Annotated in this window: 60 protein-coding genes (2 of these 60 cut by a window edge); 13 read left to right on the top strand and 47 right to left on the bottom strand. The window is 66.0% G+C overall.

The annotated features are described in order from the left end of the window. On the top strand, positions 1 to 538 hold the end of the coding sequence (locus tag DI605_RS17470) for an FAD-dependent oxidoreductase (protein ID WP_293976409.1). Its footprint begins 644 nt before the window's first position; the window shows 538 of its 1,182 coding nt (coding positions 645-1,182); its start codon lies off the left edge, out of view; the stop codon is at positions 536 to 538. A gap of 127 nt (positions 539 to 665) precedes the next feature. Here the strand turns inward: DI605_RS17470 and DI605_RS17465 are convergent, their stop codons facing one another. The 4 genes from DI605_RS17465 to DI605_RS17450 all read right to left on the bottom strand — a co-directional run bounded on the left by DI605_RS17465 (position 666) and on the right by DI605_RS17450 (position 4,739). Beyond that, positions 666 to 1,184, bottom strand: coding sequence for a CarD family transcriptional regulator (locus DI605_RS17465; RefSeq protein WP_293976407.1), 519 nt, complete (start codon positions 1,182 to 1,184; stop codon positions 666 to 668). 299 nt (positions 1,185 to 1,483) lie between these two features. Then, positions 1,484 to 1,822: a ferredoxin FdxA gene (gene fdxA / locus DI605_RS17460; protein WP_293976405.1), complete on the bottom strand. Its 339-nt coding sequence runs from the start codon at positions 1,820 to 1,822 to the stop codon at positions 1,484 to 1,486. Positions 1,823 to 1,887: 65 nt separating this feature from the next. Further along, the gene (locus DI605_RS17455; protein ID WP_293976403.1) at positions 1,888 to 2,172 is read right to left on the bottom strand and encodes an RNA-binding S4 domain-containing protein; all 285 of its coding nucleotides are present in this window, start codon (positions 2,170 to 2,172) and stop codon (positions 1,888 to 1,890) included. Between the two features lie 14 nt (positions 2,173 to 2,186). After that, a complete protein-coding gene (locus DI605_RS17450; RefSeq protein ID WP_293976469.1) occupies positions 2,187 to 4,739 on the bottom strand; it encodes a helicase-related protein in 2,553 nt (850 codons plus the stop codon). Between the two features lie 195 nt (positions 4,740 to 4,934). Between DI605_RS17450 and DI605_RS17445 the strand changes: the two genes are divergently transcribed. After that, on the top strand, positions 4,935 to 6,434 hold the full coding sequence (locus DI605_RS17445) for a M23 family metallopeptidase (protein ID WP_293976401.1): 1,500 nt from the start codon (positions 4,935 to 4,937) through the stop codon (positions 6,432 to 6,434). Between the two features lie 155 nt (positions 6,435 to 6,589). Continuing rightward, positions 6,590 to 8,407 (top strand): ABC transporter ATP-binding protein/permease, encoded by a 1,818-nt coding sequence (locus DI605_RS17440; protein ID WP_293976399.1) that lies wholly within the window; start codon positions 6,590 to 6,592, stop codon positions 8,405 to 8,407. Here DI605_RS17440 and DI605_RS17435 read toward each other — a convergent pair. Then, entirely contained in the window at positions 8,347 to 9,057 is a 711-nt protein-coding gene (locus DI605_RS17435; RefSeq protein WP_293976397.1) for a PEPxxWA-CTERM sorting domain-containing protein, read from the bottom strand. The genes DI605_RS17440 and DI605_RS17435 overlap by 61 nt on opposite strands. A gap of 168 nt (positions 9,058 to 9,225) precedes the next feature. On the opposite strand from DI605_RS17435, the gene DI605_RS17430 reads away from it, so the two are divergent. After that, positions 9,226 to 11,331 (top strand): M3 family metallopeptidase, encoded by a 2,106-nt coding sequence (locus tag DI605_RS17430; RefSeq protein WP_293976395.1) that lies wholly within the window; start codon positions 9,226 to 9,228, stop codon positions 11,329 to 11,331. Positions 11,332 to 11,338: 7 nt separating this feature from the next. Continuing rightward, positions 11,339 to 13,096 carry a DNA helicase RecQ gene (gene recQ, locus DI605_RS17425; protein ID WP_293976393.1) on the top strand — a complete coding sequence of 586 codons (1,758 nt, stop codon included), beginning with the start codon at positions 11,339 to 11,341 and terminating at the stop codon, positions 13,094 to 13,096. A gap of 42 nt (positions 13,097 to 13,138) precedes the next feature. Here the strand turns inward: recQ and DI605_RS17420 are convergent, their stop codons facing one another. Beyond that, entirely contained in the window at positions 13,139 to 14,119 is a 981-nt protein-coding gene (locus DI605_RS17420; protein ID WP_293976391.1) for a YihY/virulence factor BrkB family protein, read from the bottom strand. Positions 14,120 to 14,215: 96 nt separating this feature from the next. Here DI605_RS17420 and DI605_RS17415 point away from each other — a divergent pair, with 96 nt between their 5' ends. The 3 genes from DI605_RS17415 to DI605_RS17405 all read left to right on the top strand — a co-directional run bounded on the left by DI605_RS17415 (position 14,216) and on the right by DI605_RS17405 (position 18,197). Beyond that, the gene (locus tag DI605_RS17415; protein WP_293976389.1) at positions 14,216 to 15,037 is read left to right on the top strand and encodes a creatininase family protein; all 822 of its coding nucleotides are present in this window, start codon (positions 14,216 to 14,218) and stop codon (positions 15,035 to 15,037) included. Beyond that, positions 15,037 to 15,966 (top strand): thiamine-phosphate kinase, encoded by a 930-nt coding sequence (gene thiL / locus DI605_RS17410; RefSeq protein WP_293976387.1) that lies wholly within the window; start codon positions 15,037 to 15,039, stop codon positions 15,964 to 15,966. Before DI605_RS17415 ends, thiL begins: the two co-directional genes overlap by 1 nt. Before the next feature lie 98 nt (positions 15,967 to 16,064). Continuing rightward, entirely contained in the window at positions 16,065 to 18,197 is a 2,133-nt protein-coding gene (locus tag DI605_RS17405; RefSeq protein WP_293976385.1) for a sodium-translocating pyrophosphatase, read from the top strand. Between the two features lie 115 nt (positions 18,198 to 18,312). On the opposite strand, the gene DI605_RS17400 is transcribed toward DI605_RS17405, so the two are convergent. From DI605_RS17400 to rpsM, 5 genes are all read right to left on the bottom strand, one after another. Continuing rightward, positions 18,313 to 20,442 (bottom strand): prolyl oligopeptidase family serine peptidase, encoded by a 2,130-nt coding sequence (locus DI605_RS17400; RefSeq protein ID WP_293976383.1) that lies wholly within the window; start codon positions 20,440 to 20,442, stop codon positions 18,313 to 18,315. 195 nt (positions 20,443 to 20,637) lie between these two features. Further along, complete coding sequence (gene rplQ / locus DI605_RS17395) at positions 20,638 to 21,051, bottom strand: 50S ribosomal protein L17 (protein ID WP_293976381.1); 414 nt, start codon at positions 21,049 to 21,051, stop codon at positions 20,638 to 20,640. Between the two features lie 202 nt (positions 21,052 to 21,253). Continuing rightward, a complete protein-coding gene (locus tag DI605_RS17390) occupies positions 21,254 to 22,318 on the bottom strand; it encodes a DNA-directed RNA polymerase subunit alpha (RefSeq protein ID WP_293976379.1) in 1,065 nt (354 codons plus the stop codon). Between the two features lie 82 nt (positions 22,319 to 22,400). Further along, complete coding sequence (gene rpsK, locus DI605_RS17385) at positions 22,401 to 22,790, bottom strand: 30S ribosomal protein S11 (RefSeq protein WP_171743335.1); 390 nt, start codon at positions 22,788 to 22,790, stop codon at positions 22,401 to 22,403. Between the two features lie 105 nt (positions 22,791 to 22,895). After that, positions 22,896 to 23,264: a 30S ribosomal protein S13 gene (gene rpsM, locus DI605_RS17380; RefSeq protein ID WP_015458329.1), complete on the bottom strand. Its 369-nt coding sequence runs from the start codon at positions 23,262 to 23,264 to the stop codon at positions 22,896 to 22,898. 230 nt (positions 23,265 to 23,494) lie between these two features. Here rpsM and DI605_RS17375 point away from each other — a divergent pair, with 230 nt between their 5' ends. Beyond that, a complete protein-coding gene (locus DI605_RS17375; protein WP_293976373.1) occupies positions 23,495 to 24,529 on the top strand; it encodes a PAS domain-containing methyl-accepting chemotaxis protein in 1,035 nt (344 codons plus the stop codon). A 12-nt stretch (positions 24,530 to 24,541) separates the two neighbouring features. Here the strand turns inward: DI605_RS17375 and DI605_RS17370 are convergent, their stop codons facing one another. The 29 genes from DI605_RS17370 to DI605_RS17230 form a co-directional block, all read right to left on the bottom strand. After that, positions 24,542 to 25,213 carry an adenylate kinase gene (locus DI605_RS17370; RefSeq protein WP_293976371.1) on the bottom strand — a complete coding sequence of 224 codons (672 nt, stop codon included), beginning with the start codon at positions 25,211 to 25,213 and terminating at the stop codon, positions 24,542 to 24,544. Then, positions 25,210 to 26,571 carry a preprotein translocase subunit SecY gene (gene secY, locus DI605_RS17365; protein WP_293976369.1) on the bottom strand — a complete coding sequence of 454 codons (1,362 nt, stop codon included), beginning with the start codon at positions 26,569 to 26,571 and terminating at the stop codon, positions 25,210 to 25,212. Before secY ends, DI605_RS17370 begins: the two co-directional genes overlap by 4 nt. Before the next feature lie 106 nt (positions 26,572 to 26,677). Next, positions 26,678 to 27,208 (bottom strand): 50S ribosomal protein L15, encoded by a 531-nt coding sequence (rplO, locus tag DI605_RS17360; protein WP_293976367.1) that lies wholly within the window; start codon positions 27,206 to 27,208, stop codon positions 26,678 to 26,680. A gap of 98 nt (positions 27,209 to 27,306) precedes the next feature. Then, entirely contained in the window at positions 27,307 to 28,488 is a 1,182-nt protein-coding gene (locus tag DI605_RS17355; protein ID WP_293976365.1) for an acyltransferase family protein, read from the bottom strand. 250 nt (positions 28,489 to 28,738) lie between these two features. Next, positions 28,739 to 28,915, bottom strand: coding sequence for a 50S ribosomal protein L30 (gene rpmD, locus DI605_RS17350; RefSeq protein ID WP_293976363.1), 177 nt, complete (start codon positions 28,913 to 28,915; stop codon positions 28,739 to 28,741). 5 nt (positions 28,916 to 28,920) lie between these two features. After that, positions 28,921 to 29,637: a 30S ribosomal protein S5 gene (gene rpsE, locus DI605_RS17345; protein WP_293976361.1), complete on the bottom strand. Its 717-nt coding sequence runs from the start codon at positions 29,635 to 29,637 to the stop codon at positions 28,921 to 28,923. Next, positions 29,638 to 29,994, bottom strand: a complete 357-nt coding sequence (gene rplR, locus DI605_RS17340; protein WP_293976359.1) for a 50S ribosomal protein L18 — start codon at positions 29,992 to 29,994, stop codon at positions 29,638 to 29,640. It abuts the gene before it with no gap. Continuing rightward, the gene (rplF, locus tag DI605_RS17335; RefSeq protein WP_293976357.1) at positions 29,994 to 30,527 is read right to left on the bottom strand and encodes a 50S ribosomal protein L6; all 534 of its coding nucleotides are present in this window, start codon (positions 30,525 to 30,527) and stop codon (positions 29,994 to 29,996) included. The genes rplR and rplF overlap by 1 nt, the downstream gene beginning before the upstream one ends. Further along, positions 30,527 to 30,922, bottom strand: a complete 396-nt coding sequence (gene rpsH / locus DI605_RS17330; RefSeq protein ID WP_293976355.1) for a 30S ribosomal protein S8 — start codon at positions 30,920 to 30,922, stop codon at positions 30,527 to 30,529. The genes rplF and rpsH overlap by 1 nt, the downstream gene beginning before the upstream one ends. 11 nt (positions 30,923 to 30,933) lie before the next feature. Further along, a complete protein-coding gene (rpsN, locus tag DI605_RS17325; protein ID WP_293976353.1) occupies positions 30,934 to 31,239 on the bottom strand; it encodes a 30S ribosomal protein S14 in 306 nt (101 codons plus the stop codon). Positions 31,240 to 31,286: 47 nt separating this feature from the next. Next, a complete protein-coding gene (rplE, locus tag DI605_RS17320; RefSeq protein ID WP_293976351.1) occupies positions 31,287 to 31,874 on the bottom strand; it encodes a 50S ribosomal protein L5 in 588 nt (195 codons plus the stop codon). Further along, positions 31,867 to 32,184, bottom strand: coding sequence for a 50S ribosomal protein L24 (rplX, locus tag DI605_RS17315; protein ID WP_293976349.1), 318 nt, complete (start codon positions 32,182 to 32,184; stop codon positions 31,867 to 31,869). Before rplX ends, rplE begins: the two co-directional genes overlap by 8 nt. Then, positions 32,184 to 32,555 (bottom strand): 50S ribosomal protein L14, encoded by a 372-nt coding sequence (rplN, locus tag DI605_RS17310; protein ID WP_171743349.1) that lies wholly within the window; start codon positions 32,553 to 32,555, stop codon positions 32,184 to 32,186. The genes rplX and rplN overlap by 1 nt, the downstream gene beginning before the upstream one ends. A gap of 15 nt (positions 32,556 to 32,570) precedes the next feature. Then, on the bottom strand, positions 32,571 to 32,831 hold the full coding sequence (gene rpsQ, locus DI605_RS17305) for a 30S ribosomal protein S17 (RefSeq protein ID WP_293976347.1): 261 nt from the start codon (positions 32,829 to 32,831) through the stop codon (positions 32,571 to 32,573). A gap of 11 nt (positions 32,832 to 32,842) precedes the next feature. Beyond that, complete coding sequence (gene rpmC, locus DI605_RS17300; protein WP_171743351.1) at positions 32,843 to 33,046, bottom strand: 50S ribosomal protein L29; 204 nt, start codon at positions 33,044 to 33,046, stop codon at positions 32,843 to 32,845. A gap of 1 nt (position 33,047) precedes the next feature. Next, a complete protein-coding gene (gene rplP, locus DI605_RS17295; protein ID WP_293976345.1) occupies positions 33,048 to 33,479 on the bottom strand; it encodes a 50S ribosomal protein L16 in 432 nt (143 codons plus the stop codon). Positions 33,480 to 33,544: 65 nt separating this feature from the next. Beyond that, on the bottom strand, positions 33,545 to 34,240 hold the full coding sequence (gene rpsC / locus DI605_RS17290) for a 30S ribosomal protein S3 (RefSeq protein ID WP_293976344.1): 696 nt from the start codon (positions 34,238 to 34,240) through the stop codon (positions 33,545 to 33,547). Beyond that, positions 34,240 to 34,617, bottom strand: coding sequence for a 50S ribosomal protein L22 (gene rplV, locus DI605_RS17285; RefSeq protein WP_293976343.1), 378 nt, complete (start codon positions 34,615 to 34,617; stop codon positions 34,240 to 34,242). The genes rpsC and rplV overlap by 1 nt, the downstream gene beginning before the upstream one ends. Continuing rightward, a complete protein-coding gene (rpsS, locus tag DI605_RS17280) occupies positions 34,617 to 34,892 on the bottom strand; it encodes a 30S ribosomal protein S19 (protein ID WP_293976342.1) in 276 nt (91 codons plus the stop codon). Before rpsS ends, rplV begins: the two co-directional genes overlap by 1 nt. Before the next feature lie 3 nt (positions 34,893 to 34,895). Continuing rightward, positions 34,896 to 35,732: a 50S ribosomal protein L2 gene (gene rplB, locus DI605_RS17275; RefSeq protein WP_293976341.1), complete on the bottom strand. Its 837-nt coding sequence runs from the start codon at positions 35,730 to 35,732 to the stop codon at positions 34,896 to 34,898. Positions 35,733 to 35,736: 4 nt separating this feature from the next. Then, a complete protein-coding gene (locus DI605_RS17270; RefSeq protein WP_293976340.1) occupies positions 35,737 to 36,051 on the bottom strand; it encodes a 50S ribosomal protein L23 in 315 nt (104 codons plus the stop codon). Next, the gene (gene rplD, locus DI605_RS17265; protein ID WP_293976339.1) at positions 36,044 to 36,670 is read right to left on the bottom strand and encodes a 50S ribosomal protein L4; all 627 of its coding nucleotides are present in this window, start codon (positions 36,668 to 36,670) and stop codon (positions 36,044 to 36,046) included. The genes DI605_RS17270 and rplD overlap by 8 nt, the downstream gene beginning before the upstream one ends. 2 nt (positions 36,671 to 36,672) lie before the next feature. After that, positions 36,673 to 37,410, bottom strand: a complete 738-nt coding sequence (rplC, locus tag DI605_RS17260; RefSeq protein ID WP_293976338.1) for a 50S ribosomal protein L3 — start codon at positions 37,408 to 37,410, stop codon at positions 36,673 to 36,675. 302 nt (positions 37,411 to 37,712) lie between these two features. Further along, entirely contained in the window at positions 37,713 to 38,021 is a 309-nt protein-coding gene (gene rpsJ, locus DI605_RS17255; RefSeq protein WP_171743360.1) for a 30S ribosomal protein S10, read from the bottom strand. Positions 38,022 to 38,155: 134 nt separating this feature from the next. Then, a complete protein-coding gene (gene tuf, locus DI605_RS17250; RefSeq protein WP_293976337.1) occupies positions 38,156 to 39,346 on the bottom strand; it encodes an elongation factor Tu in 1,191 nt (396 codons plus the stop codon). Positions 39,347 to 39,468: 122 nt separating this feature from the next. After that, positions 39,469 to 41,544, bottom strand: coding sequence for an elongation factor G (gene fusA / locus DI605_RS17245; RefSeq protein WP_293976336.1), 2,076 nt, complete (start codon positions 41,542 to 41,544; stop codon positions 39,469 to 39,471). Positions 41,545 to 41,628: 84 nt separating this feature from the next. After that, entirely contained in the window at positions 41,629 to 42,099 is a 471-nt protein-coding gene (rpsG, locus tag DI605_RS17240; protein ID WP_293976335.1) for a 30S ribosomal protein S7, read from the bottom strand. 71 nt (positions 42,100 to 42,170) lie between these two features. After that, positions 42,171 to 42,542 (bottom strand): 30S ribosomal protein S12, encoded by a 372-nt coding sequence (gene rpsL / locus DI605_RS17235; protein ID WP_171743364.1) that lies wholly within the window; start codon positions 42,540 to 42,542, stop codon positions 42,171 to 42,173. 274 nt (positions 42,543 to 42,816) lie between these two features. Further along, positions 42,817 to 44,085 carry a hypothetical protein gene (locus DI605_RS17230; protein ID WP_293976334.1) on the bottom strand — a complete coding sequence of 423 codons (1,269 nt, stop codon included), beginning with the start codon at positions 44,083 to 44,085 and terminating at the stop codon, positions 42,817 to 42,819. A 164-nt stretch (positions 44,086 to 44,249) separates the two neighbouring features. Between DI605_RS17230 and DI605_RS17225 the strand changes: the two genes are divergently transcribed. The 4 genes from DI605_RS17225 to DI605_RS17210 all read left to right on the top strand — a co-directional run bounded on the left by DI605_RS17225 (position 44,250) and on the right by DI605_RS17210 (position 48,282). Next, complete coding sequence (locus DI605_RS17225) at positions 44,250 to 44,774, top strand: hypothetical protein (protein ID WP_293976333.1); 525 nt, start codon at positions 44,250 to 44,252, stop codon at positions 44,772 to 44,774. Further along, entirely contained in the window at positions 44,771 to 45,466 is a 696-nt protein-coding gene (locus DI605_RS17220) for a hypothetical protein (RefSeq protein ID WP_293976332.1), read from the top strand. Before DI605_RS17225 ends, DI605_RS17220 begins: the two co-directional genes overlap by 4 nt. A 129-nt stretch (positions 45,467 to 45,595) precedes the next feature. Next, positions 45,596 to 46,729: a glycosyltransferase family 2 protein gene (locus DI605_RS17215; protein WP_293976331.1), complete on the top strand. Its 1,134-nt coding sequence runs from the start codon at positions 45,596 to 45,598 to the stop codon at positions 46,727 to 46,729. Continuing rightward, positions 46,726 to 48,282, top strand: a complete 1,557-nt coding sequence (locus tag DI605_RS17210; RefSeq protein ID WP_293976330.1) for a hypothetical protein — start codon at positions 46,726 to 46,728, stop codon at positions 48,280 to 48,282. The genes DI605_RS17215 and DI605_RS17210 overlap by 4 nt, the downstream gene beginning before the upstream one ends. A 5-nt stretch (positions 48,283 to 48,287) precedes the next feature. Here the strand turns inward: DI605_RS17210 and DI605_RS17205 are convergent, their stop codons facing one another. The 7 genes from DI605_RS17205 to DI605_RS17175 all read right to left on the bottom strand — a co-directional run. Beyond that, on the bottom strand, positions 48,288 to 49,805 hold the full coding sequence (locus tag DI605_RS17205; protein WP_293976329.1) for a hypothetical protein: 1,518 nt from the start codon (positions 49,803 to 49,805) through the stop codon (positions 48,288 to 48,290). Next, positions 49,802 to 51,154 carry a hypothetical protein gene (locus DI605_RS17200; protein ID WP_293976328.1) on the bottom strand — a complete coding sequence of 451 codons (1,353 nt, stop codon included), beginning with the start codon at positions 51,152 to 51,154 and terminating at the stop codon, positions 49,802 to 49,804. The genes DI605_RS17205 and DI605_RS17200 overlap by 4 nt, the downstream gene beginning before the upstream one ends. A 288-nt stretch (positions 51,155 to 51,442) precedes the next feature. Beyond that, complete coding sequence (gene lpdA, locus DI605_RS17195; protein WP_293976327.1) at positions 51,443 to 52,840, bottom strand: dihydrolipoyl dehydrogenase; 1,398 nt, start codon at positions 52,838 to 52,840, stop codon at positions 51,443 to 51,445. Positions 52,841 to 52,903: 63 nt separating this feature from the next. Further along, positions 52,904 to 53,239: an acyl-CoA thioesterase gene (locus DI605_RS17190; RefSeq protein ID WP_293976467.1), complete on the bottom strand. Its 336-nt coding sequence runs from the start codon at positions 53,237 to 53,239 to the stop codon at positions 52,904 to 52,906. Between the two features lie 56 nt (positions 53,240 to 53,295). Then, positions 53,296 to 54,576 (bottom strand): pyruvate dehydrogenase complex dihydrolipoamide acetyltransferase, encoded by a 1,281-nt coding sequence (locus DI605_RS17185; RefSeq protein ID WP_293976326.1) that lies wholly within the window; start codon positions 54,574 to 54,576, stop codon positions 53,296 to 53,298. 264 nt (positions 54,577 to 54,840) lie between these two features. Beyond that, on the bottom strand, positions 54,841 to 55,662 hold the full coding sequence (gene dapD / locus DI605_RS17180; RefSeq protein ID WP_293976325.1) for a 2,3,4,5-tetrahydropyridine-2,6-dicarboxylate N-succinyltransferase: 822 nt from the start codon (positions 55,660 to 55,662) through the stop codon (positions 54,841 to 54,843). A 5-nt stretch (positions 55,663 to 55,667) separates the two neighbouring features. Then, positions 55,668 to 55,829, bottom strand: partial view of a pyrimidine 5'-nucleotidase gene (locus DI605_RS17175; protein ID WP_293976324.1) — the end only. It continues 504 nt past the right edge of the window; the window shows 162 of its 666 coding nt (coding positions 505-666); the start codon falls outside the window, past its right edge; the stop codon is at positions 55,668 to 55,670.

Below are 55,829 nucleotides of genomic sequence, written 5' to 3'. Positions count from 1 at the left end.
GCATGTCGAAACCGCCCTGCATTTCGTCGAGTTGCAGGCGCGCGTGCGCGATCTGCAGCCGCTGACGCGCCCGCTCGCCCCCGGCACGCACCCCTTCCGCGTGCCCTTCGCCCGGCAGACGACATCGATGATGTTCAACGTCGCGGATCTGGCACACACGCTGGAAACCGATTTCCAGATCGCCGGCGGCCGCTTCGTTCCGATGGAACTGCACGAACCTTCGGATTTCGCGAAGATCCGGGAGAAGGTGATCGTCAACTGTACGGGCTATGGCGCGCGCGCGCTGATGCGGGATGAAAGCATCGTGCCCGTGCGCGGCCAGATCGCCTGGCTGATTCCGCAGGCGGGCGTGCGCTACGGGCTCTACTATCGCGACATCAGCGTGCTGGCGCGCAAGGACGGCATCGTCGTCCAGGCGGTCGGCGCGGATGATTCGTTCGGCTATAATGACGGCAATGAAAGCCCCGATCGCGCCGCCGCGGAACAATCCGTGACGACGATCGCCAGCCTCTTCGCCCCACAGGCGGCCACGGCCTGACATTTCCCGTCCCGTCGCAGCGCGGCGGGAAGGGACGGGACGGGCGCACGAAAAAGGGCACGGTGCCGAAACACCGCGCCCCCTTCGCACCGGTAGCCGAAGCCGCCGGGCCTTGTCCCTGAGGACCTTACTTGTTGTGGATCGCCGCCGCCGCGCGGAGGATATCCAGGATCTTCACCTGCGCCGCAGGCTCGTCGACCTGCTCCATCGCGGCCAGCTCACGGGCGAGACGGCTGCATGCCGCCTCGAAGATCTGCCGTTCGGAATAGCTCTGCTCCGGCTGGTCCTCGGCACGGAACAGATCGCGGACCACTTCGGCGATCGACACGAGATCACCCGAATTGATCTTGGCCTCATATTCCTGCGCACGGCGCGACCACATGGTGCGCTTGACCTTGGGCTTGCCCTTGAGCGTGGTGAGCGCGTCGCTCATCTGCGCGTTCGAGGAAAGCTTGCGCATGCCGACGCTCTCGGCCTTGTTGGTCGGCACACGGAGCGTCATGCGCTCCTTTTCGAAACGGAGCACATAGAGCTCGAGCTTCGCGCCGGCGATTTCCTGGCTCTGCAGTTCGACAACCCGGCCCACCCCATGCTTTGGATAGACGACATAATCGCCGACGACGAAGCTCAGCGCCTTTGCTGCCATGTAGAGAAGACCTTTCTGAACGGCCTGCCGGCTCCGCGGCATCCACGAAGGAAACGGGGACGCGAGGACTGCGAAGCGGGATTATCGACCTGTTAACGACTCGTGACGGACGATGATCGGGAAAAACATCGCCTTCCGTCGTTGCTTATAGCGCAAATCCAAGAGGATTGCCAGCATTGCAACCAAGGCGCACGCCTTCGGAGCGACGAACCGATCGTTACGGCTCGCGCCTGGGCGCCTGACATCGACTGCGGGACGGGCCCTTGTTGGCCACAGCTAGGCCGACAGGCCCCCGAATATCAATCCCCCTGGCCGGGCTCCGGCGAGAAATGGGCGTCGAATTTGTCCTTCACGTCCTTCCACTCGTCGGCATCGGCCGGCGCCTCGCGCTTGCGCGTGATGTTCGGCCATTGCGCGGAGAAGGTCGTGTTCAGTTCCAGCCATTTTTCGAGACCGTTTTCGGTATCGGGCAGGATCGCCTCGGCCGGGCATTCCGGCTCGCACACGCCGCAATCGATGCATTCCGAGGGATTGATGACGAGCATGTTGTCGCCCTCGTAGAAACAATCGACCGGACAGACCTCGACGCAGTCCATATATTTGCAACGGATGCAGGCGTCGGTGACGACGTAGGTCATTCTAGGCTCCCGGGAACGGTGGCGCGCATATGGCGCAGGCGGCCACCAAGTCAACCGGAGCGATGCTATTCCCCGCCCTCTTCGCTGGCAGAAGGCACAGGTGGCAACAGATCGGTATAGCAGGCGCGCGCTTCCGGGGCCGGCCCGCGCCGCACGGGGAGCGCCTCGATCCGCAGCACGCGGATATGATCGTGCAGCGGAAAGCCCAGCACCATGCCCGGCCTGACCGCGACATGGCAGCGGTCCACCGGGCGCCCGTCTATGCGCAGATGCCCTTCCTCGATCAGCGCCTGGGCCATGGCGCGCGTCTTCACCAGCCGCACGAACCAGAGATATTTGTCGAGCCGCACCCGCCGTCCGGAGCCTAGAGGCGGAGGCCCGCCAGCGCGCCGAAGGCGTTGCCCGGCCGGGGCTGGGCCGTCTTGGGCTTCGGGCGCGCCTGCGCGGGCTTCCCGCGCCACAGCCAGCCCTGCTCGGCCCGGCGGAAACCCAGCGCGAGCATGAGCTGCTGGAAACTCGCGGAGCCGAGACCGAGGCTCACCGGCAGGCCGGGATCCGGCGCGAAGGGCAGCCGCCCGCTCTTTCCGTCCGATCGCGAATCATGCGCGTTACGGGCTAGGCGCTCGACCTGATCGACCCGCAGCATCTGCGCACCGAGCGGCCGGAAACCCGCCGCGACGAAGGCCGCGCAGGTGGCCGAATCGCCCGGCGTGGAGACGGACACCGCCCCCACCGGTGGCAACGCGGTCATGGTCGCCCCTTCCTGCGCGGCCATCAGCGCCACCCGCCAGCGCGATGCTTCCGGCTTGATGAGGCTGGGCAGGAAGATGTCGAGCGTGCCGATGCGAACGCCGAGCCGCGCCACGATCGGCCGGAGCGCCTTGTCCAGCGCATCCAGCACTGGCTCCAGCCCGCGCCTCGCGAGCACACCGGACGCCTCGGCCAGCGGCGCCAGCAAGGCGCGAACCGCCGCCGGCTGCTCGCGATCCCGCGCGGCCGCCGTCAGCTCCACCAGCGGCGCGAGATGGCGCGCTATCCCCGTCTCGAGCCAGCGCGCCAGCCGCTCGCAGACGGCCTTGCGTTCCGCCTGCGGCAGGGTTTCGAGCGCGCGATGCAATTCGATGCGGGGATGGAGCAGATCCTTGCCCCGCGTCAGCCGGGCGACCACGTCCCCCTGCCAGAAGAGCGCGACCGGGCGGCCCGGATCGGTCGCGAGGCTGAAGGCGGCATCCTCGTCCGCCGCCAGCGCGCGGGCGCGGCGGGCCAGTTCCTCGCCCAGCCGGCGCTCCGCGGCCGCCATCAGCCTCTTCATGTCGCCGTGCCGCGCCTGCGGATCGGCCTTGAAGCGAAAGCCGATCAGCGCGCCGATCGCCTCGCCATCGACGGTGACGGTGCCATCCTCAGCCACCTTCATCGGCAGGATATCCGCCCCGCGCGCGCCGAGATCGCGCATCAGCACGGCCGTCCGCCGATCGACAAAGCGCTGGGTAAGCCGCTGGTGGAGCGCATCCGACAGCCGCTCCTCGATCGCGCGCGTCCGCTCCACCCACTTGGCAGGCTCGGCCAGCCAGTCCCGCCTGTGGGCGATATAGGCCCAGGTGCGCACGCCCGCGAGGCGATCGGACAGCGTCTCGACATCGCCGCTCACGCTTTCGAGGCGTACCAGCTCTTCCGCGAACCACTGGACCGGCAGCGTGCCATCGCCTTCGCTGCGATGGCGGAAGATGCGCGCCACCAGCCGCGAATGGGGCTCCGCGCCGGTCTTGCGGAAATCGGGCAGGCCGCAGGCATCCCACAGGCGCGAGACCATGTGCGTGCCCGTCGCCCGCTCGCGCACCCACGGCTCCTCGGCCAGCCGCTTGAGTACGGCGAGATCGATCGCCTCGGGCGCGGGGCGCAGCACCGGATGATCGGGTCGCCGCTCCAGATCGCGGATCAGCGCATCCACGCCGGCCAGGCTCGGCGCCCCTTCGCGCCAGTAGAGATGATCGAGCGGGGGCATGCGATGCTCCTCGATCGCCAGCACCTCCTCATCCTCGAACTGGGCCGATCCGCCCTCGAAGGAGAGCGTGCCGAACGTACCGTCGCGCTGGTGACGCCCGGCGCGCCCGGCGATCTGCGCCATTTCCGAAATGGTGAGCCGGCGCACCTTACGCCCATCGAACTTGCGCAGGGATGCGAAGGCGACGTGCGCCACATCCATGTTGAGGCCCATGCCGATCGCGTCGGTCGCGACGAGATAATCCACCTCTCCCGCCTGGAACATCGCGACCTGCGCATTGCGCGTGCGGGGGCTGAGAGCGCCCATCACCACGGCGGCGCCGCCCCGCAGCCGCCGGAGCATCTCCGCCACCGCATAGACTTCCTCGGCCGAGAAGGCGACGACGACCGATCGCTTGGGCAGGCGCGAAAGCTTGGTCGCGCCCGCATAGGTCAATGTCGAGAAACGAGGCCGGGTAATGACCTCCGCCTCGGGGACGAGCGCGCGCAGCATCGGGCGCAGCGCTTCCGAGCCCAGCAGCATCGTCTCTTCCCGGCCCCGTGCACGCAACAGTCGATCGGTGAAGATATGGCCGCGCTCGCGATCCGCCGAAAGCTGCGCCTCATCGAGCCCGACGAATGCGAAATCCCGCTCCAGCCCGCCTTCGCGGCCTCCGGACACCGGCATCGATTCGGCCGTGGTGAGGAACCAGCGCGCCTTGGGCGGGACGATCTTCTCCTCGCCGGTGATGAGCGCCACCGAAGCCTCGCCCTTGATCGCGACGACCCGGTCATAGACTTCGCGCGCCAGCAGACGAAGGGGGAAGCCGATCAGTCCGGATGAGTGCGCGCACATCCGTTCGACCGCCAGATGGGTCTTGCCGGTGTTGGTCGGCCCGAGCACCGCCACGAGCGGCTGATCGGCAAAGCGCGTCATCTCGGGCACCAAGATGGCCGATCGACACGCAAAAGCAAGCGTCGGCATCCACCGCACCGCAATAGGTCCGACTTGCAACCATTCGCCGCCGGAAAGATTCGTCTCATCGCAACTTCGGCCCGTAACTCGTCGTATTAGTTTGACTTTAACCTTCTTGATTCACAGTCATGCCGCCAGCGCCCATGTGGCAGAGGCGTGTTCGCGAACAGGGACGATCTGGGGCCAATGTACCGGCAGGAAAGCGACAGGCTGGCGGGCGGGGGCGGGGGCGCCGTCGCACTGCGGAGCCGCGCTTATGCCCGGTTCGATTCCTCGCTTCTCCGCCGCGGGCTGGATCGCACGCGCGATCTGGATCTCATCGTCGATCTGGGCGCGCGAATCGGCAGCGCCGAATGGTGGCGCGGCCTCGCCACCTGCACCGCGCTCTGCGCCTCCGCCTTTGCGCTCGCGCCTTCCTATCGCCCGCTCGTCGGCCAGACCGCGCCCGCGCTGGGCGACGCGCAGTGGCAGGAGATGCGCGCGCAGACGATCGCGCCATCCGCCTATGGCGCCGATACGGGCCGCGTCGCCGCGCCCACTCCCCTCGTGGAAGAACTGGCCGAGACGCCCGAGCGCCCGCAGATCGACATCACCGCGACGCTCGGCACGGGCGACGGCTTCGCCCGCGTGCTTACCCGCGCCGGCGTGGGCGAGGAGGAAGCGCGGCGCACGGCCGATCTGGTTGCGGGGGCCGTTTCGCTCGGCGATATCAGGCCCGGTACGAAGCTGGAGATGACGCTCGGCCGCCGCCCGAACCGCAAGGTGGCGCGGCCGCTGGATCGCCTCTCCTTCCGCGCCAAATTCGAACTCGCGCTGGAGGTGAACCGCAATGGCGGCCAGCTCCAGCTTCTGAAAAAGCCGATCGCGATCGACGAGACGCCGCTCCGCATCCAGGGCCGCGTCGGCTCCGGCCTGTTCGCCGCGGCGCGCTCGGCCGGCGCCCCACCCAAGGCGATAGAATCCTATCTGAAGGCGCTCGCCCAATATATGCCGATCGGCAGCGTGCGTTCCAACGACCGCTTCGACCTGATCGTCGAGCATCGCCGCGCCGCGACCGGCGAGACGGAGACGGGCAGCCTGCTTTATGGCGGGCTGGATCAGGGGAAGAAGGTTCTCCGCCTGCTGAAGTGGACGAGCGACGGCAAGGAGCAATGGTTCGACGCGGCCGGCGTGGGCGCTGAAAAGAAGGGCGGCTTCACGATGCCCGTGCAGGGGCATCTCACCTCCTCGTTCGGCGCGCGCTTTCATCCGATCCTCGGCTACAGCCGGATGCATCAGGGCGTGGATTATGGCGCGCCGATGGGATCGCCGATCATCGCCGCGACGGACGGCACCGTCCGCTTTGCTGGCTGGCATGGCGGCCACGGCAACTATGTGCAGCTCCAGCATCCCGGCAACATGCAGACCGGCTATGCCCATATGAGCCGTATCGTTGCGAAGGTGGGCCAGAAGGTGCATGCCGGCCAGCTGATCGGCTATGTCGGCTCGACGGGCCTCTCCACCGGTCCGCATCTCCATTTCGAACTGTTCCAGAATGGCCGCGCGGTGAACCCCACCACGGTGAAGCTTGCGCGCGCGGCGCAGCTGGCCGGCGCCCAGCTCGCCCGATTCAAGGCGACCCTCGCCCGCCTGCTCACCACCCGCATCGGCGGCTGACGAACAGCTCCCGCCCCGTTCGGGCGGCCGTCCCTTGCCCTAATGGTCCCGACCACGATCTCGGCGGGCTCGATCTCCGCCTGAAGCAGGCGGATGCGAGCGGATAGCGGCGGACCACTGACATAATCCGCCCCTCGTCCTATCTTGGCGCGACCATGCCGCCCGCTTCCACCGACGCCACCACGCCCAAGCCGATCGACGGCTTCGCCGCCCTCCGCCGCTTCCTCCCCTATCTGTGGCCATCCGATCGGCCGGCGCTGCGCGCGCGTGTCGCCGTGGCGATGCTGTTCGTGCTCGTCTCCAAGGGCATCACCCTGCTGATGCCCTTCGCCTACAAGGCGGCGATCGATCGGATGGCGCCCGGCCTCCAGCCCGCCGCCGCGCTCGCCATGGCGCTCGTCGTCGCCTATGCGGCTGCGCGCTTCGGCGGCGTGCTGTTCGATAATCTGCGCAACGCGATCTTCGAGCGGGTCGGGCAGGAAGCCGCGCACCGCCTGTCGCTGGAGGTGTTCGGTCATCTCCACCGCCTGTCGCTGCGCTTCCATCTCGAGCGGCGCACCGGCGCCGTCACCAAGATCATCGAACGCGGCACGAAGAGCATCGATACGATGCTCTACTTCATCCTCTTCAACATCGCGCCGACCATCCTGGAGCTGACGGCGGTCTGCATCATCTTCCTCACCAAATTCGGCTGGGGGCTGGTGGCCGGCACGATCCTGATGATCGCCGCCTATGTGTTCTTCACCCAACGCATGACCGAGTGGCGCACTGTGCTGCGCCGCGAATGGGCGAAGAGCGACAGCGAGGCGACGCAGAAGGCGGTGGACAGCCTGCTCAACTACGAGACGGTCAAATATTTCAACGCCGAGGATGTCGAGCGCCGCCGCTACGGCAGCAGCGTGCGCAAGCTCGTCGATACCACCGCCAGCGTCGAGGTGAGCCTGGCCTGGATGAATATCGGCCAGTCCCTCATCACCAATCTGATGATGGCGGCCGCCATGGCCTATAGCGTGTGGGGCTGGAGCCGGGGCCTGTTCTCGGTGGGTGACGTGGTGCTGGTGAACACGTTGCTCTCGCAGCTTTTCCGGCCGCTCGACTTCCTCGGCATGGTCTATCGCGAGATCCGCCAGGGCCTGATCGACATGGAGGCGATGTTCGGCCTGATCGACACGAACGAGGAGGTGAAGGACGCGCCCGGCGCGACCATGCTCGTGCAGGCCGGCGGCGCCGTGCGCTTCGAGGATGTGCGCTTCGCCTATGATCCCGATCGGGAAATCCTGAAGGGCGTGGATCTGCAGGTGCCGGCGGGGGGCACGCTGGCCGTGGTCGGCTCGTCGGGCGCGGGCAAGTCCACGCTCGCCCGCCTGCTCTTCCGCTTCTATGACGTGACGGGCGGGCGCATCACGATCGACGGGCAGGATATCCGCGACGTGACGCAGGCGTCGCTGCGCCGCGCGATCGGCATCGTTCCGCAGGATACGGTGCTGTTCAACGACACGATCGGCTACAACATCGCCTATGGCCGCGACGGCGCCACGCAGGCCGAGGTGGAGGCCGCCGCGAAGGGCGCCGCCATCCACGATTTCGTGCTGTCGCTGCCGCAAGGCTATGATACGCCGGTGGGCGAGCGCGGCCTGAAACTGTCCGGCGGGGAGAAGCAGCGCGTGGCGATCGCGCGCACGCTGCTCAAGGATCCGCAACTGCTGATCCTCGACGAAGCGACCAGCGCGCTCGACAGCCGCACGGAGGCGGAGATCCAGGAAACGCTGGCGCGCGTCGCGGAACGGCGCACGACGATCATTATCGCGCATCGCCTCTCGACGATCGTCCACGCCGACGAGATCGTGGTGATGGAGGCTGGCCGCATCGTCGAACGCGGCACGCACGCGGCCCTGCTGGCGCGCGATGGCCTCTATGCGGAAATGTGGAACCGCCAGCAGGCCGAGGCGGAAGAGGCGCTGGCGGCGGAGTGAACCCGCCGCAGGCGCGCGCCGATCAGGCCGAAGCCCGCGATCATCATCGCCCAGCCGGTGGGCTCCGGCACCTCCCCGGCCAGCGTGATGCCGGTGACATATTGATAGGGCGTACTCGGCCGCGTTTCGAAGACGCGCACCGCCTCGATCGCGAGATCGTGCATCCCGGCGGAAAGCGTGGTCGAGAAGCTCAGGCCACCGCGCAGCACACTGCCTTCGCCAATCTCCCCGAAGGTGAAGCTCGTCATCGCCAAGCCATCCAGATAGACGGTGAAGGTTCCGCCGTCGGCATTCCATGCATCGGGATTGCTGGCCGCGATCGCGGCCGCGAAACCATAAGTGCCAGAGGCCGCCACGTTCAGCGTCTGGCGCAGGCCGCCACCCCCGATGAAGCTGGGATCGTAATCGTTGAACTCGACGGCGCCCACCTGCAGCCGGGCCACCTGCTGCGGCGTGCCGCTGCCAGCAACATCGAACGCCGTCACGATCGGCGGAAAGCCGGCCGGCGCACGATAGCCCACCGCCGTATCGTAGAGGGTCCAGCCGGAGAAACCTTCCGCGAAGCTGCCATTGTCGATCAGATCCGCCGCCTGTGCGGCGGCCGGCGTCGCCAGCGCCACCAGCAAAGCCAGGAATGCCCCGCGCGCCATCTTGCTCTCCCGTTCCGTCGCCCCCAGGAATGCCACCGGATCGGCCCCATTCAAAGCCCGATCGCAACATCCTCGTCACAACCGACCTGCCCCCTTCCAACCGACGATGGGGCGGTTCTAAGAGGGGCCATTCGCCGCCACGACGCGGCCCCTCCTTCAGGGACTCACATGCTCCGCACCTTCCTGCTCGCCGCCACCGCGCTTTCCGCGACCGCCGCCATCGCCCAGCCCGCCGCCAATCCCTTCGAAAAGCCTAGCACGCTGCCCTATCAGGCGCCCGATTTCGCCCACATCGAGGATCGTGATTTCGAGCCCGCCTTTGCCGCCGGCATCGCGCAGGAAAAGGCGGAAATCGCGAAGATCGCGAACAATCCGGCCGCGCCCACCTTCGACAATACGATCGTCGCGCTGGAGCGGTCCGGCGAGATTCTCGGCCGCGTCCGCATCGTCTTTTCGGCGCTTACCCAGGCCAATACCAATCCCGCGCTGGCCAAGGTGCAGGCCGCGCGCGCGCAGTGGCTGAGCGAGAGCGATGATCCGCTCTATGGCGATCCGAAGCTGGCGGCCCGCGTGAAGGCGATCCGCGACAAGGCGGAAAGCCTGAATCTCGATGCGGAGCAGAAGGCGCTGCTCGATCTCCACTGGCAGCGCTTCGTGCGCGCGGGCGCCGCGCTTTCGCCCGCCGACCGCGCGACGCTGACCGGCATCAACCAGCAGCTGGCCTCGCTTTCGATCGGCTTCCGCCAGAAACTGATCGCCGCCACCAAGGCCGGCGCGCTCGTGGTCGACCGGCCGGAGCAGCTGGCGGGCCTGGGCGAAGACGGAATCGCCACCGCGGCGCTTGCCGCCCGGGAACGCGGCCTTGCCGGCAAATATGTGCTGCCGCTCCAGAATACGACGCTGCAACCGGCCCTGCCCTCGCTCACCGATCGGGCAACGCGCCAGGCCCTGTTCGACAAGAGCTGGACCCGCGCCGAGCAGGGCGACGCGAACGACACGCGCGCCACGATCCTGGAGATGGTGAACCTGCGCATCCGCAAGGCCAATCTGCTCGGCTATCCCACCTGGGCCGATTTCACGCTTGTCGACAATATGGCGAAGACGGCGGACACGGCGCGCAATTTCATGACGGGCCTCGACGCGCCGACCGCCGCCGCGCAGGCGCGGGAAGTGGCCGAGATCCAGAAGGTGATCGATGCGGAGAAGGGCGGTTTCCAGGTTCAGCCGTGGGACTGGGATCTCTATGCCGAAAAGGTCCGCAAGGCGAAGTTCGATCTCAACGAGGAGGATACCAAGCCCTATCTGGAGATCTGGAAGGTGTTGCAGGACGGCGTCTTCTACGCCGCGAACCAGCTTTACGGCCTGAGCTTCAAGGAGCGGAAGGACATTCCGGTCTATGATCCGGACATGCGCGTGTTCGAGGTGTTCGAGGAGAACGGCAAGCCCCTCGGCCTCATGTATTTCGATTACTGGAAGCGCGACAACAAGGCGGGCGGCGCCTGGATGTCGAATTTCGTCCGCCAGTCGAAGCTCGATGGGACGAAGCCCGCCATCTACAATGTCGCCAATTTCGCCAAGCCGGCGCCCGGCCAGCCCCAATTGGTGACGTTCGAGGACGTGCGCACGATGTTCCACGAATTCGGCCATGCCCTGCACGGCCTGTTCGCGAACCAGACCTATGCCAGCATCTCCGGCACGGCGGTGGCGCGCGATTTCGTGGAATTCCCCTCCCAGTTCAACGAGCATTGGGCGCTCGAGCCGCGCGTGCTCGCCCGTTATGCCGTCCACTACGAGACGGGCGCACCGATGCCCGCCGATCTGGTCGCCAAGATCAAGAAGGCCGAAAAGTTCAACCAGGGCTACGCCTTTGGAGAGCTGCTCGCCGCCGCCCAGCTGGACATGGCGTGGCACTCCATTCCCGCCAACGCCCGGTTCGGCGATGTCGACGCATTCGAGGCACAGGTGCTGAAGGGCACCGGCCTCGATGTCGCGCATGTGCCGCCCCGTTATCGCACCAGCTATTTCAACCATATCTGGGGATCGGGCTATTCCGCCGGCTATTATGCCTACATCTGGACGGACATGATCGAGGAGAATGTCTACGCCTGGTTCGAGGCGAATGGCGGGATGACGCGGGCCAATGGCCAGCGCCTGCGCGACCTGATCCTTTCGCGCGGCCGCACGCGCGATTATGGCGCGATGTTCCGCGAGATGACCGGCCACGATCCGGAACTGGCACCGTTCCTGAAAAGCCGGGGCCTGTCGCCGGAATGAGGCGCGCATGACGCCGCTGGAGGCGCTGGGCACCACCTTCGGCTACAAGAGCTTCCGGGGGCGGCAGAGCGAGGTGATCGATCGCGTCATGGCGGGCGCGCGCACGCTCGCCGTGATGCCCACGGGCGCGGGCAAATCGCTCACCTATCAGATCCCGGCGCTGTGCCGGCCGGGCACGGGCCTCGTCATCTCGCCGCTGATCGCGCTGATGCACGATCAGGTACGCTCGGCCGAGGCGGCGGGGATTCGCGCCGCCGCTCTCACGTCCGCCGACGACAATCGCGACGAGACGATCCGGCGGCTGCGCGACGGCGATCTCGACCTGCTTTATGTGGCGCCGGAGCGCACCAATACGGAGGGCTTTCATCGGCTGGCCAGCAGCGTACGCCTGTCGCTCGTCGCGATCGACGAGGCGCATTGCGTTTCCGAATGGGGGCATGATTTCCGCCCCGATTATCGCCAGCTGCGCGGTCTGCTCGATGCATTCCCGGATGTGCCCCGCCTCGCACTCACGGCCACAGCCGATATCCGCACCCGCGCGGACATTCTCGCGCAGCTCGGCATTCCCGAAGAGGGGCTGATCCTCGCCGGTTTCGACCGGCCGAACATCCAGTATCGCATCTCCCCGCGCGAGGGCCTGCCCAGGCAGCTCGCGCAGCTGATCGCCGACACCGAAGGCTGCGGCATCGTCTATGCCCAGAGCCGCGCCGAGACGGAGCGGCTGGCCGCCACCTTGCGCGACACGGGCCGGCCGACGCGTGCCTATCATGCCGGGCTCGATCCCGCCGCGCGCGCCGCGTCCGCCCGCGCCTTCGTCCAGTCCGAAGATATGGTGATGATCGCCACCATCGCCTTCGGCATGGGCATCGACAAGCCGGACGTGCGCTTCGTGGCCCATGCTGGCCTGCCAAAATCGATCGAGGCTTATTATCAGGAAACAGGCCGCGCCGGCCGCGACGGCGATCCCGCCATCGCCCATCTCTTCTGGGGCGCGGACGATTTCGCCCGCGCGCGCCGCCGGATCGAGACCGAGATGGAGGAGAGCCGTCGCGGCGGCGAACGCCAGCGGCTCAACGCCCTCGCCTCGCTGGTGGAAACCAGCGGCTGCCGCCGCGCCGTGCTGCTCCGCCATTTCGGCGAGGATCCCCCGCCCGCCTGCGGCAATTGCGACAATTGCCTCAATCCGCCCGCTACGGTGGAAGCGACCGAGATCGCGCGCAAATTGCTGTCCGCCGCCTTCCGCACCGAGATGCGCTACGGCATCGGCCATCTCTCCGATGTGCTGGCCGGCAAGGAAACGGACAAGATCCTCGGCGCGGGCCATCACACGCTTTCCGTCTTCGGCATCGCGACGGCCGAGGAATTGCGCCTCGTAAAGCCTGTCGCCCGCGCGCTCATGGCGCGCGATGCGCTTCGGGCGGACGATTTTGGCGGCCTTTCCTTCGGCCCCGGCGCGCGGCCCATCCTGAAGGGCGAGGAGCCGGTGGCGATCGTGCTGCCACCGCGACGGGCGGAGCGCCGCTCACGGGGAGCCGCGCAGGATTTCCCGCACGATCCCCTGTTCGAGGCGCTCCGCACGGTGCGCCGCGATCTCGCCCGGGATCAGGGCGTGCCGCCTTATGTGATCTTCCACGATTCGGTGCTGCGCGAGATGGCGGCCGAGCGGCCCAAGTCGCTCGCCGCGCTTGCCCGCATCGGGGGGGTCGGCGCGGCCAAGCTGGAACGCTATGGCGATGCCTTCGTGGCCGCGATCAGGGCCTATTGAGGCCGTGGCCGGGCATCCGTCCGGCGCGGGGGCGCGGCCCGCTCAACCCGCCGGCGCCACCTGATCGGCCACCGTCGCGCCACGCTGGCCGAGCGGCCTGGGGCTGCCCGTCGTCGTATCCCGCGCCGTCTGGCGCTCCGCCTCCGCATTGATGACGGCGCCCAGCAGGATCGCATAGGCCGAAACCCACAGCCACATCAGCAGCACCACGACGGCGCCGAGTGATCCATAGGTGGCGTTGTAATTGCCCAATGTCGCCGCATAGGCACCGAAGCCCACTGTCGCGATGAGCCACAGGAAGGTCGCGAGCGCGGATCCGGCCGTGAGCCACTGCCAGCGCGCATCGCTGCGCGACGGGCCGAAGCGATAGGCCGCGCCGATCCCGATCGAGGCAAGCGACGCGGCGACGGCCCAGGTGGCAGCGTTGATGGCGATCGCGACGCCCGATCCCAGCCCCTCTACGAACCGGCCGACCAGAGCGAGCGCGGATGCCGCCAGCAGGCCCACGATCCCCACGAGCACCGCGCCGACGATCAGGACGAAGGAAATCAGCGTCGTCCGGATGATCCCCCGGCGTTCGCTCTGCTCATAGACGACGTTCAGCGCCGTCATGATCGCGCCGGATGCGCGCGTCGCCCCGTAAAGTGCGATCAGGAGCGCCACGAGCAGCCCTATGCCCTTCTTGCTCGCAGCTGTCGTGACGAGGCTGACGAGTTGGTCGAGGATCAGCTTCGCCGCATCCCTGGGCACCACGCCGATGATCGCGCGCATGTGGCCGGCGATCGTGGCGGGATCGGCGATCAGCCCGTAGGTCATCACCAGCGCGCCCAGCAGCGGAACGATCGAGAGAAAGGCATAGAAAGCCACGCCCGCCGCGAGCAGGCCGATATTGTCCGTGCCGGTCTTGATCCAGACGCGCCCGATAATCTCGCGCCAGGCCCGCATCGGCAGCGCGATGGGCGTGCGCGCGGTGCGGCCATGGGGATCGGGCCGCGGGCGTGGAGGATCTGCCAATATCACCATGGGGGCTAAACGCCCGAAGCCGCCAAGGTGCCACGGCAATTGCTCCCCCGACCGCCCGGTCCTAGGATTTCGCCATATCGCAGAGAGGATGTCATCATGCCCTGGACCAGGATCCTGAAGAAGGGAGCGGCGATCTTCGCCATGGCGCTCGTGGCCGGGCCGGCCGCCGCCGCCGGGAAGCCCGCCGCACTCGAACAACTGACGACCGTGGAGCTGAAGGAAAGACTGGAGACGGGCTGCCCCGTCGCCCTGCTCTACAATGGGGGGGTCGAGGAAAGCGGACCGCACCTCGCGCTCGGCAAGCATAATCTGCGCATCTACCAATATGGCGCGCAGCTGGCGCAGGCGATCGGGGATGCGATCCTGCTGCCGGTGATGCCCTTCTCGCCCAACGACGCCGCCCGCATGGCCTTTGCCGGCACGGTCAGCCTGCGGCCCGAAACATGGGTGGCCGTGAACGAGGATGTCGCGCGCAGCCTGATCGGCGGCGGCTTCCGCCGAGTGGCGATCCTCACCGATCATGGCGACGGCATGCCCCAGCTGCGCGATATGGTGGAGCGGCTGGACAAGGAATATCGGCCCAGGGGCGCACGCGTCTTCTTCGTGGAGGATGCCTATACGAAGGCACGCCAGCAGATAGAGGCGGAGATCAAGGCTTCGGGCAAGGTGCCGGGCGGCCATGGCGGCCTGTGGGACACGGCCGAGACGATGGCGGCCGATCCCGGCCTCGTCCGCCCCGGCCTGATGGCGCCCGGCACGCTGACGAACGACGGCAACGGGCCGATCGACGCGCACGGCATTTCGGGCGATCCGCGCGGCGCCACGGTGGCGATGGGCCGCCGCTTCGGCGCGATCCGCGTGAAGCTGGCAGCGGAACAGTTGCGCCAGCAGCTGGCCGACGCCGGCGCCTGCCATTGATGGCCGTGTCCGACGAAGGCGCCTTCATCGCTGCGCTGCGCGGGCTGGCCCGGGATCCGGCCGCCCGCGCGCTGGTGGACGATGCGGCCGTGTTGCCGATGGGCGATCACGCGCTGGTGCTCACGCATGACATGATCGTGGAGGGCATTCATTATCTGCCCGGCGATCCGCCCGAAGACGTGGCCTGGAAGCTGGTCGCGGTGAATCTTTCGGATCTCGCCGCAAAGGGCGCGCGGCCGCTGGGCGTGCTGCTCGGTTATCCGCTGGGCGGCGAGGCCTGGGATCTCAGCTTCGTCAAAGGCCTGCGCACCGTGCTGGATCATTTCGACGCGGCCCTGCTGGGGGGTGACACGGTTTCCGCCCCCGAAGGTGCGCCGCGCATGATGGGACTCACCGCCATCGGGGAGGCGCCGCAGACGGGCGCGCCATCACGGGCGGGCGCACAGGCGGACGATGTGCTGTACGTCACCGGCGCGATCGGGGCGGCGGGGCTTGGCCTCGCGGTGGCGCAGGGGCGGCGGGATGGGCCGGCCGGCGCGCTCGCCGCCTATCGCCGCCCCACGCCCCGGCTCGCGGAGGGGCGCACGCTCGCGCCACATGTCCATGCGATGATGGATGTGTCGGACGGGCTTTTCATCGATGCGCTGCGCATGGCCCAGGCCAGCGGTCTGGGCGTCACGATCGATCTGGATGCCGTGCCCCTCGCCGAAGGCTGCGATGCCGATCAGGCCGGGCGGATCGCCGCCGCCAGCGCGGGCGACGATTATGAGCTGCTGTTCGCAGCACCCGATGGGCTGGACATCGCGCTGCCGGGCGGCCTGCCGATCACCGCGATCGGCCGCTTCCAGGCGGACGAAGGCTTCGTCCTGATCGACGCGCTCGGCCCGGTCGAGCGCCCTCTGCGGCTGGGCTACGAACATGGCGGATAGGCTCCGATCGCGCGGCTTGCCCAACGCCCTGCCGCTGTTCATACTCCCGCCCAGAGCGGGCGCCACGCAGCGACCTGCCGCATAGGAGAGGACATCGCATGGCAATAGTCCAGCTTGCGATCGCGTGTGGCGCACTGGCCGTGATCTACGGCCTCGTCACGAGCGGTCAGGTTCTGAAGCTGCCCGCCGGCAACGCCCGGATGCAGGATATCGCCGCCGCCGTTCAGGAAGGCGCCCGCGCCTATCTCGCCCGCCAATATACGACGATCGCGATCGTCGGCTTCGTAATGGTCGTGCTGGTCTTCTTCCTGCTCGGGAAGATATCGGCGATCGGCTTCCTGATCGGGGCACTCCTGTCCGGCGCGACCGGCTTCGTCGGCATGAACATATCCGTGAAGGCGAACGTGCGCACGGCGGAAGCCGCGCGCAGCAGCCTGCAGGCGGGCCTCACCACCGCTTTCCGCTCGGGCGCGATCACCGGCATGCTGGTGGCGGGGCTGGGCCTGCTCGCCATTTCTGTCTTCTTCTGGGCGCTCATCGGCCCCGGCGGCCATGCGCCCACGGATCGCATCGTCATCAATGCGCTGGTGGCATTGTCCTTCGGCGCCTCGCTCATCTCCATCTTCGCGCGGCTGGGCGGCGGCATCTTCACCAAGGCGGCCGATGTGGGCGCCGATCTGGTGGGCAAGGTGGAAGCCGGCATTCCCGAGGATGATCCGCGCAACCCCGCCGTGATCGCCGACAATGTCGGCGACAATGTCGGCGATTGCGCCGGCATGGCGGCCGACCTGTTCGAAACCTATGTCGTCACGCTCGGCGTCACGATGGTCTCGATCGCGCTGTTCGTGAAGGGGCCGGAGGCGCTGGCGCTGATGAGCCTGCCCCTGCTGGTGGGCGGGGTGTGCATCATCACCTCGATCATCGGCACCTATATGGTCCGCCTGGGATCGGGATCGATCATGGGCGCGCTCTACAAGGGCTTCTGGACCTCCGCGATCCTCGCCGTGCCCGCCATCTATGTGGCCAGCTATTATGCGCTGGGCGATCTCAATGCCCCGATCGGCGGCCCCGCCGAGGCGGCCGGCCCGGGAACGCCGGCCGCCGTCGCCGCGCAGACCGGCTTCACGGGCATGAGCCTGTTCTGGTGCATGATGATCGGCCTTGCGGTGACGGGCGCGCTCGTGTGGATCACCGAATATTATACGGGCACCAATTATCGCCCGGTGAAATCGATCGCGCAGGCCAGCGTAACGGGCCATGGCACCAACGTGATCCAGGGGCTGGCGATCAGCCTGGAATCCACGGCACTCCCCACGATCGTGATCGTGATCGCCGTGATCGCCGCCTATCAACTGGCCGGCGTGATCGGCATCGCTTTCGGGGCTACATCGATGCTGGCGCTCGCAGGCATGGTGGTGGCGCTGGATGCCTATGGCCCCGTGACCGACAATGCCGGCGGCATTGCCGAAATGGCGGGCCTCGAAGACAGCGTGCGCGAGAAGACGGATGCGCTGGATGCGGTGGGCAACACCACCAAGGCCGTGACCAAGGGCTATGCGATCGGATCGGCGGCGTTGGCGGCGCTCGTTCTGTTCGGCGCCTATACGGCGGATCTGAAGGAATATTTCCCCGATCTCGCCGTCGATTTCTCGCTCTCCAATCCGTACGTGATCGTCGGCCTGCTGCTCGGCGCGCTGCTGCCCTTCGTGTTCGGCGCCTTCGGCATGACGGCGGTCGGCCGGGCGGCGGGATCGGTGGTGGAGGATGTGCGCGACCAGTTCCGCTCCAATCCCGGCATCATGGAAGGGACCAGCCGCCCCGATTATGCGCGCACCGTGGATCTCGTGACGAAGGCGGCGATCCGCGAGATGATCGTGCCCAGCCTTCTGCCTGTGCTGGCGCCGGTGGTGGTCTATTTCGTGATCCGCTGGGTGGCCGGTCCCGCCAACGGCTTCGCCTCACTGGGCGCCCTGCTGCTGGGCGTGATCGTCTCCGGCCTGTTCGTCGCCATCTCGATGACGTCGGGCGGCGGCGCGTGGGACAATGCCAAGAAATATATCGAGGACGGCAATCATGGCGGCAAGGGATCGGAGGCGCACAAGGCTGCCGTGACCGGCGATACGGTGGGCGATCCCTACAAGGATACGGCCGGACCCGCCGTGAACCCGATGATCAAGATCACCAACATCGTGGCCCTGCTCTTGCTCGCCGCGCTGGCCGCGCACGGCTGACGGATCGATCAACCCGCCCGTTCGTCCTGGGCGAGGCCGAAGACCGGGCTGGGGGCGTCACCGCCCTCGGCGCCTGCTCCGACCCGCCTGGGACGAACGGAAAGGGCGCTGGCGCTCATCTGGGCGGCGCCATCCCCGTCCAGTAGGCGGCGAAGGCCAGAATATCGGCATATTCCTCGATCGCCTTGGACGTCGGCTTGCCGGAGCCGTGGCCCGCGCGGGTCTCGATGCGGATGAGGTGCGGCTTCGGCCCGATCTCCGCCGCCTGCAGCGCTGCCGCATATTTGAAGCTGTGCGCCGGCACGACGCGATCGTCCGTATCGGCGGTGGTGACGAGGATGGCGGGATAGGCCGCCCCGTTCCGGATCGTGTGATAGGGCGAATAGGTGAGGTTGTAGGCGAGTTCATCCGCCTTGGCCGGATCGCCATAGTCGCCCGTCCAGAAGCGGCCCGCCGTCCAGTTGGTGAAGCGCGCCATGTCCATCACGCCGACCTGCGGGATCGCCGCCGCGAACAGATCCGGCCGCTGATTGGTCACCGCCCCCACCAGCAGCCCGCCGTTCGAGCCGCCGTTGATGACGAGCCTGTCCTTTCGCGTGATCCCGGTGGAGACGAGATATTCGGCCGCGGCGATGAAATCGTCGAACACATTCTGCTTGTGCAGGAGCTTGCCGGCATCGTGCCAGGCCTTCCCATATTCGCCGCCGCCGCGCAGATTCGCCACCGCGATCACGCCGCCCATCTCCATCCAGTCGAGCCACGCGACCGAGAAGGCCGGCAGCACCGGGATGTTGAAGCCGCCATAGCCATAGAGCAGCGTCGAGGCGCCGGCCGACAGATCCAGGCCCCTCCGGTGCGCGACGAACATGGGCACGCGCGTCCCGTCCTTCGAGGTGTTGAAGACCTGGGTCACCTCATACTGGCCGGGATCGAACGGCGCCTGGGGCGCCTTGAAGACGGTCGATGCGTTGGCCACCGCATCATAGCGATAGATGGTCGCCGGCCGGTTGTAGCTGGCGAAGCTGTAATAAGTGACGGGGGCGTCCTCATCCTCGGCGAAGCCCGCGGCGGTGCCGATGCCGGGAAGCGCGACCATGCCCTGCGTCGTCCCATCCAGCGCAAAGCGCCGCACCACGCTCTTGGCATCCTCCATCGTGACGACGAGGAAACGGCCGCCGACGATCGAGGCGGAATCAATCGTGCCCGCCCCTTCGGCGATCAGCGGGCTGGCCTCCGGATGCCCGGGCGCCGTACCGTCGAGCGAAACGATCCGCTTGCGCGGCGCGCCTTCGGTCGTCACCACGAACAGCCTGTCCCCCGCCGTGCCCGCCACCTGCAGCTCATGATCGCCATAGGGGATCAGGATGCGGGGCGTGGCTCCGGCTTTCGCCAGATCGAGCGCGACCAGTTCGGTTTTCACATCATCCTCGGTCGAGAGGATCGTGAGCCAGCGGCCATCGGCGCTGACATGGAGGCTGTGCGTCAGCTTCGGCCGATCCGGCGTCGCATAGACGAGGCTGTCGGCCGACTGGGGCGTACCGACCTTGTGGAAATAGATGCGCTGATCGAGCGTGCCGGACGTATAGAGATGCTCGCCTTCCGGCTTGGCATAACGGCCATAGAAAAAGCCCGAACCATCGCCCTTCCAGCTGATGTTCGTATATTTACCCCATTCGACGGCATCGGGCAGCAGCTTGCCGCTGGCGACATCCACCACATGGAAGGTACGCCAGTCCGTGCCGCCTTCCTGCACGCCATAGGCCACGTAGCGGCCATCCGGCGACGCATCCCATTCGGCCAGTGCCGTCGCGCCATCCTGCGACCAGGGATTGGGATCGATCAGGACGCGGGGCGCGCCGGCCCCATCCTGCACATACAGGACATACTGATTCTGGAGGCCGCTGTTCCGCCGGTAGAAGAGCCGCTCGCCGCGCCGCTGGGGCACGGCGAACTTTTCGAAATTCCACAGCTGGGTAAGACGCGCCTTGATCGCATCGCGGCCGGGCAGCGTGGCGAGATAGGCTTCGGTAAACCGGCTCTGCCCATCCACCCAGGCGCGAACCTTCGCATCCGTGCGCACATCGCCTTCCAGCCAGCGATAGGGATCGGGAATGGAGAGGCCGAAGGGATGCTCCACCGTCGTGCCCCGCTCCGTCGCGGGATAGGGCGCCGCCGTCTGCGGCGGGGTGGCAGGGGCGGCGGTGGAAAGCAGGGCCATGGAAAACAACACCGAACGAAAGGTCATGGAAAGCCTCGAAAGCCTGATTGCGTCAGGCTGAATCAGCCTGAAACGGGAATCAAGCCACCGGCGCCGCGAAAAGGCGCCATCCCAGGCCCGCGCCAGGGCAGAGCGCCCCGAGAACCGCGCCCGAAACGAAAAAAGGGCCGGAGGCTTTCGCCCCCGGCCCTTCATTCATTGTGGCCCAAACGAGCCGGGCGATCAGGCCGCTTCGTCAAGCAGCTCGACCGGGCCCGAATCCTGGCCCTTGGCCGAAACGTCACGGTCGACGAACTCGATCACGGCCATGGCGGCGGCGTCCGAGCCGCGCGTGCCGGCCTTGATGATGCGGGTATAGCCGCCGTTGCGGGTCGCGTAGCGCGAGGCCAGCACGTCGAACAGCTTCACCAGCTGGGCATCGTCCATCAGGCGCGCATGCGCGAGACGACGGTTGGAGAGGCCGCCCTTCTTGGCCAGCGTCACCAGCTTCTCGACATAGGGGCGAAGCTCCTTCGCCTTGGCGAGCGTGGTGATAATCTGCTCATGCTTGATGAGCGCGGCCGACTGATTGCGGAACAGGGCCGCACGATGAGACGCGGTGCGCTGAAGCTTACGACCGCCGACGCGATGACGCATAGTAACTTTCCTTCTCGTTCGTCAGGGGCCCGTATCAGGTAACCCCAGCCAGGCGGCGACGTGGACCGCCCTGTCTTAACGTCGCCCCGGCGGAGGCCGGGACCCATGTTCCTCTCTCCAGATCGTGCCGCCCGGAAGCGACAGACATGGATCCCGGCCTCCGCCGGGCGGACGGGAAGGCGGCATCACGCCGCCCGCCGCATCAGAATTCCTGTTCGAGCTTCTTGGCCATTTCCTCGATATTCTCGGGCGGCCAGCCGGGGATTTCCATGCCCAGACGGAGCCCCATCGTGGCGAGGACTTCCTTGATCTCGTTGAGCGACTTGCGGCCGAAATTCGGCGTGCGCAGCATCTCTGCCTCGGTCTTCTGAACCAGATCGCCGATATAGATGATGTTGTCGTTCTTGAGGCAGTTGGCCGAGCGGACCGAAAGCTCCAGCTCGTCCACCTTCTTGAGGAGGAAGCGGTTGAGCTGGTTCGAGCCGACCTCGGGTTCCGCCACGCCGCCGAGCGGGGCCAGCGGGTGGGCCGCGACCGGCGCGGAGACGGCCATGCCCTCGTCGAAGTGGACGAACAGCTGAAGCTGATCCTGCAGGATGCGCGCGGAATAAGCGAGCGCGTCCTCCGGAGTCACCGTGCCATCGGTTTCGACGGTGATGGTGAGCTTGTCGTAATCCAGCTCCTGGCCGACGCGCGTATTCTCGACCTTGTACGCCACCTGGCGGACCGGCGAGTAGAGCGCATCGATCGGGATCAGGCCGATTGGCGCATCGGCCGGGCGGTTGGCGGCGGCCGGGACATAGCCCTTACCGATATGAACCGTGAGCTCCATGTTGAGCGAGGCGCCCTCGTCCAGATGGCAGATCACGAGATCCTTGTTCATCACCTCGATGTCGCCCGACGTGGCGATATCGCCCGCGGTCACTTCGGCGGGGCCGGTGGCCGAAAGCTGGAGGCGCTTCGGGCCTTCGCCCTGCATGCGCAGCGCGACCTGCTTCACGTTCAGGACGATGTCCGTCACGTCCTCGCGCACGCCGGCGAGGCTCGAGAATTCGTGCAGCACGTTCTCGATTTTGATCGCGGTCACGGCAGCACCCTGCAGCGACGACAGCAGCACGCGACGCAGCGCATTGCCGAGCGTGAGGCCGAAGCCGCGCTCCAGCGGCTCGGCGACGAAGGTGGCGCGGCTCTTCGAGCCACCGCCGGCCTTGCGCTCGAGGCCCATCGGCTTCTTCAGTTCCTGCCAATTCTTGGCGTTGACGGCCATGGTGTTCCCCTTGGGGTTTGAGCCGCGACGCGTCCGCCGCGACCATAAAAGCGTGCCGGCCCCGGGAAGGGCCGGCGGACGATCAGACGCGGCGGCGCTTGGACGGGCGAACGCCGTTGTGCGGGATCGACGTCACGTCACGGATGGACGTGATGTGGAAGCCGACAGCCTGCAGCGCGCGCAGGGCCGATTCGCGGCCCGAACCGGGACCCTTCACCTCGACCTCGAGGGTACGGACGCCATGTTCCGCCGCCTTCTTGCCGGCGTCTTCCGCCGCGACCTGCGCGGCATATGGCGTCGACTTGCGGCTGCCCTTGAAGCCCATCATGCCGGCGGACGACCACGAAATGGCGTTGCCCTGGGCATCGGTGATGGTGATCATCGTGTTGTTGAAGCTGGCATTCACGTGGGCCACGCCCGCCGTGATGTTCTTGCGCTCGCGCCGCTTGATGCGCTGTGGTTCGCGTGCCATCGAAATTGTCCTGACCTGAATTCTGTGGTGGACGGAGGGGGCTCTCTGCGAGGCCTCGCCTCCGGCGGAGAAGAAGTGGAAAAACCGCCTCCCGGACGGTTTTTATTACTTCTTCTTCCCTGCGATCGGCTTGGCCTTGCCCTTGCGGGTGCGCGCATTGGTATGCGTGCGCTGGCCGCGGACCGGCAGGCCCTTGCGATGGCGCAGGCCGCGATAGCAGGCGAGATCCATCAGGCGCTTGATGTTCATCGCCACCTGGCGGCGGAGATCGCCTTCCACGGTGTAGCCGGCGTCGATCGTCTCGCGGATCTGCAGGACTTCCTGATCGGACAGGTCCTGAACGCGGCGAGCCGGCTCGATGCCCAGCTTGGCGGTGATTTCCTTGGCCTTGGCCGGGCCAATGCCGTGGATGTAGGTCAGCGCGATTTCGACGCGCTTGTTGGTCGGGATATTCACACCCGCGATACGTGCCATGGTCTTTCTGTCTCCTGCTCCACGGGGCGGTTGGCGGGCCGCCCCATCTCGACGCTTCGAACCCACAAACAGGAAAATCGCGGCGCACGCGCAAGCGCCGCCGGAAACCGGTTTGATGGGAAAGGGGCCACTACGGGATCGCCGCCGAGTCTGTCAAGCAGCGCAAGGACAGCGTTAACGCGGCTCTAAGCCTCTTATGCCATATCGGGCAGACAAGAAACCGGAGATGGATGATGGGCTGTGTTCAGCCTCGCCCTGATGAGCTGATCGAGCGGGATCTGGCGAGCGCGCTGATCGCCGAATCTGTGGTCCTGCTTCTGGATCGCGACGATCGGGTAACAGACGCAAGCCCCGGCTTCCTCGCCGCCTTCGGCTACACGCTGGAAGAGCTGCGCGGCATGCCCCATGCCGCGTTGTGCGCGCCCGGCGATCTGGCATCCCAAAGCTTTCAGAATCGCTGGGCGCGGCTCCGCGAGGGCGGCCGGGACAGCGGCGCCTATGTGCGCTTGACGGCAAGCGGCGCCGAGCGCTGGCTGCGCGGGACCTATATTTCGCTGCGGCACGAGGACGGACCGGCCGGCATCGCCCTGATCGCCGAAGACGTGACCGAGGAACAGCGGCTTGCTGCGGCCGCGGAAAGCCGGCTGGCCGCGATCGATCGATCGCAGCTCATCATCGAATATGATCTCGAAGGCCGGGTGACCGACGTCAACGCCAACTATCTGGCCGCCACGGGCTATACCCACAAGGAACTGATCGGGCGGCATCATACCCTTCTCTGCCCGCCCGGCGCGGCCGCGAGCGCCGACTATCGCGCGCTCTGGCAGAAGCTTTCGCGCGGCGAACGCGCCGGGGGCGAGGTCCGCCGGCTGGGGCGCGACGGGCGCACGATCTGGCTTCAGGCGGTCTACAATCCCATCCTCGACGCGCGCGGCCGCACCGTGCGCATCGTGGGCTTCGCCACCGATGTCACCGAACAGAAGTTCCGACAGAATCGCGAGGCGGACGCGCAGACGCGGCTGATCGAGGAAAGCGACGCCCGCCGCGACCAGCTTCAAGCGATGGTCGACGAGGTGCGCGAAATCGTGGGGATGGTGGAAAGCATCGCGCGCCAGACCAACCTGCTGGCCCTGAACGCCACGATCGAGGCCGCGCGGGCCGGACCGGCAGGCCTCGGCTTCGCCGTGGTCGCTCAGGAAGTGAAGCGGCTGGCGCAAAACACCCGCTCGGCGACGGAGCGCGCCTCCGCCCTCCTCGCCCGATAGCGGGGAGAAGGATCAGGCCGGCGTGCCGACCGTCTCCTCACCCAGGATGCGATCGATCGATGCCGTCACATCCTCGATATCGGCCATGCCATCGACACGGGTCACCAGGCCCTTCGCCTCGTAATAAGGCAGGATCGGCGCCGTCTTCGCGCGATATTCGGCCAGGCGCGTTCGCACCGTTTCGGCATTGTCATCCGGCCGGCGCTTGAATTCGGTGGAGCCGCACACGTCGCACACGCCGGCCGTCTTCGGCAGCTTGTAGCGATCATGATAGCCTTCGTTGCACCTGGCACAGGTATAGCGGCCGGAGATGCGATCCACGAGCGCATCCTCGTCCACGTCCAGCTCGATCACATGATCCAGCTTCAGGCCGCGCTCCGAAAGCAGGGCATCCAGCGATTCGGCCTGGGCCTGCGTGCGGGGATAGCCATCGAAGATGAAGCCGGTGGCCTGGGATTCGCCGTCCAGCCGATCCGCGATCAGCTTCGTCACGATCTCGTCGGACACGAGGCCGCCGGATTTCATGATCGCCTCGGCCTGCTTGCCCACTTCGCTGCCGGCCTTGACGGCGGCGCGGAGCATATCTCCGGTCGAGAGCTGCACATAGCCGTACTTGCTCGTCAACAACTGGGCCTGCGTGCCCTTTCCCGCCCCCGGAGGCCCCAGCAGGATCAGAAGCTTCATCTACGCATTCCTCCCTTCAGGCGCGCCTTCTTGATGAGGTCGCCATATTGATGCGCGAGCAGGTGGCTCTGGATCTGGGTCACGGTATCGATGGTCACATTGACCACGATCAGGAGGCTCGTGCCCCCGAAACCGACCAGATGCCGCGGCATGAAGATTTCCGGCACCACGCAAATGAGCGTGAGATATGCCGCACCGATCACCGTGATGCGAGTGAGCACATAGTCCAAGTAGACTTCCGTGTTCTTGCCTGGGCGGATGCCGGGGATGAAGCCGCCATAGCGCTTCAGATTGTCCGCCGTTTCCTCCGGATTGAACACGACCGCGGTGTAGAAGAAGGAGAAGAAGATGATGCCGGCCGCGTAGAGCACGAAATAGAGCGGCGTATCCTGGCCGATCACCTGATTGACGGTGATTAGGAAATCGCCCCAGCGGCTCTCGCCCGAAATGCGGTTGCCGGCGAACTGCGTGATCGTCAGCGGCAGCGCGAGCAGTGACGAGGCGAAGATCGGCGGAATCACGTTGGCCGTGTTGATCTTCAGCGGCAGGTGGCTCTTGTCCGCCTGCATCATGCCGCGCGCCGTCTGACGCTTCGGATACTGGATCAGCACACGGCGCTGCGCACGCTCCATGAAGCAGATGAGCAGGATCAGCGCGATGATGAAGGCGAAGCCCGCCAGCACCATCAGCGGCGAGGAAGCGCCCGTGCGCGCTTGTTCGAAGGCGGTGGCGATCGTCGTGGGCAGCTGCGCCACGATACCGGCCATGATGATGAGCGAGACGCCGTTGCCGATGCCCCGGCTGGTGATCTGCTCTCCCAGCCACATCAGGAACATCGTGCCGCCGACGAGCGTGATGACGGTCGTCACGCGGAACAGGATCGGATCGACGACGACCGCCGTCTGCCCGGCCGAATCACCCCAGGCCGAAAGGCCCACGGCGATGAAATAGCCCTGGATGGCGGTGAGCAGCACCGTGCCGTAGCGCGTATACTGGTTCAGCTTCTTGCGCCCGCTTTCGCCTTCCTTCTTGATGGCAGCAAGCTGCGGGCTGAGCGATGTCGCAAGCTGCACGACGATCGATGCGGTGATGTAGGGCATCACGCCCAGCGCCACGATCGACATGCGCGTCAGCGCGCCGCCCGTGAAGGTGTTGAAGAAATCCATGACGCCGCCCTTCGTCGTATCGAAGAGCGTGGCGAGCGCGCGCGGATCGATGCCCGGCAGCGGCACATAGGAAAGCAGGCGGAACACGACGAGCGCGCCCAGCGTGAACCAGATGCGCTTCTTGAGCTCGGTGGCCTTGGCGAACTGCGAGAGGCTCGCGTTCGACGCCAGTTGTTCGGCTGCGGATGCCATGGAGAACTATCGAACCTTCAGAAATGACAGGAGCGGCGAGGCGAAAGATCCGCCTGCGCCGCTCCCATATAGTGCCCGATCGGCCAAAGCCACACCGGCCAGAGAATCAGGCGCGCGCGGCCTTCTTGGCGGCGAGCGTCTTGCCCTTCTTCGCGGCGGCCTTCTCGGCGGCGGGAACGACTTCGATCACCTCGACCGAGCCGCCAGCGGCCTCGATCGCCTCGCGCGCGGACTTCGACACGCCGGCAACCTTGAAGGAGAGCTTCGCCGAAAGGCTGCCCTTGGCGAGAATGCGAACGCCATCCTTGCCGCCGCGGGCGACGCCGGCGGCCTTCAGCGCGGCATGATCGATCGTGCCGGCGGTGGCGAGCGTGCCCGCATCGACCAGCTTCTGGATCGCGCCCAGGTTCACCTCGGCATAGTCCTTGGCGAAGATGTTGTTGAAGCCGCGCTTCGGCAGCCGCATGTGGAGCGGCATCTGGCCGCCCTCGAAACCGGCGATCGACACGCCCTCACGGCTCTTCTGGCCCTTCTGGCCGCGACCGGCGGTCTTGCCCACGCCCGAGCCGATGCCGCGGCCCACGCGGACGCGGCTCTTGCGCGCGCCCTTATTGTCGGTGATCTGATTCAGTTTCATGTGTGTGCACTCGCTTTCGCTATGGTCGCGCGGATTTGGAAGCGGGCGCCGATAGCGGGTCCGCGCCCCTTTGCCAAGCCATAACCGGCCAGGCCCGGTCAGCCCCGGTCGCGGGGCAGCACGATCGTGCGCGCCAGCCACTTGCCGAACATCCGTGTCAGAAGCTCCACCGGCTCGAACAGGATCGCCGCCACGATCGCCGCCGCGACGGAGGCGGATGCGATCGTGGCGGCCATGCGCTGATCGAGCGCGGCGCCGCCGCCGAAGTGAACGATCATCCCAGAGGTGAAGGAGATCAGGACCGCGAAATGGACGAGATAGAGAGGGAAGGAGATGTGACCGAGGAAGCGCGAAACCCGCGTGGAGAAGAAGGACACCGCCCACGGATTGACGAAGACGGCCGCCAGCAACGCCACCTCCAGCATCACATAGAAGCGCTCGCCCCGCAGGCGCGACGCATACATGGCCGCCAACAGCGCGACGATCGCGATGCCGCTCAGCGCCGGCATCCACCGCCACCGTCGGATACGCCCGATCATTCCCTGCCGCCGGGCCGAGGCGAAGAACAGGCCGGCCACGAAGCCGGCATAATAGCAGGCGACACCACTGGAGAGCAGCAGCAGGCCAAGGATGACGAGGATGACGGCTCGATACCGGAGCCAATCCCACAGTGAGAGCAATATGAAGATGAGGATCGAGCCCATCATCTCCACCGACATCGTCCACAGGAAAGGGACGATCTGCCCGGTCGCGGGATCGCCGACATAGACGCCGATCAGCGCATATTGGAGGCAGGTCAGCAGCGAGATCGGCTGCGACACGAACGTGCCGAGCCAATCCTCGCGATGGACGAGCCCGGCCGCCTCGTGCGCAAAGATCAGCCCACTCTGCTGGAGTATCCAGACGAGCAAGGCCGCAGCGAAGATCGGGATGGAGAGACGCGAATGCCGCTTCACCGCCAGCGACGCCACCGCGCGCATCCCCCCGCCCGCGAAGAAGGATGCGCTCAGCGCCTCACCGGACAGGATGAAGAAGATCCCCACCGCATAGCGGCCGTTGAACGTCTCCGTCAGGGGATTGCGGAACGCAGGATAGAGCATCCCGAACGTTTCGTAAAACATGTGATAGATGACGACAGCCAGCGCGGCCCAGCCGCGTATCCCGTCAATCTCGTGCAGGCGATCCGCCCTGGCGGCCCCCTCGCGGCCGGGCGCATCAAACGCCGCCGCGTCCAGCGAGCGAAGCCATCGCGCTGCGACGCCCGTGCCCACCTCGCTCACGCAGGCCCCGCCCCATGGCGTTTCCAGCCCGACGCGCGCGGAACCTGCCTCAACACCTCACCCCCAAGAAAAGGGGCCTCGCGGGCGTCGGCAACGGACGCGCCCGACGCGTCCCCTTCCGGGCGAGCAGGCCCCATGCCGCCAAGCCCTCCATGCGGGATCATGCCGTGAAAGAAAACACCCGGACATGCGAAGGGCGCCGCACGATCCTCTCGTGGGGCGCCCTTGCGAAAGCAGTTCGGACCGGAGCTTAGCCCTCGACCTTCACCATATGCTGCACCTTCTTGATCATACCGCGCACCTCGGGGGTGTCGGTCAGTTCGCTGGTGCGATGCATCTTGTTGAGACCGAGGCCGATCAGCGTCGCGCGCTGATCCTTGGTCCGGCGGATGGGCGAACCCGTCTGCGTCACCTTGATGGTTGCCATGTCGCTCACTCCACCACGGCCGCGGCGTCGGCTTCGGCAACCTCGACAGAGGCTCCGCCGCGACGCAGCAGGTCGGCGATCTTCTTGCCGCGACGCTGGGCCACCGAGCGCGGGCTCGTCTGGTCCTTGAGCGCCTCGAAGGTCGCGCGGATCATGTTGTAGGGGTTGCTGGTGCCGACCGACTTGGTCACCACGTCATGCACGCCCAGGCTCTCGAACACGGCGCGCATCGGACCGCCGGCGATGATGCCGGTGCCGGCCGGTGCCGTGCGAACGGTGACGCGGCCCGCACCGAAATGGCCGAGGCCATCATGGTGCAGAGTGCGGCCATCCTTCAGCGCGACGCGGATCATCGCCTTCTTGGCAGACGCGGTCGCCTTCGAAATGGCTTCCGGCACTTCGCGCGCCTTGCCATGACCGAAGCCAACGCGGCCGGCGCCATCGCCCACGACGACCAGCGCCGCGAAACCGAAGCGCTTGCCGCCCTTCACCGTCTTCGAGACGCGGTTGATGTGAACCAGCTTCTCGACCAGTTCCTCACCGCCCTCTTCACGATTATTATCGCGACGGTTGCGATCGTTGCGGCCACGACCATCGCGGTTGTTGCCGCCACCGGGGCCACGGCCACGGCCGCCACGGGGGCCACGGCCCTCGCGCTGCGGCGCATCGCCGGCGGGTGCAGTCGCCTCGACGGCGACCTCGTTCTGAACTTCGTCAGCCATTTAGAACTCCAATCCGCCTTCGCGGGCGGCGTCGGCGAGTGCCTTCACCCGGCCGTGGAAGAGGAAACCACCGCGATCGAACACCACCTTGGTGACGCCGGCAGCAGCCGCACGCTCGGCGACCCGCTTGCCCACGCCCTCGGCAGCACCGAGATTCGCGCCGGACACGTCGCGCGCATCCTTTTCGAGGGTCGACGCGGAGGCGACGGTCTTGCCCGCCGCGTCGTCGATCACCTGCGCATAGATGTGACGGCCAGAGCGATGCACCGAAAGGCGCGGGCGCAGCGAGCCCTTGGCCTTCAGCGCGGTACGGACACGGCGCCGGCGGCGCTCGAAGAGAGAGAGACCCTTGGCCATTACTTCTTCTTCCCTTCCTTCCGGAAGATGAACTCACCGGCGTACTTGATGCCCTTGCCCTTATAGGGCTCCGGCTTGCGCCAGCGGCGGATCTCGGCGGCGACCTGGCCGACCTTCTGCTTGTCGATGCCCGAGATGTTGATCGTCGTCTGATCCGGAGTGGCGATCGTGATGCCCTCCGGGATCGCGTAATCGACATCGTGGCTGTAGCCGAGCTGGAGCTTCAGGTTCTTGCCCTGAACGTTCGCGCGGTAGCCGACGCCGGTGATCAGGAGCTGCTTCGAAAAGCCTTCCGTCACGCCGGTGATCAGGTTCTGCACGAGCGTGCGCTGCATGCCCCAGAAGGAGCGGGCGCGCTTGGTCTCGTTCGCCGGCTGCACCGAAATGCCGCCATCGACCATCTCATAGCTGATCTCGTCGGCCTTCGGGATCGTCAGGGTGCCCTTGGGGCCCTTGACCGAAACTTCCTTGCCTTCGAGGCTGGCGGTCACGCCGGCCGGAACCGGAACAGGACGCTTACCGATGCGGCTCATCAGAACACCTCCGCGAGCACTTCGCCGCCGACATTCTGGTCGCGCGCTTCCGCGTCGGACAGAACTCCCTTCGGCGTCGAGACGATGACCATGCCGAGGCCGTTGCGAACGCGCGGCAGGCTCTGCGAACCCGAATAGACGCGGCGGCCCGGCTTCGAGACACGCGCGACATGCTGGATCGCGGGCTGGCCCTCGAAATATTTCAGCTCGATGCGCAGGCCGGGATGCTCGCCCAGCTGCTCTTCGGAATAGCCACGGATATAGCCTTCGCGCTGAAGCACATCGAGCACGCGGGCGCGCAGCTTCGACGCCGGCGAAAGGACCGAATCCTTGCGCGCACGCTGGCCATTGCGGATGCGGGTGAGCAGATCACCCAGGGGATCGTTGATCGACATTCTGCGGACCCTTACCAGCTCGACTTGACGACGCCGGGGATCATGCCCCGCGTGGCAAGCTGACGCAGCATGACGCGGCCGAGCTTGAACTTGCGATAGACGCCGCGCGGACGCCCGGTGACCTCGCAGCGATTGCGCACGCGGGTCGGATTGCCGTTACGCGGAATCTCGGCCAGCTTGAGGCGGGCGATCAGGCGCTCCGTCTCATCCTTGGATTCGTCGTCCGCGATCGCCTTCAGCCGGGCATATTTGCCCGCATACTGCTTCACGAGCTTCTTGCGACGCTCGTTCTTGTTGATCGAACTCAGTTTCGCCATCGACTTAAGTCCTTAGAGCCGCGGGCCTGGCCCACGGCGGGAAACAATTACGCCGCCTTCTTCGCTTCGGTCTGGGGCAGCGGGAACGGGAAGCCGAACAGGCGGAGAAGCTCGCGAGCCTCCTCGTCGGTCCGGGCGCTGGTCTGGACGATCACGTCCATGCCGCGGATATTGTCGACCTTGTCGTAGCTGATCTCCGGGAAGATCAGCTGCTCCTTGAGGCCGGTCGCATAATTGCCACGGCCGTCGAACGACTTGTCGCTCAGGCCGCGGAAGTCGCGGACGCGCGGCAGCGCGATCGTGACGAAGCGGTCGAGGAATTCGTACATACGCTCGCGGCGCAGCGTGACCTTGCAGCCGATCGGCATGCCTTCACGCAGCTTGAACTGCGCGATCGACTTCTTCGCCTTGGTGACAACGGCCTTCTGGCCGGCGATCAGCGTCATCTCGCTGGCCGCCTGCTCGACCTTCTTCTTGTCCTGCGTCGCCTCGCCGACACCCATGTTCAGCACGATCTTCTCGAGCTTGGGCACCTGCATCGGGTTGGTGTAGCCGAACTTCTCCGTCATCGCCTTGACGATCTTGTCGTCATAGAGCTTGTGAAGACGGGGTTTCACATTCTTGGCCTCAGCCATCGATCTTCTCCCCGGTCTTGACGGCCACGCGGACCTTCTTGCCGTCCTGGGTCTCGAAACGGACGCGCGTCGGCTTGCCGTCGGCGGTCGCGATCGCGACCTTGGACACATGCATCGGCGCTTCACGACGCTCCAGGCCACCCTGCGGGTTTTCCTGGCTCGGCTTGCGGTGACGGGTCGCGACGTTGACGCCCGACACGATAACCTTGGCTTCCTTCGGGAAGGCCTTGGTCACTTCGCCGGTGCGGCCCTTGTCCTTGCCGGACAGGACGACGACGCGGTCACCCTTCTTGATCTTGGCAGCGGCCATCACAGCACCTCGGGCGCAAGCGAAATGATCTTCATGTGCCCCGCGGCGCGCAGCTCGCGCACGACCGGCCCGAAGATGCGGGTGCCGATCGGCTCCCCGCTATTCTTGTTGATGAGAACGGCGGCATTGCCGTCGAAGCGGATGGTCGAGCCGTCGGCGCGATTGATGTCCTTCGCGGTGCGGACGATCACGGCACGGTGAACGTCGCCCTTCTTGACCTTCGCACGCGGAGCCGCCTCCTTGATGGAAACGACGATCACGTCGCCGACCGAAGCGAAACGACGCTTCGAGCCGCCCAGCACCTTGATGCACTGGACGCGCTTGGCGCCCGAATTGTCAGCGACGTCCAGGTTGGACTGCATCTGAATCATGGGTCAGTCCTTCCTTTACGCGTGGTTCGGGGTGGCGTGGGTGTCCACGGCGCCGACAACAGTCCAGGTCTTCAGCTTGGAGATCGGCTTGCATTCCTCGATGCGAACCGTCTGGCCTTCCTTGTACGTGTTGCCCTCGTCATGGGCATGATACTTCTTCGACCGCTTGATGATCTTGCCGTAGAGCGGGTGCTTCACCCGGCGCTCCACGAGCACGACGATCGTCTTGTCGGTCTTGTCGGACACCACAGTGCCCGTCAGCACGCGCTTCGGCATCGTGTGGCTCCTTACTTGGCAGCCGAGCGGGTGCGCTCGGTCTGCAGCGTCTTGATCTGCGCGATCGTCCGGCGAACTTCCTTCACCCGGCTCGGCTTTTCGAGCTGGTTGGTGGCCGCCTGAAAGCGCAGGTTGAACTGCTCGCGCTTCAGCTCGGAGAGCTGGGTCGAGAGCTGGTCGTCGGTCGCGACCTTGAGATCCGAAATCTTCGCCATGTTACGCGGCCTCGTGCACGGACTCGCCCAGGCGGGCGACGACCTTGGTCTTGATCGGCAGCTTTTCCATCGCGCGCTCAAAGGCGACGCGGGCGAGCGGGCCGGGAACGCCGTCCAGCTCGAAAAGGATGCGGCCGGGCTTCACGCGGGCGGCCCAGAATTCGGGCGCGCCCTTACCGGAACCCATGCGGACTTCGGCGGGCTTCGACGAAACCGGCACGTCCGGGAAGATGCGGATCCAGAGACGACCCTGGCGCTTGATGTGACGCGTGATCGCGCGGCGGGCCGCCTCGATCTGGCGGGCCGTGATGCGATCCGGCTCCATGGCCTTCAGGCCGAAGGCGCCGAAATTGAGCGCGGTTCCGCCCTTGGCGTCGCCGTGGATGCGGCCCTTGTGGGCCTTGCGGAACTTGGTGCGCTTCGGTTGCAGCATGTTCTCTAACCTTCAAACACCGCCCGGCTTGCGGGCGGCCGATAAGGCGGCAGGGCGATTAAGCCTCAGCGCGCCGGACGAACTCCGGAAGTCTGCGCTTCCATCATCAGGCGATCCTGCGCGAGCGGATCATGGCCGAGGATCTCACCCTTGAAGATCCAGACCTTGACGCCGCAGACGCCATAAGCGGTGTGCGCTTCGGCTTCCGCATAATCGACATTCGCGCGCAGCGTGTGCAGCGGAACGCGACCCTCGCGATACCATTCGGTGCGCGCAATCTCCGCGCCGCCGAGACGGCCGGCGCAGGTGATGCGGATGCCCTCGGCGCCGAGGCGGAGAGCCGACTGCACCGCGCGCTTCATCGCGCGACGGAAGGCGATGCGGCGCTCGAGCTGGTCGGCGACGCCCTGGGCGACGAGCTTGGCATCGATTTCCGGCTTGCGGATCTCGACGATGTTCAGGCTCACGTCCGAACCGGTCATCTTGCCGAGCGTCTTGCGCAGCTTCTCGATGTCCGCACCCTTCTTGCCGATGATCACGCCGGGGCGCGCGGCATAGATGGAGATGCGGCACAGCTTGGCCGGACGCTCGATCACCACCTTCGAGATCGCTGCCGACGGCAGGTTCTTGAAGATGTACTGGCGGATCTTGAGATCCTCCATGAGCAGGCGGCCATAGGCCTCGCCCTCGGCGAACCAGCGGCTGTCCCAGGTGCGGTTGATCTGCAACCGCATGCCGATCGGGTTGGACTTCTGACCCATTATGCTTCTTCCTGCTCGCGCACGACGACGCGGATCCGGCTGAACGGCTTCACGATCCGGGCCGAGCGGCCGCGGGCGCGGGTGGCGAAGCGCTTCATGACCAGGCCCTTGCCGACCGAGGCTTCGGCCACGACCAGCGCGTCCACGTCGAGATTGTGGTTGTTCTCGGCGTTGGCGATTGCGCTCGCCAGCGTCTTGCGGACGTCCACAGCCATCGCCTTCTTCGAGAAGGTGAGGATGTTGAGCGCGTCGCCAGCCTTCTTGCCGCGGATCAGGCCCGCGACCAGATTGAGCTTGTACGGCGAACCGCGCACGGAGGTGTTGACGGCAAGGGCTTCCTTGTCGCCCACCTTGCGGGGGGATGCAGGCTTCGACATCAGCGCTTGCCCTTCTTGTCCGCGGCATGGCCGGGGAAGTAGCGCGTCGGCGCGAACTCGCCGAGCTTGTGCCCGACCATGTCCTCGTTGACGGCGATGGGAACGAACTTGCGGCCGTTATAGAGGCTGAAGGTCAACCCCACGAACTGCGGCAGGATCGTCGAACGACGCGACCAGGTTTTGATCGGCGCGCGTGCACCGGATTCCTGGGCGGCTTCGGCCTTCTTGAGCAGGCTCAGTTCGACGAACGGGCCCTTCCAGACTGAACGAGCCATCTATCAGCCCTTCTTCTTCGCGTGACGCGACCGGATGATCATCTTGTCGGTCGACTTGTTGTGGCGGGTACGATGACCCTTGGTCGGCTTGCCCCACGGCGTCACCGGATGGCGGCCGCCCGAGGTCCGGCCTTCACCACCGCCGTGCGGATGGTCAACCGGGTTCTTCGCAACGCCGCGCGTCAGCGGGCGCTTGCCGAGCCAGCGGGTGCGGCCGGCCTTGGCGAGATAGGTGTTGGCGTTGTCGGGGTTCGACACCGCGCCCACCGTGCACATGCAATCCGAGCGGATATAGCGCTGCTCGCCCGAGTTCAGGCGGACCATCACCATGCCCTTGTCGCGGCCGACGATCTGCGCATAGGTGCCGGCGGCACGCGCGATCTGGCCACCCTTGCCGGGCTTCATCTCGACATTGTGGACGATCGTGCCGACCGGAGCCTGGCCGATTTCCATCGCATTGCCGGGCTTCACGTCCGTCTTCTTGGCGGCGAGAACGACATCGCCCGCGGCGAGACGCTGCGGCGCCAGAATGTACGAAAGCTCGCCATCCTCATACTTCACCAGAGCGATGAAGGCCGAACGGTTCGGATCATATTCCAGGCGCTCGACGGTCGCGGGGGCATCCCACTTGCGACGCTTGAAATCGACGAAGCGATACTTCTGCTTGTGGCCGCCAGCGATGCCGCGCGCCGTGGCGTGGCCCATGTTGTTGCGGCCACCCGACTTGCGCTTGCCCTCGACGAGCGCCTTGACCGGCTTGCCCTTCCAGAGGCCCGACTTGTCGACGAGCACCAGGCCGCGACGGGCCGGGCTGGTCGGGTTATAATGCTTGAGTGCCATCGCCTCAGATCCCCGTCGTCACGTCGATGGACTGGCCGTCCGCCAGCGTCACGATCGCCTTCTTGCTGTCGGAACGCTTGTAGGCTTCGCCCTTCCAGCGCTTCGTCTTGCCCTTCGACACGATCGTGTTGACGCCGGTGACGGTCACGCCGAACAGCGCCTCGACGGCCGCCTTGATCTCCGGCTTGGTCGCCTTTTCGGCCACCTTGAACACGACCGCGTTATGCTCGGAGAGCAGGGTCGACTTTTCGGTGATGTGCGGAGCGAGCACCACGTCGTAATGACGGATGTCGATCGCGCCCTGCTGCTGCTTAGCCATTGAAGCGCGCCTCCAGCTTCTCGACCGCGGCGCGCGTCAGCACCAGCGTGTCATGCTTCAGGATGTCGTAGACGTTGGCGCCGATCGCGGGCAGCAGATTGATGCCCTTGAGGTTCGACGAGGCCCGCGCGAACGAGACGTTCAGCGCTTCGCCATCGATCACCAGCGTCTTCTTGCCGAAGCCGAGGCCCGCCAGCTGCGCCGACAGCGCCTTGGTCTTGCCCTCGGCGACGTCGAGCACGTCCAGCACGATCAGGTTGCCGTCCTTGGCCTTCGACGACAGCGCCATCTTGAGGCCGAGCGCGCGAACCTTCTTGTTGAGGCCCGGATTGAAATCACGGACGCGGGCGCCATGCGCCTTGCCGCCGCCGATGAACACCGGAGCGCGACGATCGCCGTGACGAGCCGAGCCGCCGCCCTTCTGGTTGCCGAGCTTCTTGCCCGAACGCGCAACGTCCGCACGCTCGCGGGTGCCGCGGGCGGTGCCGCGACGCTTCTCGAGCTGCCACGTCACGACGCGGTGCAGGATGTCCGCGCGCGGCTCGAGGCCGAACACGTCGTCGTTAAGCTCGATATCGCCGGCCGCCGCCGCGTCGAGGTTCTTGACCTGAAACTTCACGATCAGCCCTCCTGGCCTTCGGCGGCTTCGGGCATCTCGACGACCGAAGCGGGGTTGCTGTTGGCCGCGACCTTCAGGCCGGCCGGCTTCGGCGCGTCCTTGTGACCGGGCACCTTCACGGCATCCTTCACGAGAAGCCAGCCACCCTTCGAACCGGGCACCGAGCCCTTGATGAAGAGCAGGCCGCGCTCGACATCCGTACGGACGATCTCGAGATTCTGCTGCGTGCGCTGACGGTCGCCCATATGGCCGGCCATCTTCTTGTTCTTGAAAACCTTGCCCGGATCCTGGCGCTGACCGGTCGAGCCGAGCGAACGGTGAGACACCGAAACGCCGTGGGTCGCGCGCAGACCGCCGAAACCCCAGCGCTTCATGCCGCCCTGGAAGCCCTTGCCCTGCGTGCGGCCGGAAATGTCCACCAGCTGGCCGGCGACGAAATGCTCGGCCGAAAGCTCGGCGCCGACATCGAGGAGATTATCCTCGGAGACGCGGAATTCGGCGACATAGGCCTTGGGCTCAACCTCGGCCTTGCCGAAGTGGCCGCGCTGCGGCTTGGCGACATTCTTGGCCTTCGCGGCACCGGCGCCAAGCTGGACGGCCACATAGCCATCGGACTCGACTTCCTTGCGCGCGACGACCTGGACGCTTTCCAGCTGCAGGACGGTGACAGGCACATGACGCCCATCATCCTGAAACAGCCGGGTCATCCCAACCTTCTTCGCGATCACGCCTGTGCGCATGATCCATTCCTTCCACAACAGAGGCCCGACCCGGTCCCCCGGGGAGGGCTTGCCAACGAAAAAGGGCCCGGTCACCCGAACCCCAGCCCAATGAAACCGCGTGCCCCGCCAGGGCCATGTTCAACAGATCGGTGACTGCTCACCAAAATGTCGAAAGCGGGGACGCGGGCAACGACCGATCCCTTAGGGGGCAGGTCGTTCGGTATCCTTGCTTCCTGCTTCGACCGAGGCGGAAAACCGCGTATCACGGGAAGCTAAAAGCGCCGGCCCAGGGAATCACCCAGACCGGCGGTGTCGGCGCCTTACGCCAACTTGATCTCAACATCAACACCTGCCGCGAGATCGAGCTTCATCAGCGCGTCGACCGTCTGCGGGGTGGGCTGCACGATATCCAGGAGGCGCTTGTACGTGCGCACCTCAAACTGTTCGCGGCTCTTCTTGTCGATGTGGGGGCCACGGTTGACCGTGAACTTCTCGATGCGCGTCGGCAGGGGAATCGGGCCACGGGTCAGCGCGCCGGTGCGTCGGGCGGTGTCGGCGATCTCGCCGGTCGCCTGGTCGAGAATGCGATGATCGAACGCCTTCAGGCGAATGCGGATATTGCTGTCCATGGGATTCCTACCGATGCGAAAGAGCCTGGGCCGTTGCCGCCTCCCTGGGGGTTGCGGAATGACCTCTCATTAAAAGCAAACCGGCCGACTCTCCCATGAGGAGAGCCGGCCGGCTCGTTAGGCTTGCGCCTATATTACGCCGTGATCGACGCGACAACCCCGGCGCCGACGGTGCGGCCGCCTTCGCGGATCGAGAAGCGGAGCCCCTCTTCCATGGCGATCGGCGCGATCAGCTTCACGCCGAGCTGCACGTTGTCGCCCGGCATCACCATCTCGGTGCCTTCCGGCAGCTTCACTTCGCCCGTCACGTCGGTCGTGCGGAAGTAGAACTGCGGACGATAGTTGGCGAAGAACGGCGTGTGACGGCCCCCCTCTTCCTTCGACAGCACGTACACTTCCGAGCTGAACTCGGTGTGCGGCTTGATCGAGCCCGGCTTGCAGAGAACCTGGCCACGCTCGACCTCTTCACGGCCGACGCCGCGGATCAGCGCGCCGATATTGTCGCCGGCCTGACCCGAGTCGAGCAGCTTGCGGAACATCTCGACGCCCGTGACGGTCGTCTTGCGGGTGTCCTTGAGGCCGACGATCTCGACTTCCTCGCCCACCTTGACGATGCCGGTCTCGACGCGGCCGGTGACGACCGTGCCACGACCCGAGATCGAGAACACGTCTTCGATCGGCATCAGGAACGGCTTGTCCAGCGGACGCTCCGGCTGCGGGATATATTCGTCGACAGCGGCCATCAGCTTCAGAACGGCGTTCTTGCCGATCTCGTCGTTGGAGCCGTCCAGCGCCTTCACGGCCGAACCCGCAATGACGGGGATGTCGTCGCCCGGGAAGTCATAGGACGAGAGAAGCTCGCGAATCTCGAGCTCGACGAGCTCCAGGATCTCGGCGTCGTCGACCAGATCGACCTTGTTCATGAACACGACGAGCGCCGGCACGCCGACCTGACGGGCGAGCAGGATGTGCTCACGGGTCTGCGGCATCGGGCCGTCGGTCGCGGACACCACGAGGATGCCGCCGTCCATCTGCGCGGCGCCGGTGATCATGTTCTTCACATAGTCGGCGTGGCCCGGGCAATCGACGTGCGCATAGTGGCGCTTCTCGGTCTCATACTCGACGTGCGCGGTCGAGATGGTGATGCCGCGCTCGCGCTCCTCGGGAGCCTTGTCGATGTTGGCATAGTCCACGAAGGTCGCGCCGCCGGTTTCGGCGAGGACCTTGGTGATGGCGGCCGTGAGGGACGTCTTGCCGTGATCGACGTGCCCGATGGTGCCGATATTGCAGTGCGGCTTCGTCCGCTCGAATTTCGCCTTCGCCATTTTTCCTACCTTGCTTCGAATCTGTTGGGAGTGACGGGCGCACCGCCAAACGGGGTGCGCCCATAACAGCTTTTTTCAGTTACGCCAGCCTTGTGGAGTCCATCCCGCCGGGATGGCGCCGCTCAGGCCAGCTTCGCGACGACTTCCTCGGCCACGTTGGCGGGGACTTCATCATAGTGCGAGAACTGCATCGTATACTGCGCGCGGCCCTGCGTGAACGAGCGGAGCTGGTTCACATAGCCGAACATGTTGGCCAGCGGGACCATCGCCTCGACCACCTGCGCGTTGCCGCGGCTGTCAGTGCCCTGGATCTGGCCGCGACGGCTGTTCATGTCGCCGATCACGTCGCCCAGATAATCTTCCGGCGTCACGACCTCGACCTTCATGATCGGCTCGAGGATCTTGATACCGGACTTCTGGGCCGCTTCACGCATCGCGCCGCGGGCGCAGATTTCGAACGCCAGCGCCGACGAGTCGACGTCATGGTAGGCGCCGTCCGTCAGCGTCGCGGTGAAGTCGATGATCGGGAAGCCGATCTTCGAACCCGTCGCCGCGATCTCGCGAATGCCCTTCTCGACGGACGGGATATATTCGCGCGGAATGTTGCCGCCCTTGACCTCGTCCACGAAGACGACGCCCTGGCCGCGCTCGCCCGGCTCCACCGTCATCTTGACGCGGCCGAACTGGCCGGAGCCGCCCGACTGCTTCTTGTGGGTGTAGTCGACGTCGACCTTCTTGCCGAGCGACTCGCGATACGCGACCTGCGGAGCGCCGATATTGGCCTCCACCTTGAATTCGCGCTTCATGCGATCGACGAGAATTTCGAGGTGAAGCTCGCCCATGCCCTTGATGATCGTCTGGCCGCTCTCATTGTCCGAAGACACGCGGAACGACGGATCCTCGCGCGCCAGGCGATTGAGGGCGACGCCCATCTTCTCCTGGTCGGCCTTGGTCTTCGGCTCCACCGACAGCTCGATCACGGGCTCGGGGAATTCCATCCGCTCGAGGATGATCGGCGCGTTCTGCGCGCACAGCGTGTCACCGGTCGTGGTATCCTTGAGGCCGGCGAGCGCGACGATGTCGCCCGCATAGGCTTCCTGAATGTCCTCGCGGCTGTTGGCATGCATCAGCAGCATGCGGCCGATCTTTTCCTTCTTGTCCTTGACCGAGTTGGTCACGGTGGTCGCGGCTTCCATCTTGCCCGAATAGATGCGGGCGAAGGTGAGCGTGCCGACGAAAGGATCGTTCATGATCTTGAACGCGAGCGCCGCCATCGGCGCCGTGTCGTCGGCCGGACGCGAATCGGGCGTCTCGCCGTCGAGCTTGAGGCCCTGGACCGGGGGAATGTCGAGCGGGCTCGGCAGATAGTCGATCACGCCATCCAGGAGGGGCTGCACACCCTTGTTCTTGAAGGCCGAGCCGCACAGCACCGGCACGAACGAGAAGTTCAGCGTGCCCTTGCGGATCAGCGCCTTGAGCTGCTCCGTGGTGGGCTCATTGCCCTCCAGATAGGCCTCCATCAGCTCGTCGTCCTGCTCGACGGCCATCTCGATCAGCTCGGAGCGAGCGGTCGCGGCGGCATCGGCCAGATCGGCGGGGATCTCCTGATATTCGAACTTCGCGCCCAGCGACTCTTCCAGCCAGATGATCGCGCGATTCTCGACCAGATCGACGAGGCCCTTGAAGCCACCCTCGATGCCGATCGGGAGATAGAGCACGGCCGGACGCGCGCCGAGGCGATCCTTGATCATCTCCACGCAGCGCTCGAAGCTGGCGCCCGTACGGTCCAGCTTGTTGACGAAGCACATGCGGGGAACCTTGTACTTCTCCGCCTGACGCCACACCGTCTCCGACTGCGGCTCAACGCCGGCCACACCATCGAAGCAAGCGACCGCGCCGTCCAGCACGCGCAGCGAACGCTCGACCTCGATCGTGAAGTCCACGTGGCCGGGCGTATCGATGATGTTGATGCGGTGATCGTTCCAGAAGCACGTCGTGGCGGCCGACGTGATCGTGATCCCGCGCTCCTGCTCCTGCTCCATCCAGTCCATCGTGGCGGTGCCCTCATGGACCTCGCCGATCTTGTAGGACTTTCCGGTGTAATACAGGATGCGCTCGGTCGTCGTCGTCTTGCCGGCATCGATGTGCGCCATGATGCCGATGTTGCGATACTTTTCGAGCGGATGGCTGCGGGCCATGATCGGGGCTTCCTTAGCGATGCGGGGAGCAGGCCCACAGGCCGGCTCCCCACTATGTAGGTCGTCGCTGCTAGAGCGACAATGTTACCAGCGGTAGTGGCTGAACGCGCGGTTCGCTTCCGCCATGCGGTGCGTATCCTCGCGCTTCTTCACCGCGTTGCCGCGATTGTTCGCCGCATCCATCAGCTCGCCCGACAGGCGGGCGGCCATGGTGTGCTCCGAACGACCGCGGGCGGCGGCGATCAGCCAGCGGATCGCGAGCGCCTGGCTGCGCTCCGGGCGAACCTCGACCGGGACCTGATAGGTCGCACCACCGACGCGGCGGCTGCGGACCTCGATGCCCGGGCGGACATTGTTGAGCGCGTCATGGAACACGCCGATCGGCTCGCGCTTCGCGCGGGTCTCGACGGTTTCGAGCGCACCATAGACGATGCTCTCGGCGACGGACTTCTTGCCGTCGAGCATGACGCTGTTCATGAACTTGGAGAGAACGATATCCCCGAACTTCGGATCGGGAAGGATCTCGCGCTTTTCGGGACGACGACGACGTGCCATCTGATTTTTCCTTCTAATGCTTCAGCCGCATTGATCGGACTGGCCGGCTTCTGAAAGCCGGGCCGATCGGCTTACTTCGGACGCTTGGCGCCGTACTTGGAACGGGACTGCTTGCGGTTCTTGACACCCTGGGTGTCGAGCACGCCGCGAAGCACATGATAGCGGACGCCGGGAAGATCGCGAACGCGGCCGCCACGGATCAGCACCACGGAGTGCTCCTGCAGGTTGTGGCCTTCGCCCGGAATGTACGAAATGACTTCGCGAGCGTTGGTGAGACGAACCTTGGCCACCTTGCGGAGCGCCGAGTTCGGCTTCTTCGGGGTCGTCGTATAGACACGGGTGCAGACGCCGCGCTTTTGCGGATTCTGCTCCATCGCAGGAACCTTGGACTTGGCCTTCTGCGGTTCGCGACCCTTGCGGATCAGCTGATTGATCGTCGGCATTGAAGCCTTCACCTTTCATAGGGTTACTTTGCCGCACCGGCCACGCACGCTTCCGAGACCGGAAATGCGCGAAAGGCCCCAGCCGACCGTAACCGGTCGTCTTGGTGCCTCGAGCCAAGCAGCGGCAATGTTCATGCATCCGGACCATCGAAACGGCTCCGAACGGGCGCGGCCTATAGAGAGGAGCGCCGCCACGGTCAACCGGAGCGGCGCGCTCGCTCATATCCGGCCCGTTCGTCACCCCAAACCGATCAGGGTGACGAAAGGGAGGCGATCAGAACGGGCTGACGGCGCCCTTGAGCTTGTCGAACAGGCCGCCCTTCTTCTTGGGCTGCTCCGGCGCCTTCTGCCCCTCGATCGTGCGCCGCCCCTCATAAGGCTCGTCATCCGCCGTCGTGGCGGAGGAGCCACCCTGCATGCCCAGGATCAGGCCGGTAGTGGATTTGTAGCGCACCTTCGTGGTCCAGCTGATGTTCCACGGCACCTTCGGATCGGCGGGCCGGGGCGGATCGACGAAATTCGCCTCGTCGCCATAGGCGATCATCGAAACGATGCCCGACCTGGTCTGATTCGTGACCTCGACGGGCACGGTGCACTGGGTCGCGGTCGGCGGCATGACCAGCTTCAAGCCGATCAGGCGCTTCACCTCCGCGGGCGAAAGATAGTCGAGCAGGCCCGCATCGGCGAAGGTCTGCACCCCGCTGGAGCTCCACATCACGATCGTCGTGCCATCCTCGCGGCCGCCTTCTCCCGACGCGCCGAACAAGGTCGCGAAATAGCCGGTCGCGTTGGGGATCGACTGCCACTGGAGAATGGTGGCGCCAGCCGGACTCTTGGCGCCGGAATTCAGCTGGAGAGGCGGCATCCAGTCCTTGCCGGGCGGCAAGGTGAACTTGATGTCGGGCGAATAATTGCCCTTCACCACATGATCGCCGAGCAGGCTCTGCGGCACCTGCTGGTCGCGCGACTTGCTGTTAGGCCAGCCGCCGAACGTCGCATAGCGGCCCGTGGTCGGCGGGTTCTGATGGTGGACGGCGATATAGGGAATGCGCGGCAATTGCTGACCGGCCATGATCTTCGAGAAATCGAGGACGTAGGGCTGGCCCGGCGCCGCCTTGTCACCACACCCCCAGTAGATGAGGATCCGCGCCTTGGGCGGCTCCTTGATCTCCGGCTGGTCGCGCGTGTCCTCTTCCTTCCGGACGGGCGGGCTCTGCGTGGGCGTGAGAAGCGGCAGCGGTGTCGCGGTGCCGGGCAGGTGATTCGCCTCAGGCCCCGTCGCGGTGCGGCTGGAGCCAAGCGCCAGCTCCAGCATGTGGATCGGCCGGCCGCCGCCGCCGCGCATCATCGACATGATATCGCCCATCGAGGGCTTCTTCTGCCCCGATCCGAGGCCTCCGAAGCCGAAACCGCTCGATGTGCCCGCGCTCACCCAATAGACGGCGACAGGCCCCGTCACCTTCTGCTGAACGGCCGGCGGCGCCGCCACCGCGCCGAACGCGATGGCCGACGCGAACATGATCGTGCCGCGGCTGATCCTCACAAGCCCCCCCTCTGACGCCCCTGAAACTGGCGCGGGTGATGCGCTCGGGGGCCCGGGCCGTCAATGGATGGCGATATGGCTTGCTCAAACAGGGCCGAAAGGGGCAATACGGCAGCAACACAGGGGCGCGGGGACTCGTGAGATCGCTTTGTTTGGCTTTCGCTTTGGCGGCAATTGTCACGGTTGATCCGGCTGCGGCCCAGTTCGGCTCCTTCCTTCGTTCGATCGCGCCCTCGGGCTCCTCATCATCGTCCAGCTCCACGAAATGCGAGCGCAACGGCAAGAGCGCCGGCAAGGGCGCCTCGATGATGGGCAAGATGTTCGGCAACGCCACCAATCGCGCGCTCGGCGGCACCGGGATCGCTCAGTTCGTGCCCATTCCGGAAGTGGCCGGCATCCTGAGTGACGCGATCGCCTGCCAGCTGGACCAGAAAGAACAGCAGCAGGCCGCAACCGCAACGCAGACGGTGGTGCGCGGCGGAGAGATCGGGTCCACATCCGAATGGAAGAGCGACAGCCGTGAAGGCGTTTCCGGCAAATCGACCCTCACCGCGCGCGCCGAACAGGCCGACGGCACCAGCTGCGTGCAGGTGACCGATGTCATCATCGTCAACGGCGAGGAGACGACGGTGCCGAAGAAGATGTGCCGCGCGCCGGGGGCCTCCGGCTATTCGATCGCGCAGGCATGATTCGCGCGGCCGCCGGCCTGCTCATGCTGCTGGCCACGGCCGCCCGGGCCGAAGGCCAGATGGATCCCCGCAACCCCACCTGCCCGCTGAATCCGGACTGGTCGGCCGTGCCCTCCATGACGTTTACGCCGTTGAAGAAGGACGGGCGGACGATTCTGTTCGCCGAAGGGCGGATCGATGCGGGCATGCCCGCGCGGCTGGAAGCCGCGCTCGCGAAGACGAAACAGATAGACGAGATCGTCATCCGATCGCCCGGCGGCGATGCCGAGGCCGGCAACAAGGCCGGTCTCGTGGTGCGCAAGGCGGGCATACCCACGCGGATCCCCGCCGGCTGGGCCTGCTTCTCGGCGTGCAACTTCCTCTTCATGGGCGGCCCGATCCGCGCAGTGGAGCCGGGGGGCCTCTTCATCGTCCACATGTTCACCTTCACGTCGGACGGGGGCGTGATCGCGGCGGAGGCGCAGCGCGGCTACAAGGAAGCCGTCTCCGTGATCGGCGATGTCGAGCAGGGATCCGCGTTGCTCGCCAGCGAGGACAATGACTTCCTCATCCGCATGGGCGTATCGCGCAAGCTGCTGACGGAAGTGATGTATCGCCAGAAGGCCGTCGCCGGCGCCGGAGGCGATTCGTCGACTCGGCGCTGCCTCTCGCAGGAGGAATTGTTTCGCTACAACGTGGCGAACGTCCGCTGACATGCCTCGCCAGCCATCGCTGGATCAGGTCGTCCCGTCGCGGACCTATGCATCATTGGTGTAACATCAGCGCTACGTAAGTGCGTATTCGGTAATTGTTAAGCAAATGGGCACATGGAAATGTCGGCCATGAACGCACCGATCCGCCTCCCCGCTCGTCCTTATGTCGACGCCGAGACCCGGCCGCTGGCATTGGCCGTCATCATCCCCACGCTCAACGAGCGCGACAATGTCAGCCCGCTTCTGGCGGCGCTCGATCGCGCGCTGGCCGGACGCGAATGGGAGGCCATCTTCGTCGACGACGGTTCGACCGACGGCACGCCCGAGGCGATCGAGGCGATCGCGCTCTTCCGCCGCGATGTCCGCCTGATCCGTCGCCATGGCCGGCGCGGCCTTTCGACCGCGATCGTGGAAGGCATGATGGCGACCACCGCACCCGTCGTCGCCTCGATCGATGCGGACATGCAGCATGACGAGGCCATCCTGCCCCGCCTGCACGATGCCGTGCTCGCCGGCGCCGATGTGGCCGTCGGCACCCGCTATGCCGGCGGCGGCTCCACCGGCGACTGGGAAGCCTCGCGCGTCCGCAAGAGCGAATTCGCCACCCGGCTCGCCGCGATCGTCACCAAGACCCGCGTTTCCGATCCGATGTCAGGCTTCTTCGTGGTCCGCCGCGATGCCGTGCTCGCGGCCGTGCCCAGCATGTCGGGCGTGGGCTTCAAGATCCTGCTCGATCTGCTCGCCTCCTCGCCACGGCCGCTGGCCGTGGCCGAGGTGCCCTACACGTTCCGGCCACGGCAGGCGGGCGCCAGCAAGCTCGATTCGATGGTCGCGCTGGAATATCTGCTGCTGCTGGTCGACAAGATCACGCATGGCCGCGTGCCGGCACGCATGATCCTGTTCCTCGCGGTGGGCGCGGTCGGGCTGGTCGTGAATCTCTTCGCGCTGGATGTGCTGCTCAACGCGGCCGGCTTCAGCTTCCGCAGCGCGCAGACCGCCGCCGTGGCGCTTTCCATCCTGTTCAATTTCGCGATCAACAACTGGCTGACCTACAATGACCGGCGGCTGCGCGGGCTGGCCTGGCTGCGCGGGCTGGCGACGTTCACGCTCATCTGCGGAATCGGCGCCATCGCGCAGGTCGGCATCAGCGAGATGGTGTATGACGAGCGCCGCATCTGGTGGGTCGGCGGGCTTGCCGGCGCCGCCGTGGGCGCGGTCTGGAATTACGCGGCCTCTTCCTTCGTAACCTGGCGCCGGGCGTGAGCCCGCCGGCTTCGGCCGGTCGCCCATCCGTGACGCCATCCGACGGATGGAGCCCGCAGCAGTGGCGGATCGGCCTCGCCTTTCTGGCGGCCGCCGCCTTCGCGCTACGGGTGCCCGCGCTCGGCTATCCGCTGATCGACGTGGACGAGGAATTCTACCTCCTCGTCGGCGACAGGATGCTGCACGGCGCCATTCCCTATGTCGACATATGGGATCGCAAACCTCCGGGCCTGTTCCTGCTCTATGCGGCGATCCGGCTGCTGGGGGGCGATGGCATCCTCCAGTATCAGATCGTGGCGGCGCTCTTCGCGACGGCCACGGCCGTTGCGATCGCGCTGATCGCCCGCCGGATCGCGCATCCGCTGGCCGCCCTTACCGCCGGCCTCGTCTATGTCGCGGCCGCAGCGCTTCTGGGCGGGCGTGGCGGGCAGACGCCGATCTTCTACAATCTGCCGGTGGCGCTCTCCGCGCTCATCCTGCTCGGCCTCGCCAGCCCGGCCGGGGGCCAGGGCGTGTCCTCCAGCGCGATTCGTTGGCGCGGCATGATCGCGATGCTGCTGATGGGCCTCGCGATCCAGTTGAAGCCGACGGCGGTGTTCGAAGGCATCTATTTCGGGCTGATCCTGCTCTGGCTTTCCCGGCGCGCCGGCACGCGCCCGGCGGCGCTGGCAGGCGATGCCGCGATCTGGATCGGGACGGCGCTGGCGCCCAGCCTGATCGCGTGGCTCACTTATGCCGGCATCGGCCAGCGCCAGGCATTCTTCTATGCGAATGTCGGCTCGATCTTCGCGCGCAGCGATGCCGATACGGTCAAGCCGCTCAAGAATCTCGGCAAGATCGCCGTTCGGATCGCGCCGCTGCTGCTCACGATCATCATCGGCGAGTGGCTGTTGCGGAAAGATGCGCCATGGCGGCGATCCGCCGCGGACAAGGCGGCCTACCTTTTCCTGGCCGGCTGGTGCGTCGCGGCGGTAGGCGGCTTCGCGGCGTTCGGCACCTATTTCGAGCATTATGCGCTGCCCCTGCTGCCGCCGCTGGCCGTGATCGCCGCCGCCACCTTCTCGATCCGCACACGTCTGGCGGGGCCGGTACTGGCGGCACTGACACTCGCCTTCCTGCTGATCTTCGGCCGGATCGATTATCGCAAATATCTCGACAAGCGCGGCGACACCGCCTTCGCCGCCCGGATGGAGCAGGCCATCGCCAGCCACCTCGACGGCGGCTGTCTCTATATCTTCTATGGCGAGCCCATTTATTATCACCTGTCGAACGCCTGCATGCCGACCCGCTGGCCCTTCCCCTTCCATCTGAGCCTGGCGCGGGAAGCCGGGGCGATCGGAGTCGACCCCGAAGCCGAGATTCGGCGGATCCTGGCATCGCGGCCAACCGTGATCGTGGATCGGCTGAACAGCGATTCGGAGATTAATGTGCACGTCCAGACCATCCTGCGCGATGCCCTGGCGCGCGATTATCGGCTCGTCTTCACAGGTGCGCACAAGGGCAAGCACAATGATGTCGATCAGGTTTGGGCGCGGCGAACGCCCGATCGATAGCCCGTTTATTCGCCGCTCCGGATCAGTGCCGCGTTGATCCCATATTCTGGTGGCAGCGGCGCGCCGCAACTCCCCTGTCGCACATAAAGGCAATGTTCGGGCAGAAGGCTGAGATTGCGTTCCCGCCGCGCATGGCGGCCGACGAAACATTTCGCCTGCCGATATCCGGGGCCCAGCAGGGCGGCCCGATCGGGAGAGGTGACGACAGCGTTGAAGGCCGAGCCCAGCCGCCGAACATCAGCGTGGGAATCAGGCTGATCGAACACGTAGATGGGCGTGGCACGATCATAATAGACATAGGCTGCCTTGAGCGCGTTGGACGGCTGGAGGAAGGCGAGACCGCATATGCCGGGCACGTCATGCGCGCCGCGCATCAGCGCGATCACGCGCCTCGAACTCGACCACACGGCCTTGCCGGGAGCAGCCGCCACGCCACCCGCCACCAATAACGCCGAGGTAACACCGGCAAGCGGCAGCCAGCGGCGCGCACGCGGCCAGCGGGACACGAGCATCGCGGCCAGATCGGCCGCGCCGACACCCGCCAAAAGCCACATCAACGTGATCGACAGGAAGACGAACCGATATTCCTTATGCGGGATAGCAGCGTGCACGATCATGTTGACGATCGCGATCAGGGCGACGGAGGGCATTCGGCGCCCGCCCGCCAGCGCCAGGCACAGAATGGGGATGATCGACCACCCCCAGACCCGGATCTGATTGGCCACATACCATAAGGGTGGTTCTGTCCCGTAGAAGGCGCTCTTGTTCTGGATCAGGTTGATCCGGAAATTCTCGATGATCCAGCGAAGCGGCATCTCCCCCTGCACAAGATCGACAAGACCATCGATCATCAGCGCGAAAACGCCGCCGGCAATCACATGCAGCCAGCGTCGCTTATCTCCACGACAGGCTATCACCGCGGTGAGGCCCAGCACCGGCGCGAGCTGAAACCGGATCGCGAATACAAGCCCGAGCAGGAAACCACCCGCAAGAAACCGCCATCCGTCCTTTTCCCACTTTCCCGACATCAGCCAGAGAGCAGGCAGGAACAGGGCCGGCGCGATGCTATCGGAAAGGGCTCGCGCGGAAAAATAGACGAGATCGAACGCGGTCGCGAGCATCAGGCCGGCGATCAACCCATGCCAGCGCGTAATGCGCAGCGCCAATGCCGTGCCGACTGCCACAATCCCGAGCGACACCAGGGCGAGCGTCAGCCGGACCGGAATCAGATAATGGATCGTATCCGGCCAGAGCAGCTTCCCCGCCGCCATCGGGCCAGCCAGAAACGCCGGTATCAACCAGGTCCGGATTCCGGCACGATATTCCCACGGCACCACCTTCCAGCCGGTGACCAGCCCATGCGCCGGCTCCAGATACTGCCAGGCCTCGTCCGGATGGTGAAAAAGCTCGAGGAAGATGAGCGGCAGGCGAAGGAGAAAGGCGATGCCGATCACCAGCCAGAGAATCTGGCGAGGATCGAGGCCGGTCGCTGATGTGAATGTCGCGCGAGGATCCTGCTTCACGCGGCCCCCGACAGGCGGCCATCGACCGGATAGGGGTAAGGCTCGGGCGGGAGGACGAGTCGGGCGACGATGCCGATGACGCAGACGAACGCGACGACACCGAGGCCGATCCGCAGGCGGCGCCTGTCCAGCGCATCGGCGGTGGCGAGCAGCACCAGCGCGAGCGCGGCCGCGACCATCGACCAGAGATGATAGCGCAGATCGCTGGCGATGCTGACGACCGCGTAGCTCGCGCTCATCACCACCGCCGAGAAAGCGAGCGCGACGCCTAGCGCGGCCGCCGGCGAGCGGCCATCCCGCGCGGCCCATAGCGTCACCAGCGCGAGTGCCAGCCATGCGAAGGGCCAGCCCAGCGGCGTTTCCGACTGGAGCCATGCCGCGGCGATCAGCCCCCTGCCGAGGAATCCCGGCGGCCCGCCGAGGCCGAAATCATTCTTCTCCGATGCGGCGGGCGGCGCGGCATCGCTCTCATTATGCCCGACGAGAAAGCGGATGTTGGAATTGAAGTGACGCAGCCGATGCTCGGCCCAGGCCACGGGATGATGCACGATCATGACGATCCAGAGGCGCATGATCGGCCCGCCGCTGTCCGCATCGAAGGCGATCTCATCGCCCAGTGGCGCGCACTGGCTGGGCATCCCGTAGGGATTCCAGAAATAGGGCGTGTAGCAGCGCTTCCGTTCGCCTTCCGCCCATGCCGGCCGGCTGGTGCCCGGCACCTCCGCCAGCCCGGCATGATGCGCGATGCCGGCGACGTCATAGAGCGGCAAGGCGCGCTCCACCTTCGAGGAGGAGGCGCCAAGCAGGCGATGGTTGATCGGCGGGCTCGCCACGATCACGGCGAGCATGAGAGCCAGCAGCAGGATGCCACGCTTCCACCAGACGCGCACGCCGAGCCATCCCGCGAGCGCCAATACCAGCGGCACCGTGGCGAAGACGGCATTGCCGCGCACGAGCGTCGCATAGACGAGGAGGAGCGCGATCACGGCCACTGCCCGGCCCGGCAGGGCACGGCCGGCAAGGCGGAAATGGGCCGCGAGCCCCGTCGCCGCGACGAGGCAGGAGGCGAGCTGGGCATCCTTCAGCACCACCGTATCCCACCCGACGAACAAGGGGAGCAGGCCGATCGCGAGCACGGCCCAGCCCGCGCGGGCCTTGCCCATGCGCGCCAGCGCCGCGGCGAGTAGCCCCAGCCCGCCCCACCAGAAAATCGCCTGAAGCAGAAGGAAAGGCTGCGTTCCCGGCCAGACGCGGATCAGCAGCGCCCAGGTGCGCGCCATGATCGGCGGGTGCCAATCGAAGAAATCGCCGCTGGTCGCCTGCTCATATTGGGAGATGGTGTCGTACATAGCGACGCCAGGCCAACGCGCGACAAGGGTGACGATGCAGAGGAGGAGGGCGACGGCGAGGAGGACCCACGAACGGGATCGGTCCCCGGCCCCTCGGGGCGAAGTTGCTTCGGTCGCTGTCGGCATGCGGGCCACCCGTTCCCACCGCCTTGTCACCCCGGACTGGTTCCGGGGTCCACCGGGCGGCGGGAGCAGCGATGGCGGATCTTGCGGAAAAGCGGCTCCGGGAACAAGCCCGGGCCTCAGGAAAGGCCCCGGCCTTCCCCCGTTTTTCCGATCCGCGCTTTCTTACATGTGCAGCTGACGGCCATAGGCCGCGAGCACGGCCTCGTGCATCGTCTCGCTGATCGTGGGATGCGGGAAGACCGTTTCCATCAGCTCGGCCTCGGTCGTCTCCAGCGTCTTGCCGATCGTATAGCCCTGGATCATCTCGGTCACTTCCGCACCGATCATGTGCGCGCCCAGAAGCTCGCCGGTCTTGGCATCGAACACCGTCTTCACGAAGCCTTCCGGCTCGCCGAGCGCGATCGCCTTGCCATTGCCGATGAAGGGGAAGTTGCCGACCTTTACCTCATAGCCCGCTTCCTTGGCCTTCGCCTCGGTAAGGCCCACCGACGCGACCTGCGGGTGGCAATAGGTGCAGCCCGGAATATTCTTCACGTCCATCGTATGCGGATGCTTGCCCGCAATCGCCTCCGCCGCGATCACACCCTCATGGCTCGCCTTGTGCGCGAGGAAGGGCGGCGCGGTGACATCGCCGATCGCATAAAGCCCCTCGACGTTGGTTTTGCACATCGCATCGGTCACGATGTGGCCGCGCTCCATCTTCACGCCCAGCGCTTCCAGCCCGACATTCTCGGTATTGGGCGCGATGCCGACGGCCACGATCACATGGCTGAAATCCTCGACGGTGACCTTGCCGTCCTTGCCCTTGATCGAGGCCTTGATGCCGGTCGCGGTCGTCTCGATCTTCTCGACACCGGTCGCGGTCAGGATCGTCATGCCCTGCTTCTTGAACTGCTTTTCGAGATGGGTGGAGACGTCCTTGTCCTCGACGGGCACGATCCGGTCGAGCATCTCGACGATCGTCACCTTGGCGCCCATATCATTGTAGAAGCTGGCGAATTCCACGCCGATCGCGCCGGAACCGATCACGAGCAGCTTGGTCGGCATCTCGGGCGGGGTCATCGCCGTGCGATAGGTCCAGATGCGCTTGCCGTCCGCCTTGGCGAAGGGCAGGTCGCGCGCGCGCGCGCCGGTCGCGACGATGATGTTCTTGGCGGCGAGCTCGGTCACCTTGCCGTCATCCGCCTTCACCGAGAGCTTGCCCTTGCCTGTCAGCGTGCCGAGGCCCATGAAGACGGTGATCTTGTTCTTCTTCATCAGGTGCGTGACGCCCTGATTCAGCTGCTTGGCGACACCGCGCGAGCGCTTCACCACCGCTTCCAGATCCGCCGTGATCTTCTCGGCGGCAAGGCCATAATCCTTGGCATGCTGCATATAGTGATAGATTTCGGCCGAGCGCAGCAGCGCCTTGGTGGGGATGCAGCCCCAGTTGAGGCAGATGCCGCCGAGCAGTTCGCGCTCCACGATCGCGGTCTTGAGGCCGAGCTGGGCCGCGCGAATCGCGGCGACATATCCGCCGGGGCCCGAACCGAGCACGATCACATCGAAAGTATCAGCCATGGAAAGCTCCACTGAGCCCCTCACCGCAGCGGGGAGAGATATTGGGGATAGAGATGGCGACGATCACGCCGCGTCCAGGGGTCGCGACTTGCCCTCGTCGTCGATCGCGACGAACGTGAAGACGGCGTGGGTCACGCGATAGGTTTCTTCGGAAGCCCGCTTGTGGGCCCAGGCGGAAACGTCGATCTTCATCGACGTGCGCCCGGTCGCGATCACGTCCGCATAGACCGACACCACGTCCCCCACCTTCACCGGCCGATGGAAGGTCATCCCGTCCACCGCGATCGTGACGGCCCGGCCCCGGCTGTAAAGCGCGGCGACGGTGCCGGCGGCCGAGTCCATCTGGCTCAGCAGCCAGCCGCCGAAGATATCGCCATAGGGATTGGTGTCGGCCGGCATCGCGACCACCCGGACGGCGGGCGATCCCGACGGCGGCTGATCCGATGCGGTATCGTTCAAGCCAGCATGCCCAGCGGCGCTTCCACCAGACGCTTGAACGCCGCCATGAACTTGGCGCCGTCCGCCCCGTCGATCGCGCGATGATCGAAGCTGCCGGTGGCGCTCATGATCGTCGCGATCTGGAGCGCGTCATTCACCACATAGGGCCGCTTCTCGCCCGCGCCGATCGCCAGGATCATCGCCTGCGGCGGATTGATGACGGCTTCGAACTGCTTGATGCCGAACATGCCCATGTTGGAGAGGCTGGCCGTGCCGCCCTGATATTCGTGCGGCTGCAGCTTGCCGTCGCGGGCGCGCTCGGCAAGATCCTTCATCTCGGTCGCGATCACGGAGACGGGCTTGATGTCCGCCCCGGCGATGATCGGCGTGATCAGGCCATTCGGGATCGAGACGGCCACCGAAATATCGGCGCGCTTGAACGAGGTGAGCGTGTCGCCGCCGAACATCACGTTGCAGGCAGGCACTTCCATCAGCGCCACGGCCTGCGCCTTGATCAGCAGATCGTTGACCGAAAGCTTGATGCCGCGCGAGGCGAGGCCGGCATTCAGCTGCTCACGCAGCTTCAGCAGCGCATCCAGATTGATATCCACCGTCAGGTAGATGTGCGGAACCTGCTGCTTCGATTCGGTGAGGCGGCGCGCGATCGTCTTGCGCATGTTCGAAAGCTTCGACACCTCGGCCGGGACGCCTTCGGGAGCGATGGCGGGCGCCGGAGCGGGCGCGGCGGCTGGCGCAGCGACAGTGGGGGCGACCTTGGCTGCCGGCGCGCCGGCCTTGCCTTCCAGATCGGCCTTCACGATCCGCCCGTTCGGGCCGGAACCGCTGACGGCGCCGAGATCCACACCCTGCTGTTCCGCAAGGCGCCGGGCGAGCGGGCTCGCTTTTACGCGGCTTCCGCCGTCGGCAGGGGCAACAGCGGCCTTGGCTGCCGGCGCATCCGCCTTGGGCGCGGGCGCGGCTTCCGCCTTGGCGGGCACCGGATCGGCCTTCGGGGCCGGGGCGGCCGCCTTCGCGACGGGCGCGGACGCATCCTCGCCCTCGGCGGCGATGATCGCGATGACCGCGCCGACCTTCACGCCATCCGAGCCCTCGGGCACAAGCAACTGAACGACAGTGCCTTCGTCGATCGTCTCGAACTCCATCGTCGCCTTGTCGGTTTCGATTTCAGCGAGGATATCGCCGGAGGAGACCGTGTCGCCCTCCTTGACCAGCCATTTGGCAAGGGTGCCCTCCTCCATCGTCGGAGAGAGAGCGGGCATCTTGATCTCGATCGGCATCGGCAAACCTTGGCTATCGGGAAGGGCTTGGCGGGGGCATTTCCCTTTCCGATTTCAGGCGGGGACGGTCAAGGGTAACCGGTAACCCAGACCGAGAATGTCACACGGTTTGATCGATTTGGGCGCCTGTCATGCTCGCTTTGCCGCAAACCATGCGCAGATCGGGCCGGAAGCCCCGACTTCGGGCGGATCGCGCAGCGCGAGGCCTCCCACCGGCCTGAACGGGGTGGCACCCGAAGCCGTGCGCCACCCCATCGTATCCGTTCAGTCCCGCAGAAGTTCGTTAATGCCGGTCTTCGAACGGGTCTGCGCATCCACGCGCTTGACGATCACCGCGCAGTAAAGGCCGGGGCCGCCATCCTTGCCCGGCAGCGTGCCCGGCACGACGACCGAATAGGCCGGCACACGGCCGATCATGATCTCGCCCGTCGCGCGATCCACGATTTTGGTCGACGCCCCCAGATAGACGCCCATCGAGAGGACGGCGCCCTCCTCCACGATCACCCCTTCGGCCACTTCGCTGCGCGCGCCGATGAAGCAATTATCCTCGATGATGACGGGATCCGCCTGCAGCGGCTCCAGCACGCCACCAATGCCCACGCCGCCGGACAGGTGGACGTTCTTTCCGATCTGCGCGCAGGAGCCAACCGTCGTCCAGGTATCCACCATCGTGCCTTCACCCACATAGGCGCCGATATTCACGAAGCTGGGCATGAGCACGCAGCCCTTGCCCACGAACGAGCCGGCACGCGCCACGGCGCCCGGCACGGCGCGGAAGCCGGCCTCGCGGAAGCGATTCTCGCCCCAGCCCGCCCACTTCAGCGGCACCTTGTCGAAGGCCGGGCCGCCATTCGGCGCCTCGACCACGGCATTGTCGTTCAGCCGGAACGACAGAAGCACCGCCTTCTTCAGCCACTGGTGCACGGTCCAGCCGCCATCGCCCTTCTCCGCGACGCGGAAGCTGCCCGAATCCAGACCGGCCAGCGCGGTTTCCACCGCATCGCGCACTTCGCCCTTGGTGGCGAAAGAAAGGGTGTCGCGCGCCTCCCACGCGGCATCGATGGCCGCGGCCAGTTCCGTGCTCATGCTTGTCAGTCCTTCAGTATTTCGGCGAGCCAGGCGCCCAGGTCGGCAGTCCGATAGTGGATCCAGTCGCCCGCGCCCAGATCACCCACCTGTTCCGATCCATTGTCGATCCAGAGGGTGGTGATGCCATGATCGTGGGCGGGCTTCAGATTGCGCGCCATATCGTC

The organism is Sphingomonas sp., from assembly GCF_003248515.1.
GTDB lineage: Bacteria > Pseudomonadota > Alphaproteobacteria > Sphingomonadales > Sphingomonadaceae > Sphingomonas_I.
Note: the sequence above shows the minus strand (reverse complement) of the source record. Positions and strands in the feature narration are given on the sequence as shown.

Bases quoted from the DNA above. Each gene is read 5' to 3' on its own strand.
- recQ (WP_293976393.1), top strand. From the start codon at position 11,339: ATGACGCCGCTGGAGGCGCTGGGCACCACCTTCGGCTACAAGAGCTTC.
- rpsE (WP_293976361.1), bottom strand. From the start codon at position 29,637: ATGGCTGACGAAGTTCAGAACGAGGTCGCCGTCGAGGCGACTGCACCC.
- DI605_RS17405 (WP_293976385.1), top strand. From the start codon at position 16,065: ATGGCAATAGTCCAGCTTGCGATCGCGTGTGGCGCACTGGCCGTGATC.
- rplV (WP_293976343.1), bottom strand. From the start codon at position 34,617: ATGTCGAAGCCTGCATCCCCCCGCAAGGTGGGCGACAAGGAAGCCCTT.
- DI605_RS17465 (WP_293976407.1), bottom strand. From the start codon at position 1,184: ATGGCAGCAAAGGCGCTGAGCTTCGTCGTCGGCGATTATGTCGTCTAT.
- DI605_RS17190 (WP_293976467.1), bottom strand. From the start codon at position 53,239: ATGCCGGCCGACACCAATCCCTATGGCGATATCTTCGGCGGCTGGCTG.
- DI605_RS17435 (WP_293976397.1), bottom strand. From the start codon at position 9,057: ATGGCGCGCGGGGCATTCCTGGCTTTGCTGGTGGCGCTGGCGACGCCG.
- DI605_RS17270 (WP_293976340.1), bottom strand. From the start codon at position 36,051: ATGGCTAAGCAGCAGCAGGGCGCGATCGACATCCGTCATTACGACGTG.
- rplX (WP_293976349.1), bottom strand. From the start codon at position 32,184: ATGGCCGCTGCCAAGATCAAGAAGGGTGACCGCGTCGTCGTCCTGTCC.
- fusA (WP_293976336.1), bottom strand. From the start codon at position 41,544: ATGGCCCGCAGCCATCCGCTCGAAAAGTATCGCAACATCGGCATCATG.
- DI605_RS17185 (WP_293976326.1), bottom strand. From the start codon at position 54,576: ATGCCGATCGAGATCAAGATGCCCGCTCTCTCTCCGACGATGGAGGAG.
- DI605_RS17200 (WP_293976328.1), bottom strand. From the start codon at position 51,154: ATGTACGACACCATCTCCCAATATGAGCAGGCGACCAGCGGCGATTTC.
- rpsC (WP_293976344.1), bottom strand. From the start codon at position 34,240: ATGGGTCAGAAGTCCAACCCGATCGGCATGCGGTTGCAGATCAACCGC.
- rpsN (WP_293976353.1), bottom strand. From the start codon at position 31,239: ATGGCGAAACTGAGTTCGATCAACAAGAACGAGCGTCGCAAGAAGCTC.
- DI605_RS17375 (WP_293976373.1), top strand. From the start codon at position 23,495: ATGATGGGCTGTGTTCAGCCTCGCCCTGATGAGCTGATCGAGCGGGAT.
- DI605_RS17220 (WP_293976332.1), top strand. From the start codon at position 44,771: ATGATTCGCGCGGCCGCCGGCCTGCTCATGCTGCTGGCCACGGCCGCC.
- tuf (WP_293976337.1), bottom strand. From the start codon at position 39,346: ATGGCGAAGGCGAAATTCGAGCGGACGAAGCCGCACTGCAATATCGGC.
- rpsH (WP_293976355.1), bottom strand. From the start codon at position 30,922: ATGTCGATCAACGATCCCCTGGGTGATCTGCTCACCCGCATCCGCAAT.
- rpsQ (WP_293976347.1), bottom strand. From the start codon at position 32,831: ATGCCGAAGCGCGTGCTGACGGGCACTGTGGTGTCCGACAAGACCGAC.
- dapD (WP_293976325.1), bottom strand. From the start codon at position 55,662: ATGAGCACGGAACTGGCCGCGGCCATCGATGCCGCGTGGGAGGCGCGC.
- rplR (WP_293976359.1), bottom strand. From the start codon at position 29,994: ATGGCCAAGGGTCTCTCTCTCTTCGAGCGCCGCCGGCGCCGTGTCCGT.
- rplB (WP_293976341.1), bottom strand. From the start codon at position 35,732: ATGGCACTCAAGCATTATAACCCGACCAGCCCGGCCCGTCGCGGCCTG.
- DI605_RS17450 (WP_293976469.1), bottom strand. From the start codon at position 4,739: ATGACGCGCTTTGCCGATCAGCCGCTCGTGGCGGTGCTCGGGCCGACC.
- DI605_RS17420 (WP_293976391.1), bottom strand. From the start codon at position 14,119: ATGGTGATATTGGCAGATCCTCCACGCCCGCGGCCCGATCCCCATGGC.
- rplF (WP_293976357.1), bottom strand. From the start codon at position 30,527: ATGAGCCGCATCGGTAAGCGTCCTGTTCCGGTTCCGGCCGGCGTGACC.
- rpsS (WP_293976342.1), bottom strand. From the start codon at position 34,892: ATGGCTCGTTCAGTCTGGAAGGGCCCGTTCGTCGAACTGAGCCTGCTC.
- DI605_RS17430 (WP_293976395.1), top strand. From the start codon at position 9,226: ATGCTCCGCACCTTCCTGCTCGCCGCCACCGCGCTTTCCGCGACCGCC.
- DI605_RS17215 (WP_293976331.1), top strand. From the start codon at position 45,596: ATGAACGCACCGATCCGCCTCCCCGCTCGTCCTTATGTCGACGCCGAG.
- rpmD (WP_293976363.1), bottom strand. From the start codon at position 28,915: ATGGCAACCATCAAGGTGACGCAGACGGGTTCGCCCATCCGCCGGACC.
- DI605_RS17440 (WP_293976399.1), top strand. From the start codon at position 6,590: ATGCCGCCCGCTTCCACCGACGCCACCACGCCCAAGCCGATCGACGGC.
- rplQ (WP_293976381.1), bottom strand. From the start codon at position 21,051: ATGCGTCATCGCGTCGGCGGTCGTAAGCTTCAGCGCACCGCGTCTCAT.
- rpmC (WP_171743351.1), bottom strand. From the start codon at position 33,046: ATGGCGAAGATTTCGGATCTCAAGGTCGCGACCGACGACCAGCTCTCG.
- rplE (WP_293976351.1), bottom strand. From the start codon at position 31,874: ATGGCTGAGGCCAAGAATGTGAAACCCCGTCTTCACAAGCTCTATGAC.
- rplO (WP_293976367.1), bottom strand. From the start codon at position 27,208: ATGAAACTGAATCAGATCACCGACAATAAGGGCGCGCGCAAGAGCCGC.
- thiL (WP_293976387.1), top strand. From the start codon at position 15,037: ATGGCCGTGTCCGACGAAGGCGCCTTCATCGCTGCGCTGCGCGGGCTG.
- rpsM (WP_015458329.1), bottom strand. From the start codon at position 23,264: ATGGCACGTATCGCGGGTGTGAATATCCCGACCAACAAGCGCGTCGAA.
- rplP (WP_293976345.1), bottom strand. From the start codon at position 33,479: ATGCTGCAACCGAAGCGCACCAAGTTCCGCAAGGCCCACAAGGGCCGC.
- rpsG (WP_293976335.1), bottom strand. From the start codon at position 42,099: ATGGCACGTCGTCGTCGTCCCGAAAAGCGCGAGATCCTTCCCGATCCG.
- rpsK (WP_171743335.1), bottom strand. From the start codon at position 22,790: ATGGCACGCGAACCACAGCGCATCAAGCGGCGCGAGCGCAAGAACATC.
- fdxA (WP_293976405.1), bottom strand. From the start codon at position 1,822: ATGACCTACGTCGTCACCGACGCCTGCATCCGTTGCAAATATATGGAC.
- rpsJ (WP_171743360.1), bottom strand. From the start codon at position 38,021: ATGGACAGCAATATCCGCATTCGCCTGAAGGCGTTCGATCATCGCATT.
- DI605_RS17415 (WP_293976389.1), top strand. From the start codon at position 14,216: ATGCCCTGGACCAGGATCCTGAAGAAGGGAGCGGCGATCTTCGCCATG.
- rplC (WP_293976338.1), bottom strand. From the start codon at position 37,410: ATGCGCACAGGCGTGATCGCGAAGAAGGTTGGGATGACCCGGCTGTTT.
- DI605_RS17390 (WP_293976379.1), bottom strand. From the start codon at position 22,318: ATGGCCGTCAACGCCAAGAATTGGCAGGAACTGAAGAAGCCGATGGGC.
- rpsL (WP_171743364.1), bottom strand. From the start codon at position 42,542: ATGCCGACGATCAATCAGCTGATCCGCAAGGGTCGCGAACCGCAGAAG.
- lpdA (WP_293976327.1), bottom strand. From the start codon at position 52,840: ATGGCTGATACTTTCGATGTGATCGTGCTCGGTTCGGGCCCCGGCGGA.
- DI605_RS17400 (WP_293976383.1), bottom strand. From the start codon at position 20,442: ATGACCTTTCGTTCGGTGTTGTTTTCCATGGCCCTGCTTTCCACCGCC.
- DI605_RS17370 (WP_293976371.1), bottom strand. From the start codon at position 25,213: ATGAAGCTTCTGATCCTGCTGGGGCCTCCGGGGGCGGGAAAGGGCACG.
- secY (WP_293976369.1), bottom strand. From the start codon at position 26,571: ATGGCATCCGCAGCCGAACAACTGGCGTCGAACGCGAGCCTCTCGCAG.
- rplN (WP_171743349.1), bottom strand. From the start codon at position 32,555: ATGATTCAGATGCAGTCCAACCTGGACGTCGCTGACAATTCGGGCGCC.